The organism is Streptomyces sp. NPDC059897 (assembly GCF_042730865.1).
Classification (GTDB): domain Bacteria; phylum Actinomycetota; class Actinomycetes; order Streptomycetales; family Streptomycetaceae; genus Streptomyces.
On the sequence record NZ_JBHWKQ010000017.1, the window covers coordinates 1 to 57,522 of the forward strand.

Sequence of the window (57,522 nt, forward strand, 5' to 3'; positions counted from 1 at the left end):
GGCGCACCCCGCGCGGGGTGCGCCCTCTTCCGTCTTTCGCAGGAGGCCCTTCGCGGGGGCCCTTCGCCGGGGGTCAGTGGCGGCCCCAGCCGCCCCCGCCCCCGTTCCCGTTTCCGCCGCCGATCAGGTCCGGCGGGATCGAGATGTCGGGCAGCGGGTCGCTGTCGCCGTTGCCCCCGTCGTCACCGGGCTCGGGCTTGTCGCGCTTGTCCCCGCCCTTGTCCTTCTTCTTGTCCGGGTCCGGGATGTGCACCTTGTTGAAGGTGGGCGCTTCCTTGCCGGAGAGCGCGCCGGTCATCGCGTCGCGCCAGATCGGGCCCGGGGTGTCGGCGCCGAAGACCTTCTCGTGGTACTGGCCGCCGATGGTGATGTCGGTCATCTCGACGGCCTGCGAGGCGCTGCCGACCCAGACGGCGCCGGACAGGTTCGGCGTGTAGCCGGCGAACCAGGCGTTCTTGCGGGCGTCGGTGGTACCGGTCTTACCGGCGTTGTCCCGGCCGGAGAGCCCGGCCGCCTTGCCCGTACCGGAGTCGATCACGCCGCTGAGCAGCGTATTGATCTTGTCGGCGGTCGACGCCGACATCGCCCGCGAGCACTTCGACTTCGGCACGTCGAGCGCCTTGCCGTTGGGGTCGGTGATCGACTCGATGGCGATCGGCGTGCAGTACGTGCCGCGGTTGGCGAACGCCGCGTAGGCGGAGGCCATCGTCAGCGGCGACAGGCCGGTCGAGCCGAGGGTCATCGAGGAGGGGACCTCGTCGACCTTCTTGCCGTTGCCCTGCACCACGCCCAGCTTGTCGGTCATCTTCACGACCGGGCACATGCCGATGTCGCCGATCATCTCCACGAAGTACGTGTTGATGGACTTGGCCATCGCCTCCTTGAGGCGGTACGGGCCGACCTCCGACTCGTTCTCGTTCTCCAGCTTGTAGCCGCCGTCGTTGACCCACGGCTTGCCGCTGCACGTCTGGACGCGGCTCGGGTAGGGCATCTGGTACGGCGCCGGGTACTGCTTCGTCACCGACGTGCCCTTCTCCAGGGCCGCGGCCGCCACGAACGGCTTGAACGTCGAACCGGTCGGGAAGCCGAGGTTGGAGCCGCCGTCCCGGTAGTTGACGGAGTAGTTCATCTCCGACTCGTTCTTGCTGGCGTCCGAGCCGTACGGCTTCGACTGGCCCATGGCGAGGACCTTGCCGGTGCCCGGCTCGACGAACGCGCCCGCGGCGTCGACCTTGTCCGACTGGTAGACGTGCCGCTTCATGGAGTCCTGCACCGACTCCTGCGCCTGCGGGTCGAGCGTCGTCTTCACCGTCAGGCCGCCGCGGTTCCAGACCTTGGCGCGCTCCTCCGGGGTCTTGCCGAAGGCCGGGTTGTTCTTGAAGGCCTGCTCGACGTACTTGCAGAAGAACGCCGCGCCGTGCTCCGCGGTGATGCAGCCGTTCTGCGGCCTGCTGACCTTGAGGCCGATCGGGGTCTTCTTGGCCTTCTCGGCCTCGGCCCGCGTGATGTCGTGCGTCTCGGCCATCCGCTGCAGCACGATGTTGCGCCGCTTCTTCGCCTCGGCCTCGTCGTTGACGGGGTCGTAGCGGCTGGGCGACTGCACGATGCCGGCGAGCATCGCCGACTCCTGGATGTTCAGGTCCTTGGCCGGCTTGGAGAAGTAGCGCTGGGCCGCGGCCTCGACGCCGTAGGCCTGCTGCCCGAAGTAGGTGATGTTCAGGTAGTTGTTGAGGATCTTCTTCTTGCCGACCTCGTTCTCCACCTGGATCGCGTACTTCAGCTCCTTGACCTTGCGGCCGATGGTCTGCTGAGTCGCCTGCGCCAGCTTGGTCGGGTCGTCGCCCGCCTCTTCCATGAAGACGTTCTTCACGTACTGCTGCGTGAGGGTGGAGGCGCCCTGCGAGACGCCGCCGTTCTGCGCGTTGGCGTTGATCGCGCGCAGGATGCCCTTGGCGTCGACGGCGCCGTGCTCGTAGAACCGCGAGTCCTCGATCGCGACGATCGCCTTCTGCATGTACGGCGAGATGTCGTCGAGCTTCACGACGGTGCGGTCGCGCGAGTACGTGGTCGCGATCTTCCCGCCCTGGTTGTCCAGGATCGTGGTCCGCTGGCTCAGCGGCGGGGTCTTCAACGTCGCCGGGATCTCGTCGAATCCCTCGACCGAACCCTTGGCCGCGAGGCCGAGCGCGCCTGCCGCGGGCAGGGCGATCCCCGCCAGTACGGCTCCGGCGAGCACGCTGACTCCGAGGAACTTGGCGGCCTGTTGGGCCGGCGACGTACCGCCGCCACCGCCCGAGCGCTTCTTTCCCATACGGGGCAGCCTACGTGTCGATTCTCCGGACAGGCGTATATGCCTTGGCCTAAGCTGCACTCAACTGTCACAGCAGTGCGGTCTCGTATCAAGATGCGGGACGACCCCGAATCGTTCCCGGCACGTATGAGTACGTATGAAGTGCCTCTTGTAGTCATTCCCGGACCCTTTCGCGGAGCTTCGCGTAGGGCTCAGGGGGTGTCCGAAACCGCCTTGTGTGTCACTCGACGCCCGTTGTGACTCAAGTGAACTGTCCCGTTTTGCCGGGGTTATTACGCATGTCCTCCGGTCACTCCGTCGGGTGATCTGCCGCTTACGCATAGTCCGTTCGGGCCATTCAAGATTGGGCCCGAAGGGGGTGTTGCGCTGTGCCCACCTTCCGTAACGTCCTCAACTGGCGGCGGTGAATATGCCGCTGCCGCCGTGGGGGAGCCTCGATTCGGGAGAGGACGGCGCCGGTATGGGCTGGGTAGTCGACTGGAGTGCGCAGGCGGCCTGCCGCACTACCGATCCGGACGAACTGTTCGTTCAAGGAGCAGCGCAGAACCGGGCGAAGGCGGTGTGCACGGGATGTCCCGTGCGGACCGAGTGCCTGGCGGACGCGCTGGACAATCGCGTCGAGTTCGGCGTGTGGGGTGGCATGACGGAGCGGGAGCGCCGCGCGTTGCTGCGCAGGCGTCCGACGGTCACCTCGTGGCGCAGGTTGCTCGAGACGGCGCGTACGGAGTACGAGCGCGGCGCGGGCCTGCTGCCCGTGGAACTGGAGAACGACGAGACGTACGAGAGGTACGCGGCCGTCGGTTAGCCGGCTCGCCGCGCAGCACCGGTCACATCGACCACGTACGGCTCATGAAGCTGCTCCGGCCGGAGTGCCACCGGCCGCGAGCCGTTCTCCGATGTTCCTGAGGCCTGCCAGGTCGTGCACATCGCCGGGCAGGGCCGCGACCTCGGTCACGGCGACCTCGGGATGCAGTGCAGTGAAGCGGTCACGCGTGCGCTGTTCGCGCGCGACCACCTGCATGCGCTCCGCGTGCAACCGCAGGAGTCCCGCGGTCAGTTGTTCCATGCTGGGTTCGGCCGTGGGGCCGGACCCTGATGTTTCTGGGGATGCCTCGATGGGCGCTTCGGAGGATGCCTCGGGGAGTGCCTCGGGAGTGGCACGATCCTCTTCCTTCCCGCCCGTCTGATCCACAATGCGGCGCTCGTCAAGATTTTCTGCGGCGGCAAGCGCCCGCTCGGCGGACAGCCGGCTCGCGCCGCTGCCGTGCACCCGGTTCAGTACGAGCCCGGCCAGCGGCATCTTCTCGGCGGCCAGGCGCTCCACGAAGTACGCGGCCTCGCGCAGCGCGTCCCGCTCGGGCGCGGCGACCACGAGGAACGCCGTGCCGGGGGCCTGCAGCAGCTTGTACGTGGCGTCCGCGCGCGTGCGGAAGCCGCCGAACGTCGTGTCCATCGCGGCCACGAACGTCTGCACGTCGCGCAGGAGTTGACCGCCGAGCAGCTTGCCGAGGGTGCCGGTCATCATCGACATCCCGACGTTCAGGAACTTCATGCCCGCCCGCCCGCCGACCTTCGCGGGCGCCATGAGCAGCCGGATCAGCTTGCCGTCGAGGAAGGAGCCGAGCCGCGTCGGCGCGTCCAGGAAGTCGAGCGCGGAGCGCGAGGGCGGGGTGTCGACGACGATCAGGTCCCACTCGTCGCGCGAGCGCAGCTGGCCCAGCTTCTCCATCGCCATGTACTCCTGCGTGCCGGCGAAGCCCGCGGAGAGTGACTGGTAGAAGGGGTTGGAGAGGATCGCCTTCGCGCGCTCCTCGTCCGCGTGCGCCTCGACGATCTCGTCGAACGTGCGCTTCATGTCGAGCATCATCGCGTGCAGCTCGCCGCCCGAGCCGTTGTCGATGTCCTTCACCTGGCGCGGCGTGTTGTCCAGCGAGTCGATGCCCATGGACTGGGCGAGCCTGCGGGCCGGGTCGATGGTGAGGACGACGACCTTGCGGCCGCGCTCGGCGGCCCGCAGGCCGAGGGCGGCGGCCGTGGTGGTCTTGCCGACGCCGCCGCTGCCGCAGCAGACCACGATGCGGGTGGCCGGGTCGTCGAGCAGCGGGTCGACATCGAGCGAGGCGCGCGGATCCAGCGTCATCGAAACGGTCCCCTAAATCCCTTGCTGTCGCAGTTCCTCGGCGAGCGTGTAGAGCCCGGAGAGGTCCATGCCCTCGGTGAGCAAGGGCAGTTCGTGCAGTGGGAGGCCCGCCGCGGCGAGCTGGTCGCGCTGGGCGCGCTCCAGGGCGTAGCGCTCGGCGTACTCCCCGGCCTGCGCGAGCAGCGGGCCGACGAGCCGCTTGGCGCTGCCGAGCCCGGCGGCCGTCAGGGCTTCGGTGACCGCCGGACGGACCTCGCCGTCGGAGGTCAGTGCCAGGGCGGGTTCCCCCAGAAGCGCGGGTCGCACCATGTTCACCATGATCCGTCCCACCGGGAGCTTCGCGGCGCGCAGTTCGGCGACCCCGTCGAGGGTCTCCTGCACCGGCATCTCCTCCAGGAGGGTCACCAGGTGCACCGCGGTCTCGCGGGACTTGAGGACGCGCATGACCGCCTGCGCCTGATTGTGTATCGGGCCCATCTTGGCGAGCCCGGCGACCTCGTCGTTCACGTTCAGGAACCGGGTGATGCGGCCGGTGGGCGGCGCGTCCATCACCACGTAGTCGTAGACGTACCGGCCCTGCTTGTCCTTGCGGCGCACGGCCTCGCAGGCCTTGCCGGTCAGGAGCACGTCCCGCAGGCCTGGCGCGATGGTGGTCGCGAAGTCGATCGCGCCCAGCTTCTTCAGGGCGCGGCCCGCGCCGCCCAGTTTGTAGAACATCTGGAGGTAGTCGAGCAGCGCCAGTTCGGGATCGATGGCGAGGGCGAACACCTCCCCGCCGCCCGCCCGTCGCCCGCCACCATCCCTACCTGAGGCGCTTCGCGCCGCTCCTGCATTCGGAGCGACGGCGATCTTCCGCTCCTCGTAGGGGAGCGCTTCCGCCTCGAAGAGCTGTGCGATGCCCTGTCTGCCTTCGACCTCCACGAGGAGAGTGCGCTTGCCCTCGGTCGCGAGGGCGAGCGCGAGCGCGGCGGCGACCGTGGTCTTTCCGGTCCCGCCCTTGCCGCTGACGACCTGGAGCCTGCTCACGTATTCGAGCCTAACCAGTACCTCGGACATCCACGCAGCAGCCTCCGGAACGCTTCGGCCATGTCCGGCGGATACAGTCGGGGCCATGGCAAAGAAGTGGGAATACGCGACCGTGCCGCTCCTCGTGCACGCGACGAAGCAGATCCTGGACACCTGGGGCGAGGACGGCTGGGAGCTGGTCCAGGTCGTGCCGGGGCCGAACAACCCGGAGCAGCTGGTGGCATACCTGAAGCGCGAGAAGCAGGCGTGAGCGGCGTCGTCGACGCGCGGCTCGCCGAGCTGGGCCTGACCCTGCCGCCCGTCGTGCCGCCGGTCGCCGCGTACCAGCCGGCCGTGCAGTCCGGTGTGTACGTGTACACGGCGGGTCAGCTGCCCATGGTCGACGGCAAGCTGCCGCTGACCGGCAAGGTCGGCGACGAGGTCACCGACGAGCAGGCCAAGGACCTGGCCCGCACCTGCGCGCTGAACGCGCTCGCGGCCGTGAAATCCGTCGCCGGTGACCTGGACCGCATCGCGCGTGTCGTGAAGGTCGTCGGCTTCGTGGCCTCCGCCACGGACTTCACCGGTCAGCCGGGCGTCATCAACGGCGCGAGCGAGCTGCTCGGCGAGGTCCTCGGCGACAAGGGCGTGCACGCGCGCAGCGCCGTCGGCGTGGCCGTGCTGCCGCTGGACGCGCCGGTCGAGGTCGAGATCCAGGTGGAGCTCACCGAGGCGTGAGCCGCTGACGTCCGCCTACGCGCGTGTGCGTGCGCGCAGGCCGTGTTCCGGGAGGCCGTCCGATCTTGGTATCGGGCGGCCTCTCGAACATCCTGGCGTCACCGGTTAGCCTCCGGCCATGGCAAATGGGCAGTGGTATCCCCCAGAGTGGCCGGAACGCATCCGTGCCCTCACCGACGGCACGCTCACGCCCGCGACTCCGCGCAGGGCGGCGACCGTGATGCTGCTCAGGCAGGACGCCGCCGCCGATGGCGTCGAGGTGCACATGCTCCGCAGACGTACGTCGATGAAGTTCGCGGCCGGTGCCTACGCGTATCCGGGCGGCGGCGTCGACCCCCGCGACGACGACCGGCTCGTCCGCTGGGCGGGCCCCACGCGCGCGGAGTGGGCCGAGCGGCTCGGGGTGCCGGAGCCGGAGGCCCAGGCGATCGTCTGCGCGGCCGTGCGGGAGACCTTCGAGGAAGCGGGCGTGCTGCTCGCCGGGCCCACCCCGGACACCGTCGTCGACGACACGACGGGCGAGCGGTGGCAGGCCGACCGGCAGGCGCTGATCGACCGGGACCTGTCCTTCGCCGAGTTCCTGGAGAACCGTGGCCTGGTGCTGCGTTCCGACCTGCTGGGCGCGTGGGCCCGCTGGATCACCCCGGAGTTCGAGCCGCGCCGCTACGACACGTGGTTCTTCGTGGCAGCGCTCCCGGCGGGCCAGCGCACCAGCGACGACTCCTCCGAGGCCGACCGCACGGTGTGGATCGGGCCGGGGCGGGCCGCGGCCCAGTACGACCGGGGCGAGCTGACGATGATGCCGCCGACGATCGCGACGCTGCGCACGCTCGCCGAGTACGCGCGCGTGGGCGCCGCCCTGGACGGGGCGGCGGGGCGCGATCTCACCCCCGTCCTCGCGCGGGCGCGCATGGAGGACGACGAGCTGGTGCTGTCCTGGCCGGGGCACGACGAGTTCACCAAGCACATCCCGACCGGGAAGAGCGAAAGCAACGGGGGAGCCTCCTCATGACCGAAGCAGCGGCCCTGCCAGGACAGCCCCGCGGCGGGGTCCTCTCGGGCCCCGCCACCGCCCGCGCGATCAACGTGCTGGCGCCCAACCCGTCCGCGATGACCCTCGACGGCACCAACACCTGGATCGTCGCCGAGCCGGACAGCGACCTCGCCGTCGTGATCGACCCGGGACCGCTGGACGACGCGCACCTGCACGCCGTCATGGACGTCGCCGAGAAGGCGGGCAAGCGGGTCGCGCTCACCCTCCTCACGCACGGCCACCCGGACCACGCCGAAGGGGCGGGCCGGTTCGCCGAGTTGACCGGGACGAAGGTGCGGGCGCTCGACCCGGCGCTGCGCCTCGGGGACGAGGGGCTGGCCGCCGGTGACGTGATCACCACGGGCGGCCTGGAGCTGCGCGTCGTACCGACCCCCGGCCACACCGCGGACTCGCTGTGCTTCCATCTCCCGGCCGATCAGGCCGTGTTGACCGGGGACACCGTCCTCGGCCGCGGCACGACCGTGGTGGCCCACCCGGACGGCCGCCTGGGCGACTATCTCGACTCGCTGCGCCGCCTGCGGTCGCTGACGGTCGACGACGGGGTGCACACGGTGCTGCCCGGCCACGGTCCCGTACTGGAGGACGCGCAGGGCGTGGTCGAGTTCTACCTGGCGCACCGCGCGGGCCGGCTCGCCCAGGTCGAGACGGCCGTCGAGAACGGGTACGTGTCCGCGCCGGACGTCGTGACGCACGTGTACGCGGACGTGGACCGCTCGCTGTGGCCGGCGGCCGAGCTGAGCGTGCGGGCCCAGCTCGAGTACCTGCGCGAACACGGGCTGATCTAGGGCGCTATGGCCTGTCTTCGGTCGCCTGCGGCCACGTGATGCCGAGGGCGGCCAGGCGCGGCGGGTCCGCGATGATGTCGACGCCGACGACCATGCCGCCGCGGAACGTGAAGGCCAGCACCGACACGACCTGGCCGCGGGGCGCCTGCACGATGCCGAGCCCGTCGCCGACGAACGCCGGGTACGCCGCCTGCGCCAGCTTCCCGTAGAACGCGGCCTGCTTGGCCACCGCGAGGCCGCCGCGGAGCAGTCCTGTGGCGGTGCCGGGGCCCGCGTCGACGCGCAACAGGACGTCCGGGTCGAGGAGTTCGAGCAGCGCCTCGAAGTCGCCCACGCGCGTGGCGGCCAGCCAGGCGTCGACGACCTCGCGCTGCCGGGCCGGCGGGGTGTCCTGGGGCACCTGCGCCTCCTGCACCCGGCGTCGCGCCCTGCTGGCCATCTGCCGGGTCGCGGCGGGGGTGTGCTCCACGATGGGCGCGAGCTCCTCGAACGGCACCGAGAACATGTCGTGCAGGACGAAGGCGAGGCGTTCCGCGGGCGCGAGGGTGTCGAGCACGACGAGCAGCGCGAGCCCCACGGAGTCCGCGAGTTCGGCCTCGTGGACGGGGTCGACCGGGCGGACCACCGGGTCGGGGAGGCGGATCTCCGCCGTCCCGTCCTCCAGCGGGTCCTCGCGGCGCGCCGTGCGGGTGCGCAGCATGTCCAGGCAGATCCGCCCGACGACGGTGGTCAGCCAGCCGCTCAGGTTCCGCACGTCGTCCGTCTCGGCCCGCTGCAGGCGCAGCCAGCCCTCCTGCACGGCGTCCTCGGCCTCGCTCAGCGAACCGAGCATCCGGTACGCCACGGAGCGCAGCCGCCCGCGCTCCTCCTCGAAACGGGTGACGAGTTCGGCCGACTGTGTCATCGAGGGCTCCCCCTTGGGGTCTTCGCGCGTCGGTGGCGCTGCGCGTCGCTACGTGGACGGGTCCCGCTCGGTGTGCCGCTGATGCGGTACCAGGTGCCGCTGTGCGGTACTACGTGGACGGGTCCCGCCACGAGATGTGGCGGGACCCGTCTGCGTAGGCATGGTGTCTGGTCAGCGCGAACGCTTCGCGAGGCGCTCCACGTCCAGGAGGATCACGGCGCGGGCCTCCAGGCGGAGCCAGCCGCGGCCCGCGAAGTCCGCGAGCGCCTTGTTGACCGTCTCGCGGGAGGCGCCGACCAGCTGGGCCAGCTCTTCCTGCGTCAGGTCGTGCACGACGTGGATGCCTTCCTCGGACTGCACGCCGAAGCGGCGCGACAGGTCGAGGAGCGCACGGGCCACACGGCCGGGCACGTCGGAGAAGACCAGGTCGGACATCTGGTCGTTGGTCTTGCGCAGGCGCCGGGCGACGGCGCGCAGCAGCGCCGTGGCCACCTCGGGGCGGGCGCTCAGCCAGGGCTGGAGGTCGCCGTGGCCGAGGCCGAGCAGCTTGACCTCGGTGAGGGCGCTGGCGGTGGCGGTGCGCGGTCCCGGGTCGAACAGCGAGAGCTCGCCGATCAGCTCGCCGGGGCCGAGGACGGCGAGCATGTTCTCGCGCCCGTCGGGGGAAGTGCGGTGGAGCTTCACCTTGCCCTCGGTGACCACGTACAGGCGGTCTCCGGGGTCGCCCTCGTGGAACAGGGCGTCGCCGCGTGCGAGGGTCACCTCACTCATGGAGGCGCGGAGCTCCGCGGCCTGCTCGTCATCGAGCGCCGCGAAGAGCGGGGCGCGCCGCAGAACGTCGTCCACGAGTTTCTCTCCTATGTCGCCTGCATCGGGAGTGGGCCCGATCGAATCGACCGGATCACCCCGGTTGTCGATCATTTCCACTGCCCATTTTGCCGGACGGTCCAAACAGTGTGATCAGTCACTCGTACACAAGTCTGCCGCACCCGCGCCACAACCCGAGGGGGAGGGGGCCAATCGTGGAGCGATCCGGCGGCTTCGGGGCGGATGTCAGTGCCGGGCTTTAGGCTGGCCGAGTGTTCAAAATGCCGGTGAGAGCGCAGGCGAAGGGGGTCGTGACGGTGCTGGACGATCTCGATTCCGCTGTGGGCGAACAGGCGCAGAAAGGTGCACCCGAGGCCGTGACCAGGGGTCTGACGGTTGCTCCGGTGAGCGTGCTCGGGGCCGCGCCCGTACTCAAGTCAGTGTCCGTACAGGGGAAGGCCGCCTAGTCGATGTCCGCGCCCGCGAAGAAGACCGCAGCGAAGAAGGCGGCGGCCCCGAAGAAGACCGCAGCGAAGAAGGCGGCTGCCCCGCGGGCGACCGCCTCGCCCGCGGCCCCGGCGAAGAAGGCCGCTCCGAAGAAGGCCGCCGCCCGGCCCGAGTCGCACACCGCGCTCGTCCGGCGTGCCCGGAAGATCAATCGGGAGCTCGCCGAGGTGTACCCGTACGCCCACCCGGAGCTGGACTTCGAGAACCCCTTCCAGCTCCTGGTGGCCACGGTGATGTCGGCCCAGACGACGGACCTGCGGGTCAATCAGACGACACCGGCCCTGTTCGCGAAGTACCCGACCCCCGAGGACCTGGCAGCGGCCAACCCGGAGGAGGTCGAGGAGCTGATCCGGCCGACCGGCTTCTTCCGCGCCAAGACGCGCTCGATCATGGGCCTGGCCAAGGCGCTGAGCGAGGACTTCGGCGGCGAGGTGCCCGGCCGCCTCGAAGACCTGGTCAAGCTGCCCGGCGTGGGCCGCAAGACGGCCTTCGTGGTGCTGGGGAACGCGTTCGGCAGGCCCGGCATCACCGTCGACACGCACTTCGGCCGCCTGGTGCGCCGCTGGAAGTGGACCGAGGAGACGGACCCCGACAAGGTCGAGGCGGCCGTCGGCGCGCTCTTCCCGAAGAGCGACTGGACCCAGCTCAGTCACAACGTGATCTTCCACGGCCGCCGCATCTGCCACTCCCGCAAGCCGGCCTGCGGCGCCTGCCCCATCGCCCCGCTCTGCCCGGCGTACGGGGAGGGCGAGACGGACCCGCAGAAGGCGGAGAAGCTGCTCAAGTACGAGAAGGGCGGCTTCCCCGGCCAGCGCCTCAAGCCCCCGCGGTCGTACCTGGACGCGGGCGGCCTGCCCGCGCCGCCCCTGGCCGGCCGGGAGGCGTGACGGACCGTATCGGAGGGCAGTCGGGGCTTGGCCCAGCACACCGCGAGGGGGCGGCGATGAAGCACGTGAGCGAGATCGACGGGATGAGCGGCGGGGCGGAGGGGACGGCGGCCGGGGCGCACGGCCCGGCGGGTGCGCACGGGCCGGGTGGACCGCACGGCGCGGCCGGCCCGCCGCCCTCCGACGTGACGCTTCGTACCGAGGGACTGCCCGCCTGGCTGGACCCCGTGGCCCACGCCGCCGCCACCGTCCGCGGTGAGCAGCTGAGCCGCTTCCTGCCGCCCGAGAGCGGGGCGGGCCGGCAGTCCGCCGTGCTGATCCTGTTCGGCGAGGGGGAGCGCGGGCCCGAGCTGCTGCTCATGGAGCGCTCAGGCTCGCTCAGATCGCATGCGGGTCAGCCCTCGTTCCCCGGCGGCGCCCTCGACCCGCAGGACGGCGACCCGCTCGCCGACGGCCCGCTGCACGCGGCCCTGCGGGAGGCGTGGGAGGAGACGGGGCTCGACCCGGGCGGCGTCCAGCTCTTCGGCGTGCTGCCGAAGCTCTACATCCCGGTGAGCAGCTTCGTCGTCACGCCCGTACTGGGGTGGTGGCGGGTGCCCTCACCCGTCGCGGCGGTCGACCCGGCGGAGACGGCGCGCGTCTTCACGGTCCCCGTGGCGGATCTCACCGACCCGGAGAACCGGGCGACGACGGTCCACCCGAGCGGCCACCAGGGTCCGGCCTTCCTGGTGGAATCCGCCCTGGTCTGGGGGTTCACCGCGGGCGTGATCGACCGGCTGCTGCACTACGCGGGGTGGGAGCGCCCCTGGGACCGATCAAAGACGGTCCCACTCGATTGGCGGTCGTGACAGGGTGGGCGCCGTGAATCACGAGCACAGGCCGACAGGGGCGAGGCGAGATGCAAGGCGGGGCGTGAATCGGTGAACGTGCTGGACATCCTGCTGCTCGCCGCGGGCGCCTGGTTCGCGATCGTCGGCTACCGCCAGGGCTTCGTCGTCGGCATCCTGTCGGTGATCGGGTTCCTCGGCGGCGGCCTCGTCGCGGTCTACGCGCTGCCTCTCCTGTGGGACGCGATCACCAGTGACGCGGAGGTCACCACGACCGCCGCGGTCGTCGCCGTGGTCGTCGTGATCGTCTGCGCCTCCGTCGGCCAGGCCTTCACCACGCACTTGGGAAACAAGCTGCGCAGATACATCACTTGGTCGCCGGCCCGCGCGCTCGACGCGACGGGCGGCGCGGTGGTCAACGTGGCGGCGATGCTCCTGGTCGCCTGGCTCATAGGCTCCGCCCTCGCGGGCACGTCCCTGCCCACGCTCGGCAAGGAAGTACGCAACTCGAAGGTGCTGCTGGGCGTTTCGCAGGCGCTGCCCACGCAGGCGGACACCTGGTTCGCCGACTTCTCCTCGACCCTCGCGCAGAACGGTTTCCCCCAGGTCTTCAGCCCGTTCGCGAACGAGCCGATCGCCGAAGTGCAGCCGCCGGACCCGGCGCTGGCGAACAGCCGGGTGGCGCTCAACGCGAAGCGTTCCATCGTCAAGGTCGTGGGCCAGGCGCCCAGTTGCGGCAAGGTCCTCGAGGGCACCGGCTTCGTGTTCTCCGACCGCCGCGTGATGACGAACGCGCATGTGGTCGGTGGAGTCGACGAACCCACCGTCCAGATAGGCGGCGAGGGCGTGAAGTACGACGCGAAGGTCGTGCTCTACGACTGGAAGCGCGACATCGCGGTCCTGGACGTGCCGGCCCTGAAGGCGCCCCCGCTCCAGTTCACGGACACCGACGCGCAGCGCGGCGGCGGCGCGATCGTCGCGGGCTTCCCGGAGAACGGCGCGTACGACGTGCGCTCCGCGCGCGTACGCGGCCGCATCACGGCGAACGGCCCGGACATCTACCACCGGGGCACCGTGCGCCGCGATGTGTACTCGCTGTTCTCGACGGTCCGTCAGGGCAACTCCGGCGGACCGCTGCTGACTCCGAGCGGCCAGGTCTACGGCGTGGTGTTCGCCAAGTCCCTGGACGACTCCGAGACGGGTTACGCGCTGTCCGGCGACGAGATCAGCACCGACATCGCGCGCGGCCGTACGGCGAACCAGCAGGTCGACACGGACGCCTGCGCGCTGTAGTCAGCGGGTGTGGAAGGGGCGGTCAGCCCCGACTGCCGTGCCGGATCCGCGCGGACACCCAGCGGGCCCGGCGCCGCAGAATGCGCGGAATGCCCAGCTGGGGATCATGCGCCGACCAGCCGTCCGGCGCCCCCCTCTGGGGAGAGCCCAGCGTCATCGCTGGGCGGCGATTGCGTGCTGCGTCACTGTAGTCGTGCGTCCAGCCCATACCCCGACGTGTGCCCCTGCCCCATGGTCGGTAACCGCCCTCACGCTCCCCAAATTGGCGTATGCGCCGGGCAATTGGCCGTTCGAAGCACAGGTGTTCCCCCTGTCGTAACCGCACCAAACAGGGCTCACCGATCCGGTTCGGGATCCTTCAGCCAGTTGACCAGTTCCTTCGAGAACGCGGCCGGATCCTCCTCGTGCGGACTGTGTCTTCCCGGGGGATAACCCCCGGACCCCCAGCCGGGAGCGGCGCCTTCGCCTGGGTCTACCGGTCGGGTTCCGGGTCTTTCAGCCAGTTCACGAGCTCCTTCGAGAACGCGGCCGGATCCTCTTCATGCGGGAAGTGGCCGAGGCCGTCGAAGAGGCGCCAGCGGTAGGGGGCCTCCACGTACTCGCCCGAGCCCGCCGCGCTGCGGGTGCGCATCACCGGGTCGAGGGAGCCGTGCACATGCAGCGTAGGAACCCGCACGGGGCGCTTCATCCGCCGGTTGAACTGGATCCCGTCGGGGCGCGCGAGGGAGCGCACCATCCACCGGTACGGCTCGATCGAGCAGTGCGCGGTCGACGGGATGCACATGGCCTGCCGGTACGTCCGCACGGTGGCGTCGTCGGGCTGGTGCGGCCCCGACCAGTCGCGGACCAGCTTGCCCACCAGTTCGCCGTCGTTCGCGAGCAGCTGCCGCTCGGGCAGCCAGGGGCGCTGGAAGCCCCAGACGTACGAGCCCGAGCGCGACTGCCGGTAGTCAGCCAGCATCGCCGAGCGCCACCGGCGCGGATGCGGCATCGAGGAGACCACGAGCCGGCGCACCAGCTTGGGGCGCATCACGGCCGCGGTCCAGGCGAGGTAGCCGCCGAGGTCGTGGCCGACGAGCGCCGCGTCGGGCTCGCCGAGCGAGCGCACCACGCCGGTGATGTCGAGCGCGAGGTTCGCCGGGTCGTAACCCCGCGGCGTACGGTCGCTGCCGCCCACTCCGCGCAGGTCCATCGCCACGGCCCGGAAGCCGGCGTCGGCGAGCGCGACGAGCTGGTGCCGCCACGTCCACCAGAACTGCGGGAAGCCGTGCAGGAGCAGGACCAGCGGTCCGTCGCCCATCTCCGCGATGTGGAAGCGCGCGCCGTTCGCCGCGACGTCCCGGTGGGTCAGCTTGTGCTCACCGGGGACGTCGAGGAGTACGGAGGATACGGGCGGCTGGGCCGATGGAGTGGCAGGGTCCGTCATGAGGACGAGCGTGCCACAGCCTCGATGGCCTTCGTGTCATGGCCGTCCGCGGTCACCTCACGGGGGTGCGGCTTGGCGTTCTGGAGTACGCCTGCCGTCTCCTTGAACGAGGCGGCGGTCTTTTGCGGGCCCTTGCCCTTCGCGGCCTTCTTGGCGAACGCGATGCCGATGATCGCGAGCAGCCCGGCGAGGACACAGCTCGCGGCGAACGACAGCAGGAAGCACCAGGCGAGGTTCCAGCCGCCCTCGCCGTTGTGTCCGCCGGTCCACGAGTTGATCCCGTACGCGAGCGCGAAGCTCAGCATCGGCAGCGAGAAGGTGAGGACCACCCCGGCGGCCGCGAGTGCGCCGCCGCTGACGGCACCCCGCTTCACGTCCCGCTTCAGCTGCGCCTTGGCCAGCGCGATCTCGTCGTGCACCAGCGCGGACATCTCGGCCGTCGCCGATGCGAACAGCTGGCCGATGCTGCGTTCGGCGCCGACCGGGTTGTCGTCGGGTGCGCTCATCGCGTACTCCCCTGTTCTTCTGTGGCTGCTTCTTATGCGCGTACTGCTCGTGCCCGTACCGCGCGGACTCTCCGTCAGATCATGCCGGACGCTCGTCCTTGCCGCCTGCCCCGGCCGCCACTTGCGCAAGCCTGCGGTGTTCCGCGGCCTTCTTCTCGTAGATCTCGGCCATCCGGAGGTGGTACTCCGGTTGGCCCTCTTCGTAGATGTCGGGGACGCCGGAGAGGTCGTCGTCCCGGTTCTCGGCCTCGTACAGGGAGCGGTACTTGGCGTTCCGGATCTTCAGGAGCACGCTGGAGAGCACCGCCGCGATCAGCGAGCCGATCAGCACGGACGCCTTGATCTCGTCGGTCAGCAAGGGGTCGTCGGTGAAGGCGAGTTCCCCGATGAGCAGCGAGACCGTGAAGCCGATGCCGGCGAGCGAGGCCACCGCGAACACATCGGGCCAGGCCAGCTCGTCGGAGAGCGAGGCCTTGGTGAAGCGGGCCGTCAGCCAGGTGCCGCCGAAGATGCCGAGCGCCTTGCCGACGACGAGACCGAGCACCACGCCGAGCGTCTCCGGCTGGGTGAAGACATCCCCCAGGGCCCCGCCCGACACCGCGACACCGGCGCTGAACAGCGCGAACAGCGGTACCGCAAGCCCCGCGGAGAGCGGCCGCACCAGGTGCTCGATGTGCTCGCCGGGGGAGTGCTCCTCGCCGTCCTCGCGGTGGCAGCGCAGCATCAGGCCCATGGCGACACCGGCGATGGTGGCGTGCACGCCGCTGTTGTACATCAGCCCCCAGATGACCAGGGCCAGCGGAACGTAGATGTACCAGCCGCGCACCCGCTTCCGCAGCAGCAGCCAGAAGACGGCGAGGCCGAGGAAGGCGCCGCCGAGCGCGGCGAAGTTCAGGTCGTCCGTGAAGAAGATCGCGATGATCAGGATCGCGAAGAGGTCGTCGACCACCGCGAGGGTCAGCAGGAACGCGCGCAGGGCGCTCGGCAGCGACGTACCGATGACGGCGAGGACGGCGAGCGCGAAGGCGATGTCGGTGGCGGTCGGCACGGCCCAGCCGGACATCGATCCGCCGCCGAACGCGTTGACGACCACGTAGACGAGCGCCGGTGTCGCCATTCCGCAGAGGGCGGCGACGACGGGCAGCGCGGCGGCCTTGGGGTCGCGCAGGTCGCCCGCGACGAGCTCGCGCTTGAGTTCTATGCCCGCGACGAAGAAGAAGATCGCGAGGAGTCCGTCGGCGGCCCAGTGTTCGATGGAGAGGTCCAGGCCGAGGGCGCTCGGGCCGATGTGGAAGTCGCTGACGGCCTCGTAGCTGTCGTGCAGGGCCGGAATGTTGGACCAGACGAGCGCGGCGACCGCGGCCACGAGGAGCAGGACGCCGCCGACCGTCTCGGTGCGCAGCGCGTCGGCCACGAAGGTGCGCTCGGGCAGCGAGAGGCGGCCGAATGCCTTGCGGTCGGACTTGTTGTGGGGCGCGCTCACGGGGGAGACCTCCAGTCGGGTACGGCTGACTGCGTTGCCGACCAGACTTCCCGGCGCACCTGTTGGATCTCTGTCGCGTCCTTGACGCGACATTTACCCTACAGGGTGCCCGGCCTGCTTGGTGATCATCACCTTATGCACGGGACGGGCACCCGGCGCGTTCGCCGGATGCCCGTCCCGTGGTGCCTCGGTCGTACGCCGGTCAGTCCTCGCTGGACGCCGACGGCAGCTCCGCCTGGATCAGGTCCATCACGGAGGAGTCGGCGAGCGTCGTGACGTCGCCCACCGCCCGGTTCTCCGCGACGTCGCGCAGGAGGCGGCGCATGATCTTGCCGGAGCGGGTCTTCGGCAGCTCCGCGACCGGCAGGATGCGCTTCGGCTTGGCGATCGGGCCGAGCACGGAGCCGACGTGGTTGCGCAGGTCCGCGACCAGCGACTCGTCCTCCGCGTTCGCGCTGCCGCGCAGGATCACGAAGGCGACGATGGCCTGGCCGGTCGTCTCGTCGGCGGCACCGACCACGGCGGCCTCGGCGACGGCCTCGTGCGAGACGAGCGCCGATTCGACCTCGGTGGTCGAGATGTTGTGCCCGGAGACGAGCATGACGTCGTCGACCCGGCCGAGCAGCCAGATGTCGCCGTCCTCGTCCTTCTTGGCGCCGTCACCGGCGAAGTACGTGCCCTCGAAGCGGGACCAGTACGTGTCGATGAACCGCTGGTCGTCGCCCCAGATGGTGCGCAGCATCGACGGCCACGGCTCGGTGAGGACCAGGTAGCCACCGCCGCCGTTCGGCACCTCGTTCGCCTCGTCGTCGACGACCGTCGCCGAGATGCCCGGCAGCGCGCGCTGCGCGGAGCCCGGCTTGGCCTCCGTGACGCCCGGCAGCGGCGAGATCATGATCGCGCCGGTCTCGGTCTGCCACCAGGTGTCCACGACGGGGCACTTGTCGGCGCCGATGTTCTTCCGGTACCAGACCCAGGCCTCGGGGTTGATCGGCTCGCCCACGGAGCCGAGCACCCGCAGGCTGCTCAGGTCGTACTTCGCGGGGATCTCGTCGCCCCACTTCATGAACGTGCGGATCGCGGTCGGCGCCGTGTAGAGGATCGAGACGCCGTACTTCTGCACGATCTCCCAGAACCGGCCCTGGTGCGGGGTGTCCGGGGTGCCCTCGTAGATGACCTGCGTCGCGCCGTTCGAGAGCGGGCCGTACGTGATGTACGAGTGGCCGGTGACCCAGCCGATGTCGGCCGTGCACCAGTAGACGTCCGTCTCCGGCTTGAGGTCGAAGACGGCGTGGTGGGTGTAGCTGGCCTGCGTCAGGTAGCCGCCGGAGGTGTGCAGGATGCCCTTCGGCTTACCCGTCGTGCCCGACGTGTACAGGATGAAGAGCGGCTGCTCGGCGTCGAAGGCCTGCGGCGCGTGCTCGGTGGACTGGCGCCCGACCGTCTCGTGCCACCACAGGTCGCGCCCCTCGGTCCACGCCACGTCCTGCTTCGTGCGCTGCACGACGAGGACCTTCTCGACGGATACGCGGGTCAGCGCCTCGTCGACCGCGGGCTTCAGCGCGGACGGCTTGCCGCGCCGGAAGCCGCCGTCGGAGGTGATGACGACCTTGGCGTCGGCGTCCTCGATGCGCTTGGCGATGGCGTCGGCCGAGAAACCGCCGAAGACGACGGAGTGCGCGGCGCCGATGCGCGCGCAGGCGAGCATCGAGATGACGGCTTCCGGGATCATCGGCAGGTAGACGGCGACCCGGTCACCGGCCTGAACTCCCAGCTCGGTCAGCGCGTTCGCGGCCCGGCTGACCTCGTCCTTGAGCTCGGCGTAGGTGATCGCGCGGCTGTCGCCGGGCTCACCCTCGAAGTGGATCGCGACGCGGTCGCCGTTGCCGGCCTCCACGTGCCGGTCGACGCAGTTGTACGCGACGTTGAGCTTGCCGTCCTTGAACCACTTGGCGAACGGTGGGTTCGACCAGTCGAGCGTCTCGGTCGGCTCGGTGTCCCAGGTGAGGCGGCGGGCCTGCTCGGCCCAGAAACCGAGCCGGTCAGCCTTGGCCTGCTCGTACGCCTCGGCCGTGACGTTGGCGTTCGCGGCCAGGTCAGCGGGCGGCGCGAAGCGTCGCTCCTCCTTAAGAAGGTTGGCCAGGCTTTCGTTGCTCACGACGCTTCTCCCATGCAGTATTTGTGTCGGAGGCGACCGTTGTGTCCCAGGCCACAGCTCATCAGACCGCGACCCCTGGTGACAAGGGGGGTCCACGAACTGGTTTAGACCTGTACGCGTAGGGCTCCCGACCTGGTCGGGAGCCCTACGGTCTCATCTGTTGCACGGAGGCGGGGCGGGGTTGGTTCAGGCCCGCGTGGCGCTTCCTTCGTCGAGGCTGCCGTCGAGCGCGGTGGCCGCGACCTGTCCGAAGACGGGATCGGCCTCCGCGAGCAGATACGCCTGGGCCTCCCCGACGTGGAAGTACATGCCGTGCAGTTCGAGCGCGCCCCGCTCCAGGGCGCGCGCCACGCACTCGTGCTCCCGCAGGTGCTCCAACTGCTGGACGACATTGGTCAGGCAGAGCTGCTCGACCGCGTCGGCGGGCGCCCGCCCGGCGAGCCGTGCCCACGGCAGGACCGCGTCGGACATCCGCTCCAGGCTCGGTACCCCGTGCCGCAGCCAGCGCTTGAGCGGCGTCTGAGCGCCCGCGTGCGGCGGCGAGTTCAACAGCGCCTGCATGGCCCCGCATCCGGAGTGCCCGCATACGGTGATCGACTGGACGTTCAGCACGTCCACGGCGTACTCGATGGCGGCCGCCACCGAGTCGTCCGCGCTCTCCGCGCCGGGCGGCGGCACGAGGTTGCCCACATTCCGTACGACGAAGAGGTCGCCGGGACCGCTGGACGTGATCATCGAGGTGACGAGCCGCGAGTCGGCGCAGGTGAGGAAGAGCTGCGTGGGCTTCTGCCCCTCGCGCGCGAGCCGGGCCAGCTCCTCGCGCACCAGCGGCGCCGTATTGCGCTGGAACGCGCTGATCCCGCTGGCCAGTTGATGGCTTCCGGCGCGCCTCGGCTCGGCGGTGCCGGCCTCCCGCGGGGCGTGCGAGGGCCGGTCGCAGTGGTGGTTGCGCCACGGCGTCCAGGGGCGGCAGCAGGTGTGGCTCGCGCTGGCGGGTTCGGCGATCCTGGCCCCTCCCCGTCCGGCGACCTCGACCCCGCCGCCCTGCGCGGCGTGCGACTTCTGCCAGTCCTGCAGCGCCTCGTACGCGGCGTGGTCCATGAAGGACCCGTCCAGTTCCACGACGCAGTCCGAGCCGTGCGGCACCTGGTGCAGGGTCCGGCTGAGCCGGGGCACCGCGAGGAACGTCAACTGCCCTCGTACGCGCACGTGGTGGACGCCGCGGGAATCCACCTCGTGCGTGATGCGGGTGCGCGCGAGGCGGTGCAGGGCGACGCCGACCGCGACCGCGACCCCGAGCCCGACGCCTTCGAGCACGCCGAAGACGACGACGCCGAGGGTGGTGACCGCGTAGACCAGGACCTCGCGGTGGCGGGTGACCGTGCGGATGTGGTTCAGGGACACCATCTGGACGCCGACCGCCATCACCAGGGCGGCGAGCGCGGCGAGCGGGATCAGCTCCAGGACGGGGACCAGGAGCAGCGTGGCGGCTACTACCCAAACGCCGTGCAGGATCGAGGAGTTCCCGCTCACGGCGCCCGAGTTCACATTGGCCGTGCTGCGCACCGCGACCCCGGCGACGGGCAGCCCGCCGAGCGAGCCGGAGACGATGTTCGACGCGCCCTGGGCGAGCAGTTCCCGGTCCAGGTTCGAGCGGCGCATCGCGGGCGGCAGATCGGGCCGCTTGGCGGTCATCTTGTCCACGGCGACCGCCCCGAGCAGCGACTGCACGCTGCACACGAGCGTGGTGGTCAGGACGGCGGCGACGAGGCCGAGCACGGGCCCTTCCGGCAGCCCGGCGAGCGCGTGACTGCTCCAGGAGGGCAGGTCGACCTCGGGCAGGCTGAGCCCGAGCAGTGCGGCGGTGCCGCTCGCGGCGGTCACGGCGATGAGCGCGGCCGGTACTTTGCGGGCCCAGCCGCCGACCCGCCCCGGGATGCGCGGCCAGGCGAGCAGGACGGTGAGCGTGAGCGCGCTGACGCCGAGGGCGGCGGGCTGGGCGTCGGCCAACTGGCCCGGCAGGGATGCCACGTTGGCGAGTACGGAGCTGTCGGGGTTGCCGCCGAGCACGATGTGCAGCTGGGCGACGGCGATGGTGACGCCGATGCCGGCGAGCATGCCGTGCACGACGGCGGGACTGACGGCGAGGGCGGTGCGGGCCACCCGTAGGCAGCCGAGGCCGAGTTGGGCGATTCCGGCGAGGACGGTGACGGCGCAGGTGGTCCGCCATCCGTAGCGCTGGATCAGCTCGGCGGTGACGACGGTGAGGCCGGCGGCGGGCCCGCTGACCTGGAGCGGCGCGCCGCCTACGCAGCCGGCGACGATCCCGCCGACGGCGGCGGCGACGAGCCCCGACTCCAGTGGTGCGCCGGTCGCGAGGGCGATGCCGAGGGACAGCGGCAGGGCGATGAGGAAGACCGCGACGGACGCGGAGAGGTCGGCTCCCGCGAGGCGGAAGCGGCGGGGCGTGGGCGGTGGACTGTGCGCGGTACGGGCGGAGCCAGTGGGCTCGCCCGGCCGGTCGGAGTCACTGGTGCGGGTGGGTACGCAGGCTGACATGGTTCCCGTCTCCTCCGGGGTGCAGCGCGGTCGCGGAATGTGGGGGTGACCCCTGAGTGGTGGGTGGGGTCGATCGCGGCCGTGGTTCACGGCGTGCAGCGGCGGGATGAAATCAACGCTCGGTAAATGAATCGTAATGCAGAGTAAAGGTTGTGGACGGATTAAAGGGGCAAATGGGTCAACGGTTCACGCTCAGTAGTGAATAAGAATCCTGGTCGGCTTGTCGGACTAATTCGGTTCGGCTCTCGTGCCACGGTGTCGGCGATGTCCGTACATAACGGGCGTTTCTCGCATTCCACCGCCACACAAGCCGACTCCAGGAAGAAGGTGGGCGGAAGATGGCCGCCACCCACAGGACCGCCGCCAAGCGGCTCGCCGCGGGCATCACCGCCGCCGTGGCGTGCGCCGCGGCACTCGCCGGATGCGCCACCGGGGAAACCGGCCGCTCCGCCGAGCACCGCGCCGAGAAGACCGAGCCCCGCGCCGAGAAGGCAGAGCCCCGCCAGGGTGCCCCCGGCCCGAAGAAGGCCAAGCCGGGCAGCGCGATCAAGCTCATCGGCGACGGCTCGACCGCGTACACCGGGCGGCAGCCGAACCTGCCGAAGGCCGAGCGGCTCAGACCGGGGCAGAAGCCACCGCAGTTCGTGGTCTTCTCCTGGGACGGCGCGGGCGAGGACAGCCAGAAGCTCTTCTCGCACTTCCGTAAGGTCGCGAAGGAGAACAACGCGACCATGACGTACTTCCTGAGCGGCGTGTACCTGCTCCCGCAGGACAAGGCCGACAAGTACCACGCGCCGCAGCACTCGGCCGGCCGCTCGGACATCGGCTTCAACGACGCCAAGGGAATCAAGGACACCGTCGAGCAACTGCGCGGCGCCTGGCTCGAGGGCAACGAGATCGGCACCCACTTCAACGGCCACTTCTGCGGCAAGAACGGCGGCGTCGGCCAGTGGTCGGTGGCCGAGTGGAAGAGCGAGATCCAGCAGGCCAAGTCCTTCGTGAAGGGCTGGAAGAGCAACACCGGCCTGAACCGGTCCGCGCCGCTGCCCTTCGACTACGACAAGGAGCTCATCGGCGCCCGCACCCCCTGCCTCGAGGGCAAGGACAACTTCACGCGCGCCGCGAGCGAGCTCGGCTTCCGCTACGACACCAGCGGCGTCAACGACCAGGTCTGGCCCAAGAAGAAGAACGGCCTGTGGGACCTGTCGATGCAACTCGTCCCGTTCCGGGGCCACTCCTACGAGCAGCTGACCATGGACTACAACTTCATGGTCAACCAGTCCGGCACGGCGACCCAGGGCGATCCCGCGAAGCGCGAGTACTGGGGCGACCAGATGCGCGACAGCCTGCTCGCGGGCTTCGACCGCGCCTACAAGGGCAACCGCGCGCCGCTCGTCATCGGCAACCACTTCGAGTCCTGGAACGGCGGCACCTACATGCGCGCCGTCGAGGAGACGGTCGAGCGGGTCTGCACCAAGCCCGAGGTCCGCTGCGTCTCCTTCCGGCAGCTCGCCGACTGGCTCGACGCCCAGGACCCGAAGACCCTGAAGAAGCTCGGGGGCCTCGGAGTGGGCGAGCGGCCGAAGCAAGGCTGGTCCTCCTACCTCGGCGCCGAGCGGGCCCCGGCCCCGAAGGGGGTACCGGGAGCCCCGGCCGCCAAGTCGTAGCCGCGGTACGGCACTTGTTCCGCGACCGCGTCAGGCGGTCGCCGTGACGCTCTCCCGCAGTACGAAGTCGGGGTCGACCTGGGCCGCCAGGTCGGCCCCCGTCTTCTCGTTGCCCCAGCTCTGGGCGTTCTTCAGGTGGAAGTGGACCATCTGGCGCGTGTAGCGCTCCCAGTCGCGGGCCTCGTACGTGGCGTCGGCCGCGGACTGAAGGGCCTGCAGGGACGCCTTGTTGGGCTCCTCCAGGAGCTCGAAGCGCGGCGGGCGACCCTTCTCCATGGCGCGCACCCAGTCCGAGTGCCCGACGGTGACGAGCAGGTCGTCGCCGACCTCGGAGCGCAGGAACTCCAGGTCGTCCGCATCCCGCACCTTGTTGCCCACCACCTTCAGCTCGATCCCGAAGTCCCGCGCGTACTCCTTGTACTGGCGGTAGACCGAGATCCCCTTGCGGGTCGGCTCGGCGACCAGGAACGTCATGTCGAAGCGCGTGAACATGCCCGAGGCGAACGAGTCCGAGCCCGCGGTCATGTCGACCACCACGTACTCGCCCCGGCCGTCGACGAGGTGGTTGAGGCACAGCTCCACCGCGCCGGTCTTGGAGTGGTAGCAGGCGACACCGAGGTCGGCCTCGGTGAAGGGTCCTGTGACCATCAAACGCACGGCCCCGCCGTCGAGTTCCACATCGCGGGCGCAGGCGTCGTACACCGGATTGTTCTCGCGCACCCTGAGCAGCCGGGAGCCCTCGCCGGGCGGCGTCGTCTTGATCATCGTGTCGGCCGAGGCGATCCGCGGGTTCGAGCCGCGCAGATAGTCCTTGATCAGGGGCAGCCGGGCCCCCAGCGCGGGCAGCTCGCCCGCGACGCCCTCGTCGAGCCCGAGCGCGGCTCCGAGGTGCTGGTTGATGTCGGCGTCGACGGCGACGACCGGGGAGCCGGTACCGGCGAGGTGGCGGATGAACAGGGAGGACAGCGTGGTCTTGCCACTGCCGCCCTTCCCGACGAAAGCGATCTTCATGTTCACAAAGGGTATCCGCACGGTCGCCGTGCGTGTCGATGTCGCGTGAAGAAGACCACTCCTTCGTGGGGCGGCGCCGCGTGGCCCGTAGTGTCGTACTCATGAGTACGACAGCCGACCCCCTCGCCGCCCTGGCAGACCTGCCGGGCGTGGCCGATTCCGTGGACTCCGTGCGCAAGGCCGTGGACCGGGTCTACGGGCACCGGGTCATGCGCCGTCGCAGCAACGAGATCACCTCCGAGGCAGCGCTGCGCGGGGCGCGCGGCAGCGCGGCGCTCTCCGGTGCCGACTGGCCGCTCGAAGAGGTGCGCAGGCGCACCGACTTCAGCGGCGGCGACGGCGACAAGGAGGCGCCCACGGTCGGCGCCGCCCTGCGACTGACCGCCGAGGCGGGTCAACTTCTCTCCATCTGGCGCCAGTCGCCCCTGCGCGTGCTCGCGCGCCTCCACCTGGTCGCGGCGGCCGACAAGAGCGACGCGGTGGGCCGGCCGAGGCTCACGGGCGAGCCGGTCGACGAGCCGCTCGTCGAACTCCCGGTGCCGGACGCCGACGAGGTGGCGGGCCGCCTGGAGGGGCTCTCGCAGCTGATCATCGCCGAGAGCTCGGCACCCGCCCTGGTGAACGCCGCCATCGTGCACGGCGAGCTGCTCGCCCTGCGCCCCTTCGGCTCGCACAACGGCCTGGTCGCACGGGCCGCCGAGCGCATCGTCCTGGTGGGCAGCGGCCTCGACCCGAAGTCCGTCTGCCCGGCGGAGCTGGGCCACGCCGAACTCGGCCGTGCGGCCTACGCGGCCGCGCTCGACGGCTATGTCTCCGGTACGCCGGAGGGGATGGCGGCCTGGATCAACCACTGCGGCAAGGCGATCGAGCTGGGCGTCAGGGAGTCGACGGCCGTCTGCGAGGCGCTGCAGCGGGGTGCCGCGTAGCGGGGGAAGGTCCGAGAAACGGGTTGCGGCGGTACGAATACTCGTACCGCCGCTGGCATGTTCACCGGGTTACCAAGCGTCCTCGAGATATTGCCCATCAGGTCGGGTTCTTTGCCCGTCGCCTGGTGCGGCTGGCCCGTAATCGACGGGTCGACGTCGCGTGGGTGCCCGGTGTTCATGCATCGGTCCGTGGGGCCTGATTGCGGTTGAAGGTGTTCCTCTCGGATGTCCTTGGTCTCGCGGGCCGTGAATCCTTTGTACTCCTCCCCAGGGGGAAGCGGAAGCCCTGACCGCACTTCTTTACTTTTAGGTTCAAATAGGGCGAACCGGCGGCGTTGGCGGCGTCAATGGGTGCCTGACGTCGCGCGTCGCCGGCTCGCGTACCAGACAAGGCCGGCCGTGACCGCCGCCGCGCCGACCCCGGCGGCCGCGAGCAGCGCGGGCCGCGAGGGCGCGGACAGATGGGGCAGGCGCTGCTTGAGCCGGACCGGCTTGTGGAAGTCGAGGATCGGCCACCCGCGCGCGAGGGCCTCGCGGCGCAGCGCCCGGTCCGGATTGACGGCGTGCGGATGCCCGACCGAGCTGAGCATCGGCAGATCCGTCGCCGAGTCGCTGTACGCGTGGCAGCGCCCGAGGTCGTACCCCTCGGTGCGGGCCAGTTCCTTGATGGCCTCCGCCTTCGTGGGCCCGTACGCGTAGTACTCCACCTCACCCGTGAAGCAGCCGTCGTCGCCCACGACCATGCGGGTGGCGACCACGCGGTCCGCGCCGAGGAGCTCGCCGATCGGCTCGACCACCTCGGCGCCGGATGTGGAGACGATCACCACATCGCGCCCGGCCGTGTGGTGCTCCTCGATGAGGGACGCCGCCTCGTCGTAGATGATCGGGTCGATCAGGTCGTGCAGGGTCTCCGCGACGATCTCCGTCACCTGCCGCTGGTTCCAGCCGCGGCAGAGCGCCGAGAGGTACTCGCGCATCCGCTCCATCTGATCGTGGTCGGCGCCGCCGGCGAGGAAGACGAACTGCGCGTACGCGGTGCGCAGTACGGCCCTCCGGTTGATCAGCCCGCCTTGGTAGAACGACTTGCTGAACGTGAGTGTGCTCGACTTAGCGATGACCGTCTTGTCCAGGTCAAAGAAGGCCGCTGTGCGGGGCGCGGAGTGAGGCAAGGAGTGGTTTTCCACGAGGCCGAGCATAGGCGCCAACCATTCGGCGTAAGCTGTGGCGCGTGGGTTTGCTTGAGAACGCTCTCGGGTACACCATGGAAGTCACGGATCGTTCGCGACCGTGCTAACCCGGTCTGGCTCCTCCCCCCCCGAGTCGGACCGTGGGGACGACCCCCGCTCTCCCCCCCGGCGGGGGTCGTCGCATGTCCGGACCCGTTTTCGGGTCCTTTTTTCATGCCCGGACAGGGGGTTTCAGAGGCTCGCGCGCCGCAGTCCGCGCACCGAGGAGTCGTTACGCTGTGTGACCGTCGGACTGCTCTGTGGACAGATTCATGCCGAGTTCACAGTGTCACTGGTATGGGTGACGGGGATATTCACAAGCCTTCTCGCGTCCACAGTTATTGACCAAGATCCCCACGATTTCCGGGATCGCTGCACGGTGATTCCGCACGCGAAGTTCGGGTCCGTGTTCATGGCCGGTTTGTTATGGCCGTGCTGTGGCGGATGGGCGGTATTCGGCGCCTAGGACACCGTCGTCTTCACGTGCGGAACGAGTCGTCCGCAGGGGCGGACGAGTGCGGCGAGAGGGGGACCGGACCATGACGGAAGTCATCGAGTGCGACGCGCGGGACGTGCGACGCGCCCCGTTGATCGTGACGGAGGACGTGGAACTGCTGGACGACCTGCTGCGGCTGTGCGCGGCGGCGGGCGTGCGGCCCGAGGTCGGGCACGGGGCGCCGGCGGGCAGAGCGGGCTGGAGCGGCTGGGAATCGGCGCCCCTCGTGCTGGTCGGGGACGATGCTGCGCGGCGGCTGCGCGGCGTCTCCCGACGGCATGGCGTGATCTTGGTTGGGCGTGATCAAGACGATTCCGGGGTGTGGCGGCGGGCCGTGGAGATCGGCGCCGACCACGTCCTGGTCCTGCCGGACGGCGAGCAGTGGCTGATGGACCGGATCGCCGACGTCGCGGAGGGAGTGGGATCGCCCGCCCTGACCGTCGGGGTGCTCGGCGGCTGCGGCGGGGCCGGGGCCTCCACGCTCGCCTGCGCGCTGGCCGTGGCGTCCGCGCGGTCGGGGCGGCGCACGCTCCTGGTCGACGCGGACCCGCTCGGCGGCGGGCTCGATGTGCTGCTCGGCGGCGAGGCGGTGGACGGGCTGCGCTGGCCGGCCTTCGCCGAGTCGCGGGGCCGGGTCGGCAGTACGGCCCTGGAGGAGTCGCTGCCCCTGCTGCACGATCTGCGGGTGCTCAGCTGGGACCGCGGTGATCTCACGGCGGTGCCGTCCGAGGCGGTGCGGGCGGTGCTCGCGGCGGGGCGGCGCAGGGGCGGGGTCGTCGTGGTGGACCTGCCGCGCCGGGTCGACGCCGGGTCCGTCGAGGCCCTGGCCCAGCTCGACCTGGGGCTGCTCGTCGTGCCACCGGAGCTGAGGGCCGTGGCGGCGGCGCGCCGGATGGCCGGGGCGGCGGGGATGGTGCTGCGCGACCTGCGGGTGGTGACGGCGCGCGCGGGCGGCGCGGGAGGCCTCGCGGCGGACGAGGTGGCGCGGCTCGTCGGGCTGCCGTTCGCCGGCGAACTGCCGATGGACGCCGAGGTGGTGAAGGGCGGCCCGCTGGGGCGGTTCTGCGAGGCGTTCTGGGAGCGGATGCCGGCGGCGGTGGCGGGGGACGCGGCGTGAGCGGGGAGGACGGGGCGCCGGGCGTGGAGGGGCGGCCTGCGGAGGGGCGACGTGTGGAGAGCGCGGTGGTGATCGGTGTGCGGATGGGCGAGCGGTCGGTGCGGGGAGGGGTGTCATGAGCGCGGTGGTCGGGGCGCGGATGCTGGACGGCGTCCGGCAGTGGCTCGCGGAGAACGGGTCGGAGGCGACGCCCGCGCGCGTGGCCGAGGCGCTGCGGGCGCAGGGCCGGGTCCTGGGCGACGCCGAAGTGCTGGGCGCGGCAGGCATGTTGAGGTCGGAGCTGGTGGGCGCGGGGCCCTTGGAGCCGCTGCTCGCCGACCCTTCGGTGACGGATGTCCTGGTGTCGGCGCCCGACGAGGTGTGGGTGGACCGGGGAGGCGGTCTGGAGCGGGCCGATGTGGCCTTCGAAGGCGCCGTCGAGGTCCGGCGGTTGGCGCAGCGGCTCGCGGCCGTCGTGGGGCGCCGCCTGGACGACGCGCGGCCGTGGGTGGACGCCCGGCTGCCGGACGGGACGCGGCTGCACGCGGTGCTGCCACCGATCGCGGCGGGCTGCACCTGTCTGTCCCTGCGGGTCGTGCGGCCCAGGGCTTTCACCCTGGAGGAGCTGACGGCGGCCGGGACGGTGCCGCCGGGCGGCGACCGGGTGCTGCGGGCGCTGCTCGACGCGCGCCTGTCCTTCCTGATCAGCGGCGGTACGGGCACGGGCAAGACGACGCTGCTGAGCGCGCTGCTCGGCCTGGTGGGGCCGCGGGAGCGGATCGTCCTGGCCGAGGACTCCGCCGAGCTGAGGCCGGACCACCCCCACGTCGTCCGGCTCGAATCACGCCCCGCCAACCAGGAGGGCGCGGGGGCCGTAGGGCTCGACGACCTGGTCAGGCAGGCGCTGCGAATGCGGCCCGACCGGCTCGTGGTGGGCGAGGTGCGCGGCCCCGAGGTGGTCGCGCTCCTGGCCGCCCTCAATACGGGCCACGAAGGGGGTTCGTGCACGGTCCACGCCAACGCGGCGAGCGATGTTCCGGTGCGCCTGGAGGCGCTGGGGACGGCGGCTGGGCTGGACCGGGCGGCACTGCACAGCCAGTTGGCGGCGGCGTTGTCCGTCGTGCTGCATCTCGTACGGGGCCGGGACGGGCGGCGGCGCATCGCCCAGGTCCAGGTGCTGGAGCGGGACGCGGACGGCTGGGTGCGGGCGGTACCGGCACTGGAGTGGGGCGAGCGGGGATTCGTGGAGGGGGTGGGGTGGGCGCGGCTCGGGAGGTTGCTGGGGGTGCGGTTGGGGTGATGGCGGCGGGGTGGTGGGGCGGGGAACCGGTGGGCCTCGGGGGCGTAGGTCGGAGGGGCTCGGGTCGGTGGATTCGGTGGGCTTGGCGTGTTCGGTGGATTCGGTGGGTTCGGTGGAGCTGGTGGAGAGGGGTGCGTGGGTGTGAGTGGTGGGGTCTTGGGTGGCGGTCTCGGTGTGGTGGTTGCCGCGTTGGGGGCGGTGGTCGTGACGCGGGCGGTGCGGGTACGGGAGTTGGAGGTGCGGCGGGCCCGGAGGGTGTTGGGGCTCGGGGCGGATCACGGGGTGCTGTCCGGGTGGTCGGTGCTGGTCGAGCGGTGGTGGGCGTGGGCGCGGGCGCGGCCCGAATGGTGGTGTGCGGTCGGCGGGTTGGTGGTCGGGATCGCAGGGGCCTCGGTGCTGCCGGTCGTGCTCGGCGTGTGCGCGGTGCCCGGAGCGGGGCGGTTGCGCCGGACGAGGGCGGCGCGGCGGGGAAAGGAGCGGCGCGGGGAGGCGGTGATCCGGCTGTGCGGGCTGCTGGCGGGTGAGGTGCGGGCCGGAAGGCAGCCGGGGGAGGCGCTGGTGGTGGCGGTGCGCGGGTCGGGGGCGTTGACCGGCGCGGGGAGTGCGGCCGTGGTGGCGGCGGCCCGGTTCGGCGGGGATGTGCCCGGGGCCCTTGGAGCGGCGGCGCGGGAGCCGGGGGCGGAGGGACTGAGCGGGCTCGCGGCGTGCTGGCGGGTGGCGGTGGACCGGGGCGCGGGGCTCGCGTCCGGGCTCGAACGGCTCGCGGACGCCCTACGGGCTGAGCGGGATCAACGAGCCGACTTCAGGGCCCAGTTGGCGGGCCCCTCGTCGACCACGGTGATGCTCGCCTGCCTGCCCGTGTGCGCGCTGTTGCTCGGGGCGGGCATGGGGGCGCGGCCCCTGCGGGTGCTGCTGCACACGTGGCCGGGGATCGGGTGCCTGGTGGTGGGCGGGGCGTTGGAGGCCGCCGGGCTGTGGTGGGCGATGCGGATCGTGCGAGGGGCGGAGGGGTGAGGGCCGATGAATGTTGTCCACAGGCTGGGGGCGGTGCTGTGCGTCGCGGTGATGGCGATGTGGCTGGTGCGGGAGTTCGCGCGGCGCCGGGAAGAGCGGGCGCTGCGGAAGCGGGTGCGGCGGGTGCTCGAGGTGGCTGTGGAGCGGTCGGCACGGCGGGCCGTGGGGCTGCCGGCCGGGGCGCGGCGGTGGGTGCCGGTCGCGGGGGCGGTGTGCGCCGGGTTCGTACTGGTCGGCGGGGTGGCCGGGGTCGTGGTCGGGGCGGTCGGCGGGGTGGGGGTGTTGCGTTGGGGGCGCGGCCGGGAGGCCGACGCGAGAGCCGGGGCGAACGCACGGGGTACCGCCGTACGGCAACTGCCCTTGGCGTCCGACCTGTTGGCCTCGTGCCTCGCGGCGGGAGCCGGGCCCGTGGAGGCGGCGCGGGCCGTCGGTGAGGCGCTGGGCGGGCCCGTCGGGCGGGCGCTGGAGCGGGGTGCGGCCCAGGTGCGGCTCGGTGGCGAACTGAGTGTGGCGTGGCGGGAGTTGGCGGCCGTGCCGGGCGCCGATGGGCTGGTCCGGCTGCTGGAGCGGGCCGGCGAGTCCGGAGCCCCGGCGGCGGCGCCGGTGGCGCGTTTCGCGGAGGAGTGCAGGGCCGAGCGGGCCCGCCACGCGACGGCGGCGGCACGCCGGGCCGCGGTGACGATCACAGCGCCGGTGGGCCTGTGCTTCCTGCCGGCGTTCCTGGTGGTCGGGGTGGTGCCGGTGGTGATCGGGCTGGGAGGCGGGGTCTTTGGAGGGAGATGAGCGGCGGGCTCCAGAAGGCGGATCGGGACACAGAGATCGGGATGCAGAGCGGGTCACGGAACGGGACGCAGGGCGGGACAAAGAGCAGGACTACGCAGCAGAGGCAAGGGAGTTGGCATGAACGGAATGCGGGCAGGTCGGGCGTACGGGTGGCTGCGCGGATGTGTTCTGCGATGGGCGCGGGCGGTGCGGTCCGGGCGGCGGGACGCCGGGATGGTGAGCGCCGAGTACGCGGTGGGGCTGATCGCGGCGGTGGGCTTCGCCGGGGTGCTGTTCCAGGTGGTGACGAGCGACGTCGTGCAGTCGGCGCTGCGGTCCTTGGTGGCGAAGGCGCTCCATGGGTCGTTCTGAGCCTCGGCGCGGGGACCGGGGGTTCGTGACGGCGGAGGCGGCCGTGGTGCTGCCGGTGCTCGTGACGTTCACGATGGCGCTGGTCTGGGTGGTGCTCGCGGCGTCGGCGCAGATCAGGTGCGTGGACGCCGCGCGGGCCGGGGCCAGGGCGGTGGCCCGCCAGGAGCCCAGGGGTGCCGCGCTGGCGGCGGCGCGGGAGGCCGCACCGCCGGGGGCCCGGGTCACGGTCGGCCGGGAGGGCGACCTGGTGCGGGTGACGGTGCGGGCGAGGTCAGTGGGGCCGGGAGCGCTCGGCGTGGACCTGGGCGCGCAGGCCGTGGCGGCGGCGGAGGAGGCGACGTGAGGGGGCGGGGCGACCGCGGGTCGGCGACGGTGTGGGTCGCGATGGCGATGGCCGCGGTGGGGGTGGTGTTCGGGGCGGTGCTGGCGATGGGCCAGGCGATCGAGGCACGCCACCGTGCGGGCTCGGCGGCCGACCTGGCGGCGCTCGCCGCGGCGGACCACTGGATGGACGGGAGAGCGAAGGCGTGTGCGCTGGCGGCACGGGTGGCGCGGGCGCAGGAGGCAGGGGTGGTGCGGTGCGCGGTGCGCGGGGAGGTGTCGGATGTGACCGCAACGGCGGGCCACGGCACGTTCCGATCGGAGGTCCGGGCGCGGGCAGGACCACCGGGACGGGTCTCATCGTCCGGGTGCGGGGCCGGTGCCGGTAATCCAAGCCCCTGCGGCGATTGAGCAGCGGGGTCCGGGGCGGAGCCCCGAGGCGTAGGACCGGAAGACCGCAACGAAACAGATGAGCCCGCCAACCAACCCGCCCGCCTACCCCGCCGCATCCCGCAACAGAACGGAGAGGAGCCGCACCGCCCCCCGCTTGTGCAACGGGTCGTTGCCGTTGCCGCACTTGGGGGACTGGATGCAGGAGGGGCAGCCGGCCTCGCACTCGCAGGAGGCGATGGCCTCGCGGGTGGCGGTCAGCCACTCGCGGGCGGTGTGGAAGGCGCGTTCGGCGAAGCCCGCGCCGCCGGGATGACCGTCGTAGACGAAGACCGTGGGAAGGAGCGTGTCCGGGTGGAGCGGGATCGAGACGCCGCCGATGTCCCAGCGGTCGCAGGTGGCGAAGAGGGGGAGCAGGCCGATGGAGGCGTGCTCGGCGGCGTGCAGGGCGCCGCCGAGGATCTCGGGGTTCACGCGGGCCGCGTCGAGCTGGTCCTCCGTGACCGTCCACCACACGGCGCGGGTGCGCAGCGTACGAGGAGGGAGGTCGAGTTTCGTCTCGCCGAGGACCTCGCCGGTGATGAGGCGGCGGCGGAGGTAGCCGACGACCTGGTTGGTGACCTCGACCGACCCGTAGCACAACCGGCCGTCGCCCCAAGGGACTTCGACGTCGGTCTCCAGGATGGAGATGGCCGTGGTGTCGCGGGCGGTGGTCGAGTAGGTGGGGTTCGCGGTCTCGACCAGGGCGACGTTGTCGTCGAGGTCCAGCTTCTTCACCACGTACGTGCGGCCCTGGTGGAGGTGGACCGCGCCGTCGTGGACCGAGGTGTGGGCCGAGCTCGCGTCGACCGTGCCGAGCAGCCGGCCCGTGCCGGTCTCGACGACCTGCACCGGAGCGCCGCCCTCGCCGCGGATGTCGGCCAGGTCGGCGGCGGACTCGCGGCGCGTCCAGTGCCAGGCCTTCGTGGCGGTGCGGCGCCGCAGCAGCTTCGCGGCCTCCAGCTGCGGCAGCAGGTCCAGGGTCGCCGGGCCGAACAGGTCCAGGTCCGGTTCGGTCAGGGGGATTTCCGCCGCCGCGGCGCACAGGTGCGGCGCCAGGACGTACGGGTTGTCGGGGTCGAGGACCGTCGACTCGACCGGCTGGTCGAAGAGGGCCTCCGGGTGGTGCACCAGATAGGTGTCCAGGGGGTCGTCGCGGGCGACGAGGACCGCGAGCGCGCCCTGCCCCGAGCGCCCGGCGCGCCCCGCCTGCTGCCACAGCGACGCCCGCGTGCCCGGATAGCCGGAGATCAGCACGGCGTCCAACCCCGAGACGTCGATGCCGAGTTCGAGGGCGGTGGTGGCGGCGAGGCCGAGGAGTTCGCCGGAGTGCAGGGCGGATTCGAGGGCGCGGCGCTCCTCGGAGAGATAGCCGCCGCGGTAGGCCGCGACCCGCCGGGCGAGCGAGCGGTCGACCTCGGCGAGCCGCTCCTGCGCGATCACCGAGATCAGCTCGGCGCCGCGCCGGGAGCGTACGAAGGCGACCGAGCGCACGCCCTGGACCGCGAGGTCGGTCAGCAGGTCCGCCGTCTCGGCGGTCGCCGTGCGCCGCACCGGTGCGCCCTTCTCGCCCTGCATCTCCGTCAGCGGAGGCTCCCAGAGCGCGAAGACCAGTTCACCGCGCGGCGAAGCGTCGTCGGCGACCTCGACGACCGGCGCTCCCGTCAACCGCTGGGCGGACAGGGCCGGTTCGGCAGAGGTGGCCGAGGCAAGGAGGAAGACGGGATCGGATCCGTAGCGGGCACATATGCGGCGCAGTCTGCGCAGCACCTGCGCCACGTGCGAGCCGAAGACGCCGCGATACGTGTGGCACTCGTCGATCACGACGTACTTGAGCGCCTTGAGGAAGGAGGACCAGCGCGGGTGCGAGGGCAGGATGCCCCGGTGCAGCATGTCCGGGTTGGTGAGGACGTAGTTCCCGTACTGACGTACCCATTCGCGTTCCTCGAACGGGGTGTCGCCGTCGTAGACCGCCGGCCGAATCGCCGTACCCAGCGGTTGTGAAAGTTCCTTCACCGATCGGCACTGGTCCGCCGCGAGCGCCTTCGTCGGGGCGAGGTAGAGCGTGGTCGCGCCACGCCCGTTCGGCGCCTCGGATCCGTCGAGGAGGGTCGACAGGACCGGGACCAGATAGGCGAGCGACTTTCCGGAGGCCGTGCCGGTGGCGACGACCACGGAATCGCCGTCCAGGGCGTGCTCCGCCGCGAGTGCCTGGTGGGCCCAGGGATGCGCGATTCCTGCGGTCTGCACGGCCGCGATGACCTCGGCACGGATCCGATCGGGCCAGACGGCATGACGGCCCGGGCGAGGGGGCAAGTGCTCCGTATGGGTGATGCGCGCAGCCCTGCTCGGACCCGAGGCGAGCCGCTCCAGGACCGCACCGGGAGAGGGGCGGACTGGGGCGGATGGCGAGGGTCGTTCGGATCGGTGATTCTTGGCCATCGGCACCGAGTGTGTCACTGGCGTGACGGACAATGCTCTCAAGGCGTCGTGCACGCCTGCCGGTAAGTGATTGAATGCCATCGCGGCTGGCGAACCGTCCCGGGGGATCAAGCCGAGGTGTCCCCGAGGGGCGACCGCTCGATAGCAAGGTGCTGGAGGATCCGTGGACCTGTCCCTGTCGACCCGTACCGTCGGCGATCGTACGGTCGTCGAGGTCGGTGGCGAAATTGATGTGTATACCGCGCCCAAGCTGCGCGAGCAGCTGGTCGAGCTGGTGAATGACGGCAGTTTCCACCTTGTCGTCGACATGGAGGGCGTGGACTTCCTCGACTCCACCGGGCTCGGCGTGCTGGTCGGCGGTCTGAAGCGCGTGCGTGCCCATGAGGGCTCGCTGCGCCTGGTGTGCAACCAGGAGCGCATTCTCAAGATCTTCCGTATCACCGGACTGACCAAGGTGTTCCCGATCCACACCTCGGTCGAGGAAGCCGTCTCGGCGACCGACTGATCCGGTCGATGCCGGTGGCGACACCGGCGGAGACAAGGGGATCGGGCGGCCGAGGCCGGCCGATCCCCGGGAGCACGCTCGTACAACCGTGGGCCCGTCTGTCCGAGGGGGATGCATGGCCACTGTCGAACTCCGCTTCAGCCCTCTGCCCGAGCACGTCAGGACGGCCCGCCTCGTGGCGGCCGCCGTGGCGCGCAGGTCGGGCGTGGACGAGGCCGTGCTCGACGAGGTCAGGCTCGCCGTCGGTGAGGCCTGCAGCCGTGCGGTCGGGCTGCACCAGAGCGGCGGCATCTCGGCGCCGGTGCGGGTGGCCCTGATCGAGGAGGAGAAGCAGTTCTCCATCGAGGTCGGGGACGAGGCGCCGCGCACGGTGCCCCCGTCGGCAGCGGCCGACGGCGCGGGCTCCGCGGACGACCTGGAGGCGGAGGGCGAGGACGAGATGGGACTCGCCGTCATCAGCGGCCTCGTGGACGATGTCGAGGTCACCGCGGACACGGACGGTGGACTCATTCGGATGAGTTGGCCGACCCTGCCGGCGACGCTCCCGTAGCGGACCGGGCGCTCCGCGCGCTGCCCGGAGATCTTTCGAAGAGGCCCGGATCACCAGAACGGTGATCCGGGCCTCTTCGCTATTTCCTGAGGTCGATCAACCGGCGATCAACCAGCGGTCAATCAGCGATCAACCAATCGGCCAATAAAGGATCTTCGCTAATGCCTTCAGGGGGTTAGTAATTCAGGCCATGCCTGCCGGGCGAGGTTCACCGAACATTTGCTGGGTAGGAAACAATTCCGTTTGCCGCGCCCTGTTTTGATCAGGGTCCGCTCCCTACAATCCGTCCACATCTTGAGCTCAGTCCAAGCGTCAAGGAGGACGAATGGCGGAGCCCTCTACCCCTGCTACGTTCGCAGCCGCAGTTCTGACCGACGACAACAGATTGATCGTCGTCGTCATCGCCGTCGTCGCGCTCGCGGCGCTCGCCGTCGCCGGAGTCCTGGTGCGCCAGGTGCTCGCGGCCGGTGAGGGCACGGACTCGATGAAGGAGATCGCGGGCGCGGTCCAGGAAGGCGCGAATGCCTATCTGGGCCGGCAGCTGCGAACCCTCGGCGTATTCGCCGTAGTGGTGTTCTTCCTGCTCATGCTGCTTCCGGCGGACGACTGGAATCAGCGAGCGGGCCGGTCGATCTTCTTCTTGATCGGCGCGGTGTTCTCGGCCGTCACCGGCTATATCGGAATGTGGCTCGCCGTGCGCAGCAATGTGCGCGTCGCCGCCGCCGCGCGAGAAGCGACCCCGGCGGAAGGCGAGCCGGAAAAGGATCTCACCGCCGTCTCGCACAAAGCAATGAAGATCGCTTTCCGTACGGGCGGCGTCGTCGGCATGTTCACGGTGGGGCTCGGCCTGCTCGGCGCCTCCTGCGTCGTGCTGGTCTACGCGGCCGACGCGCCCAAGGTCCTGGAGGGCTTCGGGCTCGGCGCCGCGCTGATCGCGATGTTCATGCGTGTCGGAGGCGGCATCTTCACCAAGGCCGCCGACGTCGGCGCCGACCTGGTCGGCAAGGTCGAGAAGGGCATTCCGGAGGACGATCCGCGCAATGCCGCGACCATCGCCGACAACGTGGGCGACAACGTCGGAGACTGCGCGGGAATGGCCGCCGACCTCTTCGAGTCGTACGCGGTCACGCTGGTCGCCGCGCTGATCCTCGGCAAGGCCGCCTTCGGCGACGCCGGCCTGGCGTTCCCGCTGATCGTGCCCGCGATCGGGGTCGTCACGGCGATGATCGGCATCTTCGCCGTCGCGCCGCGCCGCTCCGACCGCTCCGGGATGAGCGCCATCAACCGCGGATTCTTCATCTCCGCGGTGATCTCGATCGTGCTCGTCGCCATCGCCGTCTTCACCTATCTGCCGGGGACGTACGCCGACCTCGACGGTGTGACGGACGCGGCGATCAGCGGCAAGGCGGGCGACCCGCGGATCCTCGCGGTCGTCGCCGTCGCGATCGGCATCGTGCTCGCGGCCCTCATCCAGCAGCTCACCGGCTACTTCACCGAGACGACCCGGCGCCCGGTCAAGGACATCGGCAAGACGTCCCTGACAGGGCCCGCGACGGTCGTCCTCGCCGGCATCTCCATCGGCCTGGAGTCGGCCGTCTACACGGCGATGCTGATCGGGCTCGGCGTGTACGGGGCGTTCCTGCTCGGCGGTACGTCGATCATGCTCGCCCTGTTCGCGGTCGCACTGGCCGGTACGGGGCTGCTCACCACGGTCGGCGTCATCGTGGCCATGGACACCTTCGGACCGGTCTCCGACAACGCGCAGGGCATCGCCGAGATGTCCGGTGACGTCGAGGGCGCGGGCGCGCAGGTGCTCACCGACCTGGACGCCGTCGGCAACACGACGAAGGCCATCACCAAGGGCATCGCCATCGCGACGGCCGTGCTCGCGGCAGCCGCGCTGTTCGGTTCGTACCGGGACGCGATCGTCACGGCGGCCAGAGACGTCGGCGAGAAGGTCGGCGAGGGCGGGCCGATGAACCTGGTCATGGACATCTCGCAGCCCAACAACCTGGTCGGGCTCATCGCGGGCGCCGCGGTCGTGTTCCTGTTCTCCGGGCTCGCCATCAACGCCGTCTCGCGGTCGGCGGGTTCCGTGGTCTACGAGGTGCGCAGGCAGTTCCGCGAGCACCCCGGGATCATGGACTACACGGAGAAGCCGGAGTACGGGCGCGTGGTCGACATCTGTACGAAGGACGCGCTGCGGGAGCTCGCCACGCCCGGGCTGCTCGCCGTCATGGCGCCGATCGCGGTCGGCTTCACGCTCGGCGTCGGTGCGCTCGGGGCGTATCTCGCGGGGGCGATCGGGACGGGCACGCTGATGGCCGTCTTCCTCGCGAATTCCGGCGGCGCGTGGGACAACGCGAAGAAGTTGGTGGAGGACGGGCATCACGGCGGCAAGGGCAGTGAGGCCCACGCCGCCACCGTCATCGGTGACACCGTCGGTGACCCCTTCAAGGACACCGCGGGCCCCGCCATCAACCCGCTCCTGAAGGTGATGAACCTCGTGGCGCTGCTGATCGCGCCGGCGATCGTGAAGTTCAGCTACGGGGACGACGCGAGCGTGGGCGTGCGGATCGCGGCGGCCGTCGTGGCGCTCGGCGTGATCGTGGGTGCCGTGTACATGTCCAAGCGGCGCGGCATCGCGGTCGGCGGGGACGAGGACGGGAGCACCGAAGGGGCCGGACGGGTGCCGGAGCAGTCGGATCCCGCGGTGGCCTCCACGACACGGACGTGAGGAACATGCGTACGTGACCTGAGTGCACGTCAGGGTGACAACAGGTGGGCGGACAGCGTCTTTTGACGGGCTGTCCGCCCATCGGTCTGTTCTGGCGTAGTTTTCTTACGTCTGCGGGGCGGGGCCTTCCGGTTTCAGTGAGCCTTATCTCTCTTGGTGCAAATGGCTGCTAAAGGTCAATAAAGTGGTCGTATAGGACACCCGGCGTGCGATTGTCGTGTGCGTGGCGTGTAAGTTCCGGGGCCGAGAGCCATGGAAGGGACCAATCCGGTGAACAAGAAGCTTGCTGCCGCACTGTCCGGCGGTGCGGTACTGGTACTGGCGTTGTCGGGCTGCAGCGACGACAGCAACGAGAAGCTCGACTCCTGGGCCAAGCAGGTCTGCGACAAGGTCCAGCCGCAGGCCAAGAAGATCGAGGCCGCGAACACCGCGATCCAGAAGCAGACCTCGGACAACAGCGAGCCCAAGCAGGTCCAGAAGACCGACTCGCAGGCGTTCCAGGACATGTCCGACGCGTACAAGGCGATCGGTGACGCGGTCGACAAGGCCGGGGCGCCCCCGGTCGACGGCGGTGACAAGAAGCAGCAGAACGCCGTCAAGGAGCTCGACAAGATCTCGACGTCGTACGCCGACCTGAAGAAGAAGGTCGACAAGCTCGACACGGGCGACCAGGCGAAGTTCGCCGAGGGGCTCAAGGACATCGCCGGCCAGCTGGACACGCTGAGCCAGGACGGCAGCGATGCGCTCAAGAATCTTGAGGAGGGGGACGTGGGCAAGGCGATGGCGAAGCAGGAGAGCTGCAAGAGCGCTTCCGCTACGCCTTCGGGGTCCTAGGTCCGGGTGACGTTTCGCGCCCCCGGTGTTGAGCCATTGCCGCGCTGCACCGGGGGCGCTGTCGTATTTGCGTGACGCTGCGCCGTGGGCTGTGCCCACCCGTTCCGCCGTGCGGAACGCCTGCCCACAGCTGTGCGGGACAGTTCCCACAGTCACAATGGGGGTGTGAGTTCTTCCGGTTTTGTATCGCTGCCCGCCGTTGACCGTTCCGACGTCGCCCAGTCTCTGCGGGACGCGCTCGTGTCCGCCGAGTTCACCGCCGATGGGTTGCTCGAGTTGCTCGGGGCGTCCGCCTACGCGGCGCTCGCGCGCAGTGAGACCGTGCCTGCGCTGCGGGCCACCCGGGGCGAGCGGCCCCTGGAGACGCTCGTACGGCTGTTCCTGTTGCAGCAGCCCGCGCCCCGGGAGCGGGTCGCCGGCGTGCTGCCGCTCGACGCGTGCCTGGAGAGCGGGTGGCTGCGGGCCGTCGGGGGCGACGAGGTCGCCGCGAGCGTCGACGTACGCCCGTATGGCGGTCCCGAGGGCGAGGACTGGTTCATCGTGTCCGACCTCGGGTGCGCGGTCGGCGGCGCCGGGGGCATCGGCAGCAGCGAGGAAGGCGTCGTGCTCGGGGTCGGCGGGGCGTCCACCACACTCGCCGGGATCACCGTGCGGACGCCCGTCGACTCCGCCCTCGACCTCGGCACCGGATCCGGGATCCAGGCGCTGCACGCGGCGCGCCACGCCACGCGCGTCACCGCGACCGACCTCAACCCGCGCGCGCTGCACATGACCGCGCTGACCCTCGCGCTGTCGGGTGTGCAGGCCGCCGAGCTGCGGGAGGGCTCGCTGTACGAGCCCGTGGGCGACGCCACGTACGACCTGGTCGTCTCCAACCCGCCGTTCGTGATCTCGCCGGGCGCCCGCCTCACGTACCGGGACGGCGGCATGAGCGGGGACGATCTGTGCCGCTCGGTCGTTCAGGGGGCAGGGGAGCACCTGAACGACGGGGGGTACGCACAGTTCCTCGCCAACTGGCAGCACGTGGACGGGGAGGAGTGGACCGAGCGGCTGCGCTCCTGGGTGCCGCGCGGCTGTGACGCCTGGATCGTGCAGCGCGAGGTGCAGGACGTCGCGCAGTACGCCGAGTTGTGGCTGCGGGACGCCGGTGACCACCGTGGCGACCCGGCCGAGTACGCGGCGCGGTACGACGCGTGGCTCGACGAGTTCGAGGCGCGCAAGGTGCGGGGCGTCGGCTTCGGCTGGATCACGCTCAGGAAGACGGATGCGGACGAGCCGTCGATCGTCGTCGAGGAGTGGCCGCACCCCGTCGAGCAGCCGCTCGGCGACGCCGTGCGCGCGCACTTCGAGCGGGTCGACTGGCTGCGGGCGCACGACGACGCGGGGCTGCTCGGCGCGCACTTCAAGCTGGCCGCGGAGGTCGTGCAGGAGCAGGTCGGCCTTCCGGGCGCCGAGGACCCGGAGCACGTCGTGCTGCGCCAGGGCCGCGGGATGCGCCGGGCGACGAAGGTGGACACGGTCGGCGCCGGGTTCGCCGGTGTGTGCGACGGCTCGCTGAGCGCCGGGACGATCCTGGACGCCATCGCCCAACTCATGGGCGAGGACCCGGTGTCGCTGCGCGACCGCACGCCCGCGCAGATCCGAACGCTGGTCGAGCAGGGGTTCCTGGAGCCGTTCACGCCCGTCGACTGAGACCGGTCGACCGCGCTTCGCCTTGTGGCGCCCGGGAGTTCACCCGGGGTTCGGCTGCCCGTGTCAGCGTCGCCCGCCTGGGTACCGGAATCGGTCCGTAGGTGGGGGAGGCAAGACGATGGAGAGTGTTCCCGCGGTGTTCGCAGGCGCCGTGTTCGGATTGTTCGGAGCGGGCCTGCTGACGTGGACCGGGGCGCGCGCGGCGCACCGCGAGCCGGTGGCGTACGGGGTGCGCCCCGTGACGTCGGTGGTGATCGCGGGGGTGGCCGGGGCGGGGGCCCTGGCGCTCGCCGTGTGGTGTTTCGGCCAGGTCTAGGAAGGTCTGGGCACGGCCCAACCGGGCTTCGTTCAGAGCGCGTTGCGCAAGACCGCCCAGGCCGCCGCCCCGATCAGGATCGCGGCCGCGCCGCGCCCCCCGATCGGCGGCGACCAGTGGCGGCCGCGCAGCCCCTCGTACGTCCAACTGCCCAGCAGGGCAAGGACGAAGGGGGCGGCGAGCAGCAGCGCGGCGTTGTCGTGCCAGGCCATGACGTACTGGCCGTGCATCAGGTCGTAGGCCATCCGCGTGCCGCCGCACGCGGGGCAGAGCAGACCCGTGGCGAGGCGGAAGGGGCAGCCCGGCAGGACGTGGCCCGGCTCGTGCGGGTCCGTGCCGTACAGGTACAGGGCGGCCGCCACCCCTGCCGCGAGCACCCCGAGCGGGGCCGCCGCCGGTGCGCCGAGGACGCTCCTGAGGCGAGCCATGGGGGACGCGGCGCGGGGCAACGGTCAGGAGTCCCGCAGCAGGCGGCCCTGGGCGTCGGTGGCGTTGCCGCCGGCGAGCATCATGATGCCGTCGATCAGGCCCCAGATGCTGCCGATTCCGCAGGTCACCAGGGACACGATGAGCATGGTGACGGCCATGCCGGTGTGCCCGGTGTAGAAGCGGCCCGCGCCGAAGCCGCCCAGGAAGATGCCGAGGAGGCCCGCGGCGAGCTTCGTCTTGTCCGAGTACGGACGGCCGTACGGGTCGTAGCCGTAGGGCGCGGCCGGGTCGTAGGGCATGCCGCCCATGCCGGGGCCCATGTTCGGGGCGCCCATGCCGGGTCCCGGCGGGGGCGGGTACGCGCCGCCGCCGGCCGGGGCGGAACCCGGGTAGGGGTAGCCGTAGCTGGGCTGGCCGGGCTGGCCCTGCGGCGGCTGGCCGGGCTGGCCGGGAGGCGGCGTGCCGTAGCCGGGCTGCGAGCCCTGCTGCGGGTAGCCGTACGGCTGGTCCTGCGGCGGCTGGCCCGGCTGGCCGGCCGGGGGCTGGTTGTACGGGTTCCCGCCGGACGGGTCCTTGGGGGGCTGGCCGTACGGATTGCTGTCGGACATGTCCGTAAGCTCCTGAATAGTGACGCTGGGGGGACGAGCCGGAGGCTCCCCGCGGGCTCCCCCAGCCATCCGCCATCTTGTCAGGAATGGATAAACGGGCGGGTTCGAGGGCACATGACCGCTGCTGACCGCCGCGCAACAAGGCACGGGACCGCTGTGCGACGGGGAGGGGCCTCGCCGGTCCGGGGGCAGGATCACGAGGAGTCGGGTTACCGTTCCGAGTGGCTGCTGCGTGCTTTTCCCGTTTGACACACCGGCGGGAGGTACCGTCACACTCCGCAGCAGTACCGCGGAAACGGCACGATCCCGCGGGAGAGAGCCATCGACACGGCCCCGAACCGCCGACCGGAGAGAAGAGCGAAGTTGTCCCCGACCAGCGAGACCGCACAGGGCGGCCGCCGACTCGTCATCGTCGAGTCGCCCGCCAAGGCGAAGACGATCAAGGGCTATCTCGGCCCCGGATACGTCGTCGAAGCGAGCGTCGGGCACATCCGCGACCTCCCCAACGGCGCGGCCGAAGTGCCGGACAAGTACACCGGCGAGGTGCGCCGCCTCGGGGTGGACGTCGAGCACGACTTCCAGCCCATCTATGTCGTGAACAGCGACAAGAAGGCGCAGGTCAAGAAGCTCAAGGACCTCATGAAGGAGTCCGACGAGCTCTTCCTCGCAACCGATGAGGACCGCGAGGGCGAGGCCATCGCGTGGCACCTCCAGGAAGTCCTCAAGCCGAAGATCCCGGTCCACCGGATGGTCTTCCACGAGATCACCAAGGACGCGATCCGCGCCGCCGTCGCGAACCCGCGTGAGCTGAACAAGAAGCTGGTCGACGCCCAGGAGACCCGCCGCATCCTCGACCGTCTGTACGGCTACGAGGTCTCGCCGGTCCTGTGGAAGAAGGTCATGCCGCGCCTGTCGGCGGGCCGTGTCCAGTCCGTCGCCACCCGCCTCGTCGTCGAGCGCGAGCGCGACCGCATCGCCTTCCGTTCGGCCGAGTACTGGGACCTGACCGGCACGTTCGGCACCGGCCGCGCCGGTGACCCGTCCGACCCGTCGACGCTGACCGCCCGGCTCTCCGCCGTCGACGGCAAGCGCATCGCGCAGGGCCGCGACTTCGACTCGCTCGGCCAGCTGAAGGCCGGTTCGGCGAACACGCTGCACCTGGACGAGGCGAACGCCCGCGCGCTCGCCGCCGCCCTGGAGCAGACGCAGTTCTCCGTGCGCTCCGTCGAGTCCAAGCCGTACCGCCGCTCGCCGTACGCCCCGTTCCGTACGACGACGATGCAGCAGGAGGCCTCGCGCAAGCTGGGCTTCGGCGCGAAGGCGACCATGCAGGTCGCCCAGAAGCTGTACGAGAACGGCTTCATCACCTACATGCGTACGGACTCCACGACGCTGTCGGACACGGCCGTCGCGGCCGCCCGTTCGCAGGTCACGCAGCTCTACGGCAGCGACTACCTGCCGGACAAGCCGCGTACGTACGCCGGCAAGGTCAAGAACGCGCAGGAGGCGCACGAGGCGATCCGCCCCTCCGGCGACCGCTTCCGCACGCCCGCCGAGACCGGCCTGACCGGCGACCAGTTCAAGCTGTACGAGCTGATCTGGAAGCGCACCGTCGCCTCCCAGATGAAGGACGCGGTCGGCAACAGCGTCACGGTCAAGATCGGTGGCACGTCCGCCGACGGCCGCGACGCCGAGTTCAGTGCCTCCGGCAAGACGATCACCTTCCACGGCTTCCTGAAGGCCTACGTGGAGGGCGCCGACGACCCGAACGCGGAGCTGGACGACCGCGAGCGCCGCCTCCCGCAGGTCGCCGAGGGCGACGGCCTGTCCGCCGAGGAGATCTCGGTCGACGGCCACGCCACGAAGCCGCCCGCGCGCTACACCGAGGCCTCGCTCGTCAAGGAGCTCGAAGAGCGCGAGATCGGCCGCCCGTCTACGTACGCGTCCATCATCGGGACCATTCTCGACCGTGGTTACGTCTTCAAGAAGGGGACGGCGCTCGTGCCCTCCTTCTTGTCCTTCGCCGTCGTCAACCTGCTGGAGAAGCACTTCGGCCGGCTGGTCGACTACAGCTTCACCGCCTCCATGGAGGACGACCTCGACCGCATCGCGCGCGGTGAGGCGCAGGCCGTGCCGTGGCTGCGGCGCTTCTACTTCGGTGAGGGCTCCGACGGCCAGGGCGGCGCGGCGGACGCCGGGAACGGCGACGGGGACCACCTCGGCGGCCTCAAGGAGCTCGTGACCGACCTGGGCGCGATCGACGCCCGCGAGGTCTCCTCGTTCCCCGTGGGCAACGACATCGTGCTGCGCGTCGGCCGCTACGGCCCGTACATCGAGCGCGGCGAGCGCGACTCCGAGAACCACCAGCGCGCCGACGTCCCCGAGGACCTCGCACCCGACGAGCTGTCGGTCGAGTACGCGGAGGAACTGCTCGCCAAGCCGAGCGGCGACTTCGAGCTCGGCGCGGACCCGGAGACCGGGCGCCAGATCATCGCCAAGGACGGCCGCTACGGCCCGTACGTCACCGAGGTGCTCCCCGAGGGCACCCCGAAGACGGGCAAGAACGCGGTGAAGCCGCGCACGGCCTCGCTCTTCAAGTCCATGGCGCTCGACACGGTGACGCTCGCCGACGCCCTGAAGCTGATGTCGCTGCCGCGCGTCGTCGGCCAGGACGCCGAGGGCGTCGACATCACCGCGCAGAACGGCCGGTACGGCCCGTACCTGAAGAAGGGCACGGACTCGCGCTCCCTGGAGACCGAGGACCAGATCTTCAACATCACGCTGGAAGAGGCCCTGGAGATCTACTCCAAGCCGAAGCAGCGCGGGCGCGCGGCCGCCAAGCCGCCGCTGAAGGAGCTCGGCACCGACCCGGTCAGCGAGAAGCCCGTCGTGGTGAAGGACGGCCGCTTCGGCCCGTACGTCACCGATGGCGAGACCAACGCGACGCTGCGCTCGGCGGACTCCGTGGAGGAGATCACGGCCGAGCGCGGGTTCGAGCTGCTCGCCGAGAAGCGGGCGAAGGGCCCGGCCAAGAAGAAGACCGCGGCCAAGAAGGCGCCCGCCAAGAAGACCGCCGCGAAGAAGACGGCGGCCAAGAAGACGGCTGCCAAGAAGACGACCACGGCGAAGAAGACCGCGGCCAAGAAGACGACGACCGCGAAGACGGCCGCCAAGAAGACCGCTTCGGCCGAGTAGTCGGCCAAGTGGTCGGCCGGGCGGTCGGCGAGTGGCCGGCGGCTCGGCGGAACGAGTGCCTCCCCGTGATCCGTGCGGGGAGGCGTTCACACCGGGAACACACCTTCGGTGTGTCAGCGGGTCCCTATAGGCTGGACGAATGACCCGTGCCGAGCAGCCAACGGACCCCAACACGGCCCCAGACGACGCCCTGGTCGCGGACTCCCGAGAGCGTGCGGTGCGCGCCCTGTTGCGCGTACCCCAGTTGAAGCGACTGTGGTCGGCGCAACTAGTCGGCGGAGTCGGCGACGTGATCGGGCTGCTCGTCCTTGTGGTGCTGGCGGTGCAGACGGCCATCCCCGAGGAGTCCTTCGGCGGTGGATACCGGGGCGTCGCCCTCGCCGTCGCCGCCGTGTTCGGCGCGCGCATCCTGTCGACGCTGCTGTTCGGCGCCGTCCTGCTCGGACCGCTGACCTCGCTGACGACGCCGGGCGGGCCGCTCGACCGGCGCTGGACCATGGTCGGCGCCGACGGCGTGCGGGCCGCGCTGCTCATCGTCGCCCCCCTGTGGATCGACTGGCTGCCGGACAACGCGCTGGCGATGCTCCTCGTGACCGCGTTCGTCGGCGGCGTCGCCGAGCGCTTCTGGACCGTCGCCAAGGCGAGCGCGGCGCCCGCGCTGCTGCCCCCGCCGCCGCTGGAGGGCGCGGCCGTGCGGCCGCTGCCCGACCACACGGACGCGCTGCGGCGGCTCTCGCTGCGCACCGGATTCGTCGCCGTGCCGCTGGGCGCGGCCGGCCTCGTCCTCGTGACCCTCGTCCAGAACCTGATCGCGGCGGGCGTCGACTGGTTCGCCTCGCACCAGGTGGCACTGTCGTCCTACGTAGGGGCGGGCCTCTTCGCCGCTTCCCTGTCGGTCGTCTTCTTCCTCGAACTGCCCGACACGCAGACCCCGCGCGCGCGGTCGCCGCTGGAGGGGCTGCGCAGGCCGAACACCGGTACGGGCGTGGACAAGGGCCGCACCGGCGCGATCCGGCTGCTCGTGCTCGCCTGCTCCTGTGTCGCCGGGGCGATCGCGGCGGCCGTGGCCGTGTCCGTGCTGCACGCCAAGGACCTGGGCGGGGGCCCGGTCACGTTCGGCCTGCTCGTGCTCGGCCTGACCGGCGGCACCGTCGTCGGCATCCGCACGGCGCCCAAGGTGCTGCCGCCGCTGTCGCGGCGCCGCCTCTTCGCGCTGGCCATCGCGCTCACGGGCATCGCGCTGCTCGCGGCCGGCCTGGTGCCGGACGTGACGAGCGTGATCCTGCTCGTGACGATCGCCGGAGTCACCGCGGGCATCGCGGCGAACACCGGCCACGCGCTGCTCGACCAGGAGACCGAGGACCGCCGCAGGGCGCGCACGACCGAGCACCTTCAGGCCGTCGTACGGGTGTGCGTCGCGCTCGGCGCGCTGCTCGCGCCGGTGCTCGCCGCGCTGATCGGTCCGCACCACCTGGAGAGCGGAAAGTTCGTCTTCGCGCACGGGGGCGCCGCGTTCACGCTGATGCTCGTGGGCGCGCTGCTGCTGCCCGTCGCCGCGCTGGTGCTCGCCAAGGCCGACGACCGCAGCGGGGTGCCGCTGCGGCACGACCTGCGGGACGCGCTGCTCGGCGGGAACGACCCGGAGCAGGCCCCGGCCGCGACCGGCTTCTTCATCGCCCTGGAGGGCGGCGACGGCGCCGGAAAGTCGACCCAGGCCGAAGCGCTCGCCGAGTGGATCCGCGGCAAGGGCCACGAGGTCGTCGTCACGCGCGAGCCGGGCGCGACGCCGGTCGGCAAGCGGCTGCGGTCGATCCTGCTCGACGTCTCGTCGGCCGGTCTGTCGCACCGCGCCGAGGCGCTGCTCTACGCCGCCGACCGCGCGGAGCACGTCGACACGGTCGTGCGCCCGGCGCTCGAACGAGGCGCCGTGGTCATCTCCGACCGCTACATCGACTCGTCCGTCGCCTACCAGGGCGCGGGCCGCGACCTGTCGCCGACCGAGGTCGCCCGCATCAACCGCTGGGCCACCAGCGGCCTCGTACCGAACCTGACCGTGCTGCTCGACGTCGACCCGGAGGCCGCGCGCGAGCGGTTCACGGAGGCGCCCGACCGGCTCGAGTCGGAGCCGCTGGAGTTCCACACGCGCGTGCGCTCCGGTTTCCTGACGCTGGCGGCGGGCGACCCCGGCCGCTACCTGGTGGTCGACGCCGGGCAGGAGCCCGAGGCCGTCACCACCGTCGTCCGGCACCGGCTCGACATGCTGCTTCCGCTCTCCGAGGCCGAGATCAAGGCGCAGGAGGAGGCCCGGAAGGCCGCCGAGGAAGAGGCGCGCCGCAAGGCCGAGGAAGAGGCCGCCCGCAAGGCGGAGGAGGAGCGCCTGGAGCGCGAGCGCCAGGAGCAGCTCGCCAAGCTGCGCGCCGAGGAGGAGGAGCGCAAGCGCCGCGAGCTGGAGGAGGCGCAGCGCCTGGAGGCCGAGCGGCAGGCCGAGGAGGCCCGGCAGCGCGCCGAGGAGGAGCGCCGCAGGGCCGAGGAGGAGCGGGCCCGTCTCAAGGCGGAGGCCGAGGCGCGCGCCGCCGAGCAGGAGCGGCTCCGCAAGCAGGCCGAGGACGAGGCGCGGCTGCGGGCCGAGGCCGAGGAGCGGCGCCTGGAGAAGCAGCGCAAGGCCGAGGAGGCCCTGCTGCGCGCGGAGGAGGCGCGGCGGCTCGCCGCCCAGGCCGCGGAGCAGGCGCAGCGCAGCGCGGGCGCGCCGACCGCGAACCTCCGCAAGGTCGAGCTGCCGAGCGAGGCCCCGGGCGACGAGGCCGCTCGTGGCGCAGCGGTTGATGCGGGCGACGCGGTTCCGGACAACGCAGTTCCGGACAACGAGACGACCGTGCCGACGCCGATCGTCGACTTCACCAAGGCTCCGGAGCCGTCCTCGGACGCCGCGGAGACCACGGTGCTGCCGCAGTACCGGGACACGGCGGACGCCGAGGAGACGACGCAGCTGCCGCAGCCGCCCGCGCCCGGCGCGGCGGACGAGACGGCGGTCCTGCCGCAGGTGTCCGAGCCGGCGGACCGGGTGCCGAGCGGCTACTTCCGCGACGAGCGGGAGGGGTCCAACGAGCGTACGGCGGAACTGCCCCAGGTCGACGAGAACGGCAGGCCGCGGCGGCCCCGGCCCGACTGGGCGGAGGAGACGCCGCTGGACGACCTGCCGTCGCTGGCGGACGAACTGCTCGGCGGGCAGGCGGACGAGGACGACCGGGGCGGGCGGCGCCGCAGGTAGGCCGCGCCCCGGGCCGGACCACGGTTCCGGTGATGTCAGTGGCGACCGGCACAATGGGGTGCGCTGAGATCGGCAGGAAAGGGACGGTGGCCGCATGGCCGTGTGGGACGACCTGGTCGGCCAGGACCGGGTGATCGCGGAGCTGAGCGCGGCCGCGCGGGACGCGGACGCCCTGGTGACGGCGGCCGCCGCCGACACCCCGCCGCCCACCGCGTCGAAGATGACGCACGCCTGGCTGTTCACCGGTCCGCCGGGAGCCGGCCGGGAGACCGCGGCCCGCGCGTTCGCCGCGGCCCTCCAGTGCGTCAGCCCGGACCGCGCCCTCGGCGGAGCCCCCGGCTGCGGATTCTGCGACGGGTGCCACACCGCGCTGCTCGGCACGCACGCGGACGTGTCGACGGTGGCCGCGGTCGGCTCGGAGATCCTCGTCAAGGACATGCGTGACACGGTCCGCAAGTCGTACACGGCACCGGCCGTCGGCCGCTGGCAGGTGATCCTCGTGGAGGACGCCGAGCGGCTCAACGAGAAGTCGGCGAACGCGGTGCTGAAGGCCGTCGAGGAGCCTGCGCCGCGCACCGTGTGGCTGCTGTGCGCGCCTTCGGTGGAGGACGTCCTTCCGACGATCCGCTCCCGCTGCCGCCTGCTCACCCTGAGCACGCCCGCCGTCTCCGCCGTCGCCGACATGCTCGTACGACGCGACGGCATCGAGCCGGATGTCGCCGCCGCCGTCTCCCGGGCCACGCAGGGCCACATCGACCGGGCCCGCCGCCTGGCCACGGACCCGCGCGCGCGGGAGCGCAGGGCCGCCGTCCTGAAGGTGCCGCTGCGGGTCGAGGAGGTCGGCGGCTGCCTCAAGGCGGCGCAGGAACTGGTGGACGCGGCCGCCGAGGACTCCAAGCAGCTCGCCGAAGAGGTCGACACCAAGGAGACGGAAGAGCTGAAGGCGGCGCTCGGCGCGCAGAGCGGCGGGCGGATGCCGCGCGGCACCGCCGGAGTCATGAAGGACCTCGAGGACATGCAGAAGCGGCGCCGCACGCGTTCGCAGCGCGACAGCCTCGACCTGGCGCTCACGGAGCTGACCGGGGTCTACCGGGACGTGCTCGCGATGCAGCTCGGCTCGCGCGTGGACCTGGCCAACGTCGAGATCCAGGACACCTTGGAGCGGGTCGCCCGCGGTACGTCGCCGGAGTCGACGCTGCGGCGGATCGAGGCGATCGGGGCGTGCCGGGTGGCGTTGGACGGGAACGTGGCGCCGCTGCTGGCGGTGGAGGCGATGACGATGGCGCTCCGCGCGGGTTAGCGGTCGGGTGCGGGGAGCCGCTCCCACGCGGGGCTTGATCTGGCCGACTGAGCCTTGGGCAATCTGCCGCCTAGTGGGGTCTCCCCTGCTCGGAGCTTGTCGGAGAGCTTGGGGAAGGCAGGGTGGGCAAGGCGGCCCCCGGCGCCGCGCGCCGATACGTCGGCCCAGCCCCGCGTGGGCACCCCCTCGCCGATACGCAATGTGACCAGTCACCCGCGGAGCGTTACGCTCGCTCGATGTACTCCTGGCGCCACCCCCTCGCCCCACGCCGCCGTCCCGCCGCGCTCGCCGTCGCCGGTGGGCTGCTGCTCGCCGCCATCTCCGCCTGCGCTTCGGGCAGTTCGGGGAGCCCGGGTTCCTCGCTCGCCGCGCTGCCCCGCGCCACACCGGCCGACCTGGCCCCGTATTACGACCAGTCCCCGAAGTGGCACGAGTGCGGCGTGCCAGGATTCGAGTGCGCCACCCTCAAGGCGCCGCTCGACTACGACAAGCCGTCCGCCGGCGACATCGACCTCGCCGTCTCCCGCAAGAAGGCCACGGGCCCCGGCAAGCGTCTCGGTTCGCTCCTGGTCAACCCGGGCGGCCCCGGCGGCTCCGCGATCGGCTACCTCCAGTCGTACGCGGGCATCGGCTACCCGGAGAAGGTCCGCGCCCGCTACGACATGGTCGCCGTCGACCCGCGCGGCGTCGCCCGCAGCGAGCCCGTCACCTGCCTCGACGGCAAGCGGATGGACGCGTACACACAGACCGACGTCACCCCCGACGACACGGCCGAGCAGGCCCGCCTGACCGCCGCCTTCAAGGGTTTCGGCGCCGGCTGCGAGAGCTCGGACCGGACGTCCGGCCGGGTCCTGCCGCACGTCTCCACGGTCGAGGCGGCCCGCGACATGGACCTGGCACGCGCGGCGCTCGACGACGAGAAGCTCAACTACGTGGGCGCCTCGTACGGGACGTTCCTGGGGGCGACGTACGCGGGCCTCTACCCCGAGCGGGTCGGCAGGCTCGTCCTGGACGGCGCGATGGACCCCTCGCTGCCCGCGCGCGAGATGAACGAACAGCAGACCGCCGGCTTCGAGACGGCGTTCAAGTCCTTCGCGAAGGACTGCGCGAAGCGCTCCGACTGCCCCCTCGGCACCGGCACGCCCGCCGCGTCGAGCAAGCGCCTCAAGGACTTCTTCACCACCCTCGACCGCAAGCCGATCGGCACCGGCGACGAGCGCGGCCGCAAGCTCGGCGAGGCCCTCGCCACGACCGGCGTGATCGCCGCGATGTACGACGAGGGGTCGTGGCCGCAGCTGCGCGAGGCGCTCACCGCTGCCATGAAGCACAAGGACGGCGCGGGCCTGCTCGCCCTCTCCGACAGCTATTACGAGCGCGACCCCGACGGCACGTACTCGAACATGATGTTCGCCAACGCCGCCGTGAACTGTCTCGACCAGCCCCCGTCCTTCACCTCGCCCGAGGAGGTCGAGAAGGCGGTCCCCGACTTCGAGAAGGCCTCCCCGCTCTTCGGTGAGGGCCTCGCCTGGTCCTCCCTGAACTGCGGCTACTGGCCGGTGAAGGCGACGGGCGAGGCCCACCGCATCACCGCCGACGGCGCCGCCCCCATCGTCGTGGCCGGCACCACCCGCGACCCGGCCACCCCCTACCGCTGGGCGAAGTCCCTCGCCTCCCAGCTCTCCTCCGGCCGCCTCCTCACGTACGACGGCGACGGCCACACGGCGTACGGCCGCGGCAGCGCCTGCGTGGACGGAGCGATCGACGACTACCTGCTGACGGGCACCCCTCCGGCCGACGGAAAGCGCTGCTCGTAGTGCGTGTCCCCTGGTCATAAAGGCTGTACGGAGCACCCCCGCGGAGCGTGTAGGATTGGCGACGTTGCTGACGCACTCCGGTGCGCGTGGCGGCGCCGCCTTAGCTCAGATGGCCAGAGCAACGCACTCGTAATGCGTAGGTCTCGGGTTCGAATCCCGAAGGCGGCTCAGATACAGAACCCCAGGTCGGATCCATTCCGGCCTGGGGTTCTGTCGTGTTCAGGGACTTGCGGGCGGCGGTGTCAGGCCGGCGTCGCCCCGACCGCCTCGTCGTCCTCGTGCGTGGCATGGGCATCGTCCACGTCCGGCGGGATCGTGGAGAGGGCGCTGGCGTGGAGGTCCTTGGTGCGGAGCATCAGGAAGCCGATGGCGGCCGCGATGAAGCCGAGGATCGCGCTCAGGGTCATGGCGCCGTGGAAGGCGGACATGAAGGCGTCCTGGGCGGCGGGCAGGACCTCGTCGCGCAGGGGGCCCGCCGCGGCGGCCACCGCGTCGATCGAGCCGGCGCTGATGCCGTGCGCCGCCTCTTCCGCCGCGGCCGGGCCCATCTGCTGACCGGCCGCCGAAGCGGCGAACTCCGTGGTCACCCGGTGTTCGAAGAAGGCGCCCACGCCGGCGATGCCGACCGCGATGCCGACCTGCTGGAACGTCTCGTTGATGCCGGACGCGACGCCGGACTTGGACGGTTCCGCGACGCCGATGGCGAGCGCCGCACGTGCCGGGTTGAAGGCGCCCATGCCGAAGCCGGCGATGACCAGGGCGGGGATCAGGACCGTCCACGAGGAGTCGGCTTCCGTGAGGTTCAGGAAGAGGATGCCGGTCGCCATGACCGCGGTCGAGCCGCCGAGGAGGATCCTGAAGGGGACCTTGCCGATGAGGCCGCCGCCGATCGCGCCCGCCACGAACATCGCGAGCGTGAGGGGGAGGAAGCGCAGGCCGGTGCCCCAGGCGTCGACGTGCAGGACGTTCTCCAGGTAGCTGGTCTCGAAGAACACCGAGGGCAGGGCCGCCGCGTTGCCGATCATGGCGACGAGGGAGATGCCCACGAACGTGGGGCTGCGGAAGAACGCGGGGTCGATCAACGCCCGTTCGCCCAGGCGGCGTTGGATGAGCGCGAACAGCAGCAGGAAGACGGCGCTGGCGGCGTAGAGGCCGAGTGTGGCGGGGCTGGTCCAGCCCTCGCGGGGCGCGCGGATGGTCGCGAAGACCAGGGCGGCGAGCGCGACGCTGAACGTGGCGAGGCCGGCCCAGTCCGTGGGGTGGGCGCGCTTGTTGAGCGATTCGCGCACGCGCAGGGCGCCGAAAGCGATGGCGAGGATGCCGATCGGCACGTTGATGTAGAAGATCCAGCGCCAGGACAGCGTGTTGATGAGCGAGCCGCCGATCAGCGGGCCCGTCGCCACCGCGAGGCCGACCGCCGCGCCGAACACCGTGAAGGCCGTGGCCCGTTCCTTGCCGTGGAACTCGTGGCTCAGCATCGAGGGGCCGACCGCGAACATGACGGCCGCGCCCACGCCCTGGACCGCGCGGTAGAGGCTCAGCGCCGTGGCGTCCCCGGCCAGGCCGCAGGCCAGCGAGGCGGCGGTGAAGAGGGCGAAGCCCCAGAGGAAGAGCTTCTTGCGGCCGACCCGGTCGGCGAACGAGCCCGCAGCGACCAGGAAGATCGCCAGCGTCAGCGCGTAGGCGTCGAAGACCCATTGGAGGTCGGCGAAGCTGCTGCCCAGGGACTTGTGGATCTGCGGCAGGGCGATGGACACCACGCTCAGGTCGAGCATCAGCATGAAGGTGCCCAACGCGACGATGCCGAGCGTCCACCACCTCGTGGGCGATAACGGCGATAACGGCGTCAACGCGCGTGCTGTGGACATGGTGGGACTCCCCCTAGTGGATCAATCCAGTCAATCGAGCCGGCGAACCGAGCCAGTCGATCAACTGGATCTGTCGATAGTTGGAAAGTTAGATGATTGGAAATCCGGGCGTCAAGGTGTCCCGCGTCTAGGTGGTCGAGGCATGAAAAAGTCCGGGTCGGGGGTCAACCCCGCCCGGACTGTGGTGTGTTGATGCCTCAGTCGGCGCAGACCGACGCCGGCCAGCGGCCCGCCAGGACCTTGCCGAGCGCGTCGCGCAGCGCCTCCCGCTCGCCCTCCGCGAGCGCGCCGAAGAACGTCGACTCGACCTCCGTCGCCACGCGGTCCGCCTCCGCGAGCGCCGCGCGGCCCGAGTCGGTGAGGATCAGGCTGTAGCGGCGCCGGTCGGCGGGGTTGCGCCTGCGCTCGACGTGCTGGTTGCGCTCCATCTCGTCGATCACGGAGACGACCGTGGTCGGGTCGAGGTTGAGGACCTTGCTCAGGTCCTGCTGGGAGAGCTCGGGGCCACCGGCGAGGGACGCGAGCACGAAGAAGTACCGGCTGCGCATGCCGACTTCGCCCAGCGCGCGCTCCACGTCCTCCACGATCAGCAGGCCCGCCTTGTGCAGCAGATAGCCGGGGCGCTCGGCGATGGGGAAGTCCTTGCGGGGTGATCGCGCCATGGGTGGGCTCCCTCGTTCGTGGCCGTCGTTCGCCGGCAGTCGTTCGTCGGCAATCTCCATCGTCGAAGGTACCAACGTTCCCTGGGGTGTCACCCCTCCCGGCCTGGGGCGGAGCGGTCCGGCGGACGGGCGCACGGAACTCATTCCTCCGTAACTCAAAACCATCTCTTTACCTTCCGGGAAAGGGAACTGGTCATTCTTGAGGCGTAATTCGAGGTCAGGGTCCGGGCAAGGGCTTACGTGCGGGAATATCATTCCGGGTCGACGCGCGGTGATGTGGTCACCGTCACTGATTGTGTACGTTCGGCTGCTGCTACGGTCGAGTACGAAAACGGGGGACGGGCTCAGCGAGGCCCGTCAAAAAAGGAGCTCGCCGGGTTCTGGCCGATGCTCCACATTCGCCATGCGGGGGCACTTCGAAATCACTCAGTCTGCTGTTACGCGCCTTTCTGTGTGCGCCTCTGCTGTCTTGAGTCTTGATTTGGAGCGATTGATGACAGATGTGATCTGTCTTGCGGAATCTCTTGAAAGGTGGCTCGGGGATCCCGAGCACGAATCCAATTCGACCTCTTTCGTGCGCGCTCTGGAGCTCGACGAGCGCGAGGAACTGCCGGCCGCTGGAATCGATCAGCTGCGTGCCTTTGGGTTCCACCGGTACTTCGTTCCCGAACGCCTCGGCGGGGAACTGCGGTCCACGGAGGAACTGCTGACGCTCACCCGCGTGATCGCGCGCCGCGACATGAATGTCGCCGTGAGCGAGAGCACGCAGGTGTGGATGACGCTCGTGTGGATCGGCGGCGACGCCGAACAGCGGGCGAAGTACGCGGCCACGATGGTGCGCGGCGGGGTCGTCCCCTGCCTCGCGTACTCGGAGCCGGGGCACGGGGCGGACCTCGCGGCCAATGAGTTCGCGGCCACCCCGGAGCGGCTCCCGGACGACGGCGCCCACCCGGCCGACCAGTCCGACCAGTACGTCCTGACCGGCGAGAAGTGGCCGATCAACCGCGGCCGGACCGCCACCCACGTCGTCCTCCTCGGCACCACGGGCGACGAGCGGACCCCGGCCAAGCGCAGGCAGTCCATGTTCCTCGTGGACCGGGCGGCCGTCGCGACCGGGGAGGTCACGGGCGTGCCCCGCGTCCCCACGTACGGGCTGCGCGGCTGCGACATCAGCGGGGTCGCCTTCGACCGGGTCCGGGTGGGCGCGGCGGAGCGGATCGGCGCCGAGGGCGACGGGCTCGAACTGGCGCTGCGAGGCCTGCTGATCACCCGGACGCTGTGCACGGGCCTCTCCCTCGGCACCGGCGACACCATGCTGCGCACGGTCGGCGAATTCCTGTCGCGGCGTTTTCTGTACGAGGGCGTGGCGGGCGAAATCCCGTACGTCACGGAATCCCTCGCGAACGCGTATCTGAGCCTGCTCGTCGCGGAATGCGAGAGCCTCGTGGCGATGCGCGGACTGCACCTGTTCACCGAGGAGTTCAGCGTCTGGGGAAACGTGAGCAAGGTCCAGGTGGCCCGCCTCGTCGACGGGAACGCCAGGAACCTGTCCCGGACTCTCGGCGCCCGCTCCTACCTGCGCGCCCCCGAGCACGTGGGGATCTTCCAGAAGATGCTGCGGGACGGCGCGGTGGTGTCCGTCTTCGACGGCAGCGAACCGGTCTGCCTCGACAGCATCGCGCTCCAGCTGCCCGCCATGGCCAAGGCCCACGCGCGTGAGCGGACCGGCGAGGACTGGGGTGCGCTGTTCGACCTGCGGGCCGCCCTGCCGCCCTTCGAGCCGGACCGGGTGAGCGTGTTCGGCCGCGGCAGGGACGCGACGCTCGCCGCGCTGCCCGAACTCGTCCGCAGGCTCGACGCTCTGAGCCCGGATCCTGGCGGCCTCGACGAGCGGCGGATCGCGGCCCTGCGGGCCGGGGCCGAGCGGCTGCGGCAGCAGCTCGACGCGCTGTTCGCGCAGGTCGGGGAGGTGCGCGCGTCCGGCGCCCGGCAGGCGCCGGGAAACGGAAAGGGCACCCCGCCCCGGCTGATCCGCCTCGCCGAGGAATTGTGCGCCCTGCACGCAAAGGCCTCCGCGCTCGGTGTGTGGATATTCAACCGGGATCATCTCGGTGAATTCTTCGCCGACGGAGCGTGGCTGGAGGCCGCCCTGGACCGGAATCGGATCCATCGGTACGAGACGGGCGATCTCGATCCGGCGATCGCGGGAAAGCTCTTCGCCCGCATGAACTCCCAGCGCGTGAACAACGAACTCTTCTCCATCCGGAAAGTGCGTCTCGCGGAACGCGGCGCACGCGAGGCGACATCGGAAAGGCACGGCTGAAATGAGTACGAAGAACATGACGATCGACGACGTGAAGAACATCCTCATCGGTGCCGTGGCCGCCGAAGCGGGCCTCGCCCCGCAGGAGTTGGCGACGGACCGCACCTTCACCTCGTACGGGCTCGACTCCATGGCGGCGCTCACCGTCGGCATGGAGATCGAGGACGCCTGCGGGCTCGTCGACCCGCCCGTCGACCTGATGTGGACGCACCCCACGGTGGACACCCTCGCCGAGGCGCTCTGGCGGCTGATGAACGGGGAGCCCGTCCCCGCGGTTCAGGAGGGCCGGTCATGACCACCACGACCGTCAACGCGCAGCAGGCCGGGCTCTGGTTCATCCACGAGGCGGACCCCGAATGCGCCGCGTACCACGTGGTGTTCGGCGCCGAGGTCACCGCCGATCCGGCACTCGGGCCCGCGGTCGGGGCGATCCTCGACGATCTGATACGCGAGCACGAAGCGTTACGGGTCTGCTTCCGGGGCGCCGACGAGCTTCATGTCGCGGAGTCCGTGGCCCTCGACGTGCAGCACACCGACGCGCGGGGCCTCGACCCGGAAGCCCTGCGGGACCGGGTGCGCGCCGACAGCCGGGAGCCGTTCGACCTGGCGCGGCCGCCGCTGTGGCGCGTGCACCTGTACCGGACCGCCGAGCGGACCTGGGTGTTCGCCGTCGTGCTGCACCACATCGCCGTGGACTTCTGGTCGCTCGCGCTGCTGCTGTCCGAGGTGCGCGCCCGACTGGAGGGCGTGGAGGGGCGGTTCGCGCTCGACGGCGGGGCCTTCGCCGCGTACGCCGAGCAGCAGGAAGCCTTCCTCGCGAGCGGGAGGGCGAAGGAGCTTCTTGCCGGCGAGGCGGAGCGGCTTGCCGATGTGCCGCCAGGGCTCGATCTGTACGGGGACCTGCCGCGCCCGCCCGTTCCGTCCTACGACGGGGGCTCGGCGCCGTTCGCGCTGTCGGCCGAAACGACC

General features: G+C 71.1%; 47 protein-coding genes and 1 tRNA gene (1 of these 48 only partly in view). 31 read left to right on the forward strand and 17 right to left on the reverse strand.

The window, feature by feature from the left end:
- Positions 1-73: 73 nt before the first annotated feature.
- Positions 74-2,311, reverse strand: coding sequence for a transglycosylase domain-containing protein (locus ACFV9W_RS20110; RefSeq protein ID WP_385762678.1), 2,238 nt, complete (start codon positions 2,309-2,311; stop codon positions 74-76).
- A 460-nt stretch (positions 2,312-2,771) separates the two neighbouring features.
- On the opposite strand from ACFV9W_RS20110, the gene ACFV9W_RS20115 reads away from it, so the two are divergent.
- The gene (locus ACFV9W_RS20115; protein WP_356387178.1) at positions 2,772-3,116 is read left to right on the forward strand and encodes a WhiB family transcriptional regulator; all 345 of its coding nucleotides are present in this window, start codon (positions 2,772-2,774) and stop codon (positions 3,114-3,116) included.
- Positions 3,117-3,158: 42 nt separating this feature from the next.
- Here the strand turns inward: ACFV9W_RS20115 and ACFV9W_RS20120 are convergent, their stop codons facing one another.
- Positions 3,159-4,451 (reverse strand): ArsA family ATPase, encoded by a 1,293-nt coding sequence (locus tag ACFV9W_RS20120; protein ID WP_385762681.1) that lies wholly within the window; start codon positions 4,449-4,451, stop codon positions 3,159-3,161.
- Positions 4,452-4,463: 12 nt separating this feature from the next.
- Complete coding sequence (locus ACFV9W_RS20125) at positions 4,464-5,477, reverse strand: ArsA-related P-loop ATPase (RefSeq protein WP_385762683.1); 1,014 nt, start codon at positions 5,475-5,477, stop codon at positions 4,464-4,466.
- A gap of 85 nt (positions 5,478-5,562) precedes the next feature.
- Between ACFV9W_RS20125 and ACFV9W_RS20130 the strand changes: the two genes are divergently transcribed.
- The 4 genes from ACFV9W_RS20130 (at position 5,563) to ACFV9W_RS20145 (ending at position 8,033) form a co-directional block, all read left to right on the forward strand.
- Entirely contained in the window at positions 5,563-5,727 is a 165-nt protein-coding gene (locus ACFV9W_RS20130; protein WP_073494871.1) for a DUF4177 domain-containing protein, read from the forward strand.
- On the forward strand, positions 5,724-6,194 hold the full coding sequence (locus tag ACFV9W_RS20135; protein WP_356387189.1) for a RidA family protein: 471 nt from the start codon (positions 5,724-5,726) through the stop codon (positions 6,192-6,194). Before ACFV9W_RS20130 ends, ACFV9W_RS20135 begins: the two co-directional genes overlap by 4 nt.
- 118 nt (positions 6,195-6,312) lie before the next feature.
- Positions 6,313-7,206, forward strand: a complete 894-nt coding sequence (locus ACFV9W_RS20140) for an NUDIX hydrolase (protein WP_385762685.1) — start codon at positions 6,313-6,315, stop codon at positions 7,204-7,206.
- On the forward strand, positions 7,203-8,033 hold the full coding sequence (locus ACFV9W_RS20145; RefSeq protein ID WP_385762687.1) for an MBL fold metallo-hydrolase: 831 nt from the start codon (positions 7,203-7,205) through the stop codon (positions 8,031-8,033). The genes ACFV9W_RS20140 and ACFV9W_RS20145 overlap by 4 nt, the downstream gene beginning before the upstream one ends.
- A 4-nt stretch (positions 8,034-8,037) precedes the next feature.
- On the opposite strand, the gene ACFV9W_RS20150 is transcribed toward ACFV9W_RS20145, so the two are convergent.
- A complete protein-coding gene (locus ACFV9W_RS20150) occupies positions 8,038-8,937 on the reverse strand; it encodes a sigma-70 family RNA polymerase sigma factor (protein WP_385762689.1) in 900 nt (299 codons plus the stop codon).
- Between the two features lie 171 nt (positions 8,938-9,108).
- A complete protein-coding gene (locus tag ACFV9W_RS20155) occupies positions 9,109-9,783 on the reverse strand; it encodes a Crp/Fnr family transcriptional regulator (RefSeq protein WP_356387200.1) in 675 nt (224 codons plus the stop codon).
- Between the two features lie 431 nt (positions 9,784-10,214).
- Here ACFV9W_RS20155 and nth point away from each other — a divergent pair, with 431 nt between their 5' ends.
- The 3 genes from nth (at position 10,215) to ACFV9W_RS20170 (ending at position 13,258) form a co-directional block, all read left to right on the forward strand.
- Positions 10,215-11,138 (forward strand): endonuclease III, encoded by a 924-nt coding sequence (gene nth, locus ACFV9W_RS20160; RefSeq protein WP_385762691.1) that lies wholly within the window; start codon positions 10,215-10,217, stop codon positions 11,136-11,138.
- A gap of 83 nt (positions 11,139-11,221) precedes the next feature.
- Positions 11,222-11,986 (forward strand): NUDIX hydrolase, encoded by a 765-nt coding sequence (locus ACFV9W_RS20165; protein ID WP_385762928.1) that lies wholly within the window; start codon positions 11,222-11,224, stop codon positions 11,984-11,986.
- A 72-nt stretch (positions 11,987-12,058) separates the two neighbouring features.
- Positions 12,059-13,258, forward strand: a complete 1,200-nt coding sequence (locus ACFV9W_RS20170) for a MarP family serine protease (RefSeq protein WP_385762694.1) — start codon at positions 12,059-12,061, stop codon at positions 13,256-13,258.
- 472 nt (positions 13,259-13,730) lie between these two features.
- Here ACFV9W_RS20170 and ACFV9W_RS20175 read toward each other — a convergent pair whose 3' ends face one another.
- The 5 genes from ACFV9W_RS20175 to ACFV9W_RS20195 form a co-directional block, all read right to left on the reverse strand.
- Complete coding sequence (locus tag ACFV9W_RS20175) at positions 13,731-14,684, reverse strand: alpha/beta fold hydrolase (protein ID WP_385762696.1); 954 nt, start codon at positions 14,682-14,684, stop codon at positions 13,731-13,733.
- Positions 14,681-15,190, reverse strand: coding sequence for a phage holin family protein (locus ACFV9W_RS20180; RefSeq protein ID WP_385762699.1), 510 nt, complete (start codon positions 15,188-15,190; stop codon positions 14,681-14,683). The genes ACFV9W_RS20175 and ACFV9W_RS20180 overlap by 4 nt, the downstream gene beginning before the upstream one ends.
- 79 nt (positions 15,191-15,269) lie before the next feature.
- Complete coding sequence (gene nhaA, locus ACFV9W_RS20185; RefSeq protein WP_385762702.1) at positions 15,270-16,673, reverse strand: Na+/H+ antiporter NhaA; 1,404 nt, start codon at positions 16,671-16,673, stop codon at positions 15,270-15,272.
- 202 nt (positions 16,674-16,875) lie between these two features.
- The gene (acs, locus tag ACFV9W_RS20190) at positions 16,876-18,831 is read right to left on the reverse strand and encodes an acetate--CoA ligase (protein WP_385762704.1); all 1,956 of its coding nucleotides are present in this window, start codon (positions 18,829-18,831) and stop codon (positions 16,876-16,878) included.
- A 186-nt stretch (positions 18,832-19,017) separates the two neighbouring features.
- Positions 19,018-21,390 carry a bifunctional SulP family inorganic anion transporter/carbonic anhydrase gene (locus tag ACFV9W_RS20195; RefSeq protein ID WP_385762706.1) on the reverse strand — a complete coding sequence of 791 codons (2,373 nt, stop codon included), beginning with the start codon at positions 21,388-21,390 and terminating at the stop codon, positions 19,018-19,020.
- A 338-nt stretch (positions 21,391-21,728) separates the two neighbouring features.
- On the opposite strand from ACFV9W_RS20195, the gene ACFV9W_RS20200 reads away from it, so the two are divergent.
- Entirely contained in the window at positions 21,729-23,057 is a 1,329-nt protein-coding gene (locus tag ACFV9W_RS20200) for a hypothetical protein (protein WP_385762708.1), read from the forward strand.
- A gap of 30 nt (positions 23,058-23,087) precedes the next feature.
- Here the strand turns inward: ACFV9W_RS20200 and ACFV9W_RS20205 are convergent, their stop codons facing one another.
- Complete coding sequence (locus ACFV9W_RS20205) at positions 23,088-24,068, reverse strand: ATP-binding protein (protein ID WP_385762710.1); 981 nt, start codon at positions 24,066-24,068, stop codon at positions 23,088-23,090.
- Positions 24,069-24,169: 101 nt separating this feature from the next.
- On the opposite strand from ACFV9W_RS20205, the gene ACFV9W_RS20210 reads away from it, so the two are divergent.
- Entirely contained in the window at positions 24,170-24,994 is an 825-nt protein-coding gene (locus ACFV9W_RS20210; RefSeq protein WP_385762712.1) for an oxidoreductase, read from the forward strand.
- 344 nt (positions 24,995-25,338) lie between these two features.
- Here ACFV9W_RS20210 and ACFV9W_RS20215 read toward each other — a convergent pair whose 3' ends face one another.
- Positions 25,339-26,190 (reverse strand): HAD family hydrolase, encoded by an 852-nt coding sequence (locus ACFV9W_RS20215; RefSeq protein WP_385762714.1) that lies wholly within the window; start codon positions 26,188-26,190, stop codon positions 25,339-25,341.
- 569 nt (positions 26,191-26,759) lie between these two features.
- On the opposite strand from ACFV9W_RS20215, the gene ssd reads away from it, so the two are divergent.
- From ssd to ACFV9W_RS20250, 7 genes are all read left to right on the forward strand, one after another.
- On the forward strand, positions 26,760-27,833 hold the full coding sequence (ssd, locus tag ACFV9W_RS20220; protein WP_385762716.1) for a septum site-determining protein Ssd: 1,074 nt from the start codon (positions 26,760-26,762) through the stop codon (positions 27,831-27,833).
- A gap of 115 nt (positions 27,834-27,948) precedes the next feature.
- Entirely contained in the window at positions 27,949-29,112 is a 1,164-nt protein-coding gene (locus tag ACFV9W_RS20225) for a TadA family conjugal transfer-associated ATPase (protein WP_385762718.1), read from the forward strand.
- A gap of 135 nt (positions 29,113-29,247) precedes the next feature.
- A complete protein-coding gene (locus ACFV9W_RS20230) occupies positions 29,248-30,126 on the forward strand; it encodes a type II secretion system F family protein (protein WP_385762720.1) in 879 nt (292 codons plus the stop codon).
- A gap of 6 nt (positions 30,127-30,132) precedes the next feature.
- A complete protein-coding gene (locus tag ACFV9W_RS20235; RefSeq protein WP_385762722.1) occupies positions 30,133-30,909 on the forward strand; it encodes a type II secretion system F family protein in 777 nt (258 codons plus the stop codon).
- 117 nt (positions 30,910-31,026) lie between these two features.
- Positions 31,027-31,260 (forward strand): DUF4244 domain-containing protein, encoded by a 234-nt coding sequence (locus ACFV9W_RS20240; protein ID WP_385762724.1) that lies wholly within the window; start codon positions 31,027-31,029, stop codon positions 31,258-31,260.
- Complete coding sequence (locus ACFV9W_RS20245; protein WP_385762726.1) at positions 31,247-31,603, forward strand: TadE family type IV pilus minor pilin; 357 nt, start codon at positions 31,247-31,249, stop codon at positions 31,601-31,603. The genes ACFV9W_RS20240 and ACFV9W_RS20245 overlap by 14 nt, the downstream gene beginning before the upstream one ends.
- A gap of 47 nt (positions 31,604-31,650) precedes the next feature.
- Complete coding sequence (locus ACFV9W_RS20250; protein ID WP_385762930.1) at positions 31,651-31,992, forward strand: Rv3654c family TadE-like protein; 342 nt, start codon at positions 31,651-31,653, stop codon at positions 31,990-31,992.
- Positions 31,993-32,076: 84 nt separating this feature from the next.
- Here the strand turns inward: ACFV9W_RS20250 and ACFV9W_RS20255 are convergent, their stop codons facing one another.
- Positions 32,077-34,533, reverse strand: a complete 2,457-nt coding sequence (locus tag ACFV9W_RS20255; protein ID WP_385762729.1) for a DEAD/DEAH box helicase — start codon at positions 34,531-34,533, stop codon at positions 32,077-32,079.
- A gap of 82 nt (positions 34,534-34,615) precedes the next feature.
- On the opposite strand from ACFV9W_RS20255, the gene bldG reads away from it, so the two are divergent.
- The 6 genes from bldG (at position 34,616) to ACFV9W_RS20285 (ending at position 41,086) form a co-directional block, all read left to right on the forward strand.
- Entirely contained in the window at positions 34,616-34,957 is a 342-nt protein-coding gene (bldG, locus tag ACFV9W_RS20260; RefSeq protein ID WP_125514212.1) for an anti-sigma factor antagonist BldG, read from the forward strand.
- 115 nt (positions 34,958-35,072) lie between these two features.
- Entirely contained in the window at positions 35,073-35,507 is a 435-nt protein-coding gene (locus tag ACFV9W_RS20265) for an ATP-binding protein (protein WP_385762732.1), read from the forward strand.
- Positions 35,508-35,832: 325 nt separating this feature from the next.
- Positions 35,833-38,244 (forward strand): sodium-translocating pyrophosphatase, encoded by a 2,412-nt coding sequence (locus ACFV9W_RS20270; protein WP_385762734.1) that lies wholly within the window; start codon positions 35,833-35,835, stop codon positions 38,242-38,244.
- 252 nt (positions 38,245-38,496) lie between these two features.
- A complete protein-coding gene (locus ACFV9W_RS20275; protein ID WP_385762736.1) occupies positions 38,497-39,078 on the forward strand; it encodes a small secreted protein in 582 nt (193 codons plus the stop codon).
- 165 nt (positions 39,079-39,243) lie between these two features.
- On the forward strand, positions 39,244-40,770 hold the full coding sequence (locus ACFV9W_RS20280) for a methyltransferase (RefSeq protein ID WP_385762738.1): 1,527 nt from the start codon (positions 39,244-39,246) through the stop codon (positions 40,768-40,770).
- Between the two features lie 118 nt (positions 40,771-40,888).
- Entirely contained in the window at positions 40,889-41,086 is a 198-nt protein-coding gene (locus ACFV9W_RS20285; protein WP_385762740.1) for a hypothetical protein, read from the forward strand.
- A gap of 32 nt (positions 41,087-41,118) precedes the next feature.
- Here the strand turns inward: ACFV9W_RS20285 and ACFV9W_RS20290 are convergent, their stop codons facing one another.
- On the reverse strand, positions 41,119-41,514 hold the full coding sequence (locus ACFV9W_RS20290) for a DUF2752 domain-containing protein (RefSeq protein WP_385762742.1): 396 nt from the start codon (positions 41,512-41,514) through the stop codon (positions 41,119-41,121).
- 24 nt (positions 41,515-41,538) lie between these two features.
- Positions 41,539-42,123 carry a TM2 domain-containing protein gene (locus ACFV9W_RS20295; protein ID WP_385762745.1) on the reverse strand — a complete coding sequence of 195 codons (585 nt, stop codon included), beginning with the start codon at positions 42,121-42,123 and terminating at the stop codon, positions 41,539-41,541.
- Positions 42,124-42,486: 363 nt separating this feature from the next.
- On the opposite strand from ACFV9W_RS20295, the gene topA reads away from it, so the two are divergent.
- The 5 genes from topA (at position 42,487) to ACFV9W_RS20320 (ending at position 51,868) form a co-directional block, all read left to right on the forward strand.
- Positions 42,487-45,318, forward strand: coding sequence for a type I DNA topoisomerase (topA, locus tag ACFV9W_RS20300; RefSeq protein WP_385762747.1), 2,832 nt, complete (start codon positions 42,487-42,489; stop codon positions 45,316-45,318).
- 139 nt (positions 45,319-45,457) lie between these two features.
- The gene (tmk, locus tag ACFV9W_RS20305; RefSeq protein WP_385762749.1) at positions 45,458-48,586 is read left to right on the forward strand and encodes a dTMP kinase; all 3,129 of its coding nucleotides are present in this window, start codon (positions 45,458-45,460) and stop codon (positions 48,584-48,586) included.
- Positions 48,587-48,680: 94 nt separating this feature from the next.
- The gene (locus ACFV9W_RS20310) at positions 48,681-49,886 is read left to right on the forward strand and encodes a DNA polymerase III subunit delta' (RefSeq protein WP_385762751.1); all 1,206 of its coding nucleotides are present in this window, start codon (positions 48,681-48,683) and stop codon (positions 49,884-49,886) included.
- Positions 49,887-50,122: 236 nt separating this feature from the next.
- Positions 50,123-51,700 carry an alpha/beta hydrolase gene (locus ACFV9W_RS20315; RefSeq protein ID WP_385762753.1) on the forward strand — a complete coding sequence of 526 codons (1,578 nt, stop codon included), beginning with the start codon at positions 50,123-50,125 and terminating at the stop codon, positions 51,698-51,700.
- A gap of 94 nt (positions 51,701-51,794) precedes the next feature.
- Positions 51,795-51,868 (forward strand) — tRNA-Thr (locus tag ACFV9W_RS20320).
- A 74-nt stretch (positions 51,869-51,942) separates the two neighbouring features.
- On the opposite strand, the gene ACFV9W_RS20325 is transcribed toward ACFV9W_RS20320, so the two are convergent.
- Complete coding sequence (locus ACFV9W_RS20325) at positions 51,943-53,568, reverse strand: MFS transporter (RefSeq protein ID WP_385762755.1); 1,626 nt, start codon at positions 53,566-53,568, stop codon at positions 51,943-51,945.
- Between the two features lie 197 nt (positions 53,569-53,765).
- On the reverse strand, positions 53,766-54,230 hold the full coding sequence (locus ACFV9W_RS20330) for a MarR family winged helix-turn-helix transcriptional regulator (protein ID WP_385762758.1): 465 nt from the start codon (positions 54,228-54,230) through the stop codon (positions 53,766-53,768).
- Positions 54,231-54,804: 574 nt separating this feature from the next.
- Here ACFV9W_RS20330 and ACFV9W_RS20335 point away from each other — a divergent pair.
- The 3 genes in view from ACFV9W_RS20335 to ACFV9W_RS20345 are tightly spaced (at most 1 nt apart) and all read left to right on the forward strand, a layout consistent with a single transcriptional unit that may run on beyond the window.
- The gene (locus tag ACFV9W_RS20335) at positions 54,805-56,553 is read left to right on the forward strand and encodes an acyl-CoA dehydrogenase family protein (protein ID WP_385762760.1); all 1,749 of its coding nucleotides are present in this window, start codon (positions 54,805-54,807) and stop codon (positions 56,551-56,553) included.
- A 1-nt stretch (position 56,554) separates the two neighbouring features.
- Positions 56,555-56,848, forward strand: a complete 294-nt coding sequence (locus ACFV9W_RS20340; RefSeq protein ID WP_385762762.1) for an acyl carrier protein — start codon at positions 56,555-56,557, stop codon at positions 56,846-56,848.
- Positions 56,845-57,522 carry the 5' portion of an amino acid adenylation domain-containing protein gene (locus ACFV9W_RS20345; RefSeq protein ID WP_385762763.1) on the forward strand. Its footprint extends 3,267 nt past the window's final position, so the window shows 678 of its 3,945 coding nt (coding positions 1-678); it begins with the start codon at positions 56,845-56,847; its stop codon lies off the right edge, out of view. The genes ACFV9W_RS20340 and ACFV9W_RS20345 overlap by 4 nt, the downstream gene beginning before the upstream one ends.

Coding starts and splice junctions, on each gene's coding strand:
- ACFV9W_RS20115 (WP_356387178.1), top strand. CDS start 2,772: ATGGGCTGGGTAGTCGACTGGAGTGCGCAGGCGGCCTGCCGCACTACC.
- ACFV9W_RS20210 (WP_385762712.1), top strand. CDS start 24,170: ATGAGTACGACAGCCGACCCCCTCGCCGCCCTGGCAGACCTGCCGGGC.
- ACFV9W_RS20235 (WP_385762722.1), top strand. CDS start 30,133: ATGAATGTTGTCCACAGGCTGGGGGCGGTGCTGTGCGTCGCGGTGATG.
- ACFV9W_RS20295 (WP_385762745.1), bottom strand. CDS start 42,123: ATGTCCGACAGCAATCCGTACGGCCAGCCCCCCAAGGACCCGTCCGGC.
- ACFV9W_RS20285 (WP_385762740.1), top strand. CDS start 40,889: ATGGAGAGTGTTCCCGCGGTGTTCGCAGGCGCCGTGTTCGGATTGTTC.
- ACFV9W_RS20180 (WP_385762699.1), bottom strand. CDS start 15,190: ATGAGCGCACCCGACGACAACCCGGTCGGCGCCGAACGCAGCATCGGC.
- tmk (WP_385762749.1), top strand. CDS start 45,458: ATGACCCGTGCCGAGCAGCCAACGGACCCCAACACGGCCCCAGACGAC.
- ACFV9W_RS20255 (WP_385762729.1), bottom strand. CDS start 34,533: ATGGCATTCAATCACTTACCGGCAGGCGTGCACGACGCCTTGAGAGCA.
- ACFV9W_RS20175 (WP_385762696.1), bottom strand. CDS start 14,684: ATGACGGACCCTGCCACTCCATCGGCCCAGCCGCCCGTATCCTCCGTA.
- nth (WP_385762691.1), top strand. CDS start 10,215: ATGTCCGCGCCCGCGAAGAAGACCGCAGCGAAGAAGGCGGCGGCCCCG.
- ACFV9W_RS20275 (WP_385762736.1), top strand. CDS start 38,497: ATGGAAGGGACCAATCCGGTGAACAAGAAGCTTGCTGCCGCACTGTCC.
- ACFV9W_RS20330 (WP_385762758.1), bottom strand. CDS start 54,230: ATGGCGCGATCACCCCGCAAGGACTTCCCCATCGCCGAGCGCCCCGGC.
- ACFV9W_RS20120 (WP_385762681.1), bottom strand. CDS start 4,451: ATGACGCTGGATCCGCGCGCCTCGCTCGATGTCGACCCGCTGCTCGAC.
- ACFV9W_RS20145 (WP_385762687.1), top strand. CDS start 7,203: ATGACCGAAGCAGCGGCCCTGCCAGGACAGCCCCGCGGCGGGGTCCTC.
- ACFV9W_RS20315 (WP_385762753.1), top strand. CDS start 50,123: ATGTACTCCTGGCGCCACCCCCTCGCCCCACGCCGCCGTCCCGCCGCG.
- ACFV9W_RS20110 (WP_385762678.1), bottom strand. CDS start 2,311: ATGGGAAAGAAGCGCTCGGGCGGTGGCGGCGGTACGTCGCCGGCCCAA.
- ACFV9W_RS20270 (WP_385762734.1), top strand. CDS start 35,833: ATGGCGGAGCCCTCTACCCCTGCTACGTTCGCAGCCGCAGTTCTGACC.
- ACFV9W_RS20200 (WP_385762708.1), top strand. CDS start 21,729: ATGGCCGCCACCCACAGGACCGCCGCCAAGCGGCTCGCCGCGGGCATC.
- ACFV9W_RS20245 (WP_385762726.1), top strand. CDS start 31,247: ATGGGTCGTTCTGAGCCTCGGCGCGGGGACCGGGGGTTCGTGACGGCG.
- ACFV9W_RS20240 (WP_385762724.1), top strand. CDS start 31,027: ATGAACGGAATGCGGGCAGGTCGGGCGTACGGGTGGCTGCGCGGATGT.
- ACFV9W_RS20195 (WP_385762706.1), bottom strand. CDS start 21,390: ATGTCAGCCTGCGTACCCACCCGCACCAGTGACTCCGACCGGCCGGGC.
- ACFV9W_RS20250 (WP_385762930.1), top strand. CDS start 31,651: ATGGCCGCGGTGGGGGTGGTGTTCGGGGCGGTGCTGGCGATGGGCCAG.
- ACFV9W_RS20140 (WP_385762685.1), top strand. CDS start 6,313: ATGGCAAATGGGCAGTGGTATCCCCCAGAGTGGCCGGAACGCATCCGT.
- ACFV9W_RS20290 (WP_385762742.1), bottom strand. CDS start 41,514: ATGGCTCGCCTCAGGAGCGTCCTCGGCGCACCGGCGGCGGCCCCGCTC.
- ssd (WP_385762716.1), top strand. CDS start 26,760: ATGACGGAAGTCATCGAGTGCGACGCGCGGGACGTGCGACGCGCCCCG.
- ACFV9W_RS20265 (WP_385762732.1), top strand. CDS start 35,073: ATGGCCACTGTCGAACTCCGCTTCAGCCCTCTGCCCGAGCACGTCAGG.
- ACFV9W_RS20340 (WP_385762762.1), top strand. CDS start 56,555: ATGAGTACGAAGAACATGACGATCGACGACGTGAAGAACATCCTCATC.
- ACFV9W_RS20215 (WP_385762714.1), bottom strand. CDS start 26,190: ATGCTCGGCCTCGTGGAAAACCACTCCTTGCCTCACTCCGCGCCCCGC.
- ACFV9W_RS20130 (WP_073494871.1), top strand. CDS start 5,563: ATGGCAAAGAAGTGGGAATACGCGACCGTGCCGCTCCTCGTGCACGCG.
- ACFV9W_RS20165 (WP_385762928.1), top strand. CDS start 11,222: ATGAGCGGCGGGGCGGAGGGGACGGCGGCCGGGGCGCACGGCCCGGCG.
- ACFV9W_RS20325 (WP_385762755.1), bottom strand. CDS start 53,568: ATGTCCACAGCACGCGCGTTGACGCCGTTATCGCCGTTATCGCCCACG.
- ACFV9W_RS20310 (WP_385762751.1), top strand. CDS start 48,681: ATGGCCGTGTGGGACGACCTGGTCGGCCAGGACCGGGTGATCGCGGAG.
- ACFV9W_RS20225 (WP_385762718.1), top strand. CDS start 27,949: ATGAGCGCGGTGGTCGGGGCGCGGATGCTGGACGGCGTCCGGCAGTGG.
- ACFV9W_RS20150 (WP_385762689.1), bottom strand. CDS start 8,937: ATGACACAGTCGGCCGAACTCGTCACCCGTTTCGAGGAGGAGCGCGGG.
- ACFV9W_RS20205 (WP_385762710.1), bottom strand. CDS start 24,068: ATGAAGATCGCTTTCGTCGGGAAGGGCGGCAGTGGCAAGACCACGCTG.